General features: G+C 68.7%; 50 protein-coding genes. 31 read left to right on the forward strand and 19 right to left on the reverse strand.

The genetic code is table 11. The features are described 5' to 3' along the window. Positions 1-155: 155 nt before the first annotated feature. The gene (pyrH, locus tag Q1A87_RS12010) at positions 156-959 is read right to left on the reverse strand and encodes a UMP kinase (RefSeq protein ID WP_299651626.1); all 804 of its coding nucleotides are present in this window, start codon (positions 957-959) and stop codon (positions 156-158) included. Between the two features lie 104 nt (positions 960-1063). Here pyrH and miaA point away from each other — a divergent pair, with 104 nt between their 5' ends. Together miaA and Q1A87_RS12020 are read left to right on the forward strand one after the other, a co-directional pair. Further along, positions 1064-1948, forward strand: a complete 885-nt coding sequence (gene miaA, locus Q1A87_RS12015) for a tRNA (adenosine(37)-N6)-dimethylallyltransferase MiaA (protein WP_299651628.1) — start codon at positions 1064-1066, stop codon at positions 1946-1948. Between the two features lie 63 nt (positions 1949-2011). Then, positions 2012-2887, forward strand: a complete 876-nt coding sequence (locus tag Q1A87_RS12020) for a DUF1206 domain-containing protein (protein ID WP_299651630.1) — start codon at positions 2012-2014, stop codon at positions 2885-2887. Here Q1A87_RS12020 and Q1A87_RS12025 read toward each other — a convergent pair. Beyond that, the gene (locus tag Q1A87_RS12025) at positions 2823-3959 is read right to left on the reverse strand and encodes a DUF2235 domain-containing protein (protein WP_299651632.1); all 1137 of its coding nucleotides are present in this window, start codon (positions 3957-3959) and stop codon (positions 2823-2825) included. The two genes, Q1A87_RS12020 and Q1A87_RS12025, sit on opposite strands and share 65 nt — an antisense overlap. Then, the gene (locus Q1A87_RS12030; protein ID WP_299651634.1) at positions 3946-6252 is read right to left on the reverse strand and encodes a xanthine dehydrogenase family protein molybdopterin-binding subunit; all 2307 of its coding nucleotides are present in this window, start codon (positions 6250-6252) and stop codon (positions 3946-3948) included. Before Q1A87_RS12030 ends, Q1A87_RS12025 begins: the two co-directional genes overlap by 14 nt. Positions 6253-6777: 525 nt before the next feature. Here Q1A87_RS12030 and Q1A87_RS12035 point away from each other — a divergent pair. Together Q1A87_RS12035 and Q1A87_RS12040 are read left to right on the forward strand one after the other, a co-directional pair. Continuing rightward, positions 6778-9939 (forward strand): valine--tRNA ligase, encoded by a 3162-nt coding sequence (locus Q1A87_RS12035; RefSeq protein ID WP_299651636.1) that lies wholly within the window; start codon positions 6778-6780, stop codon positions 9937-9939. A 115-nt stretch (positions 9940-10054) separates the two neighbouring features. Continuing rightward, entirely contained in the window at positions 10055-11002 is a 948-nt protein-coding gene (locus tag Q1A87_RS12040) for a hypothetical protein (RefSeq protein ID WP_299651824.1), read from the forward strand. A 97-nt stretch (positions 11003-11099) separates the two neighbouring features. Here Q1A87_RS12040 and Q1A87_RS24185 read toward each other — a convergent pair whose 3' ends face one another. Beyond that, the gene (locus Q1A87_RS24185; protein ID WP_363322991.1) at positions 11100-11825 is read right to left on the reverse strand and encodes a metalloregulator ArsR/SmtB family transcription factor; all 726 of its coding nucleotides are present in this window, start codon (positions 11823-11825) and stop codon (positions 11100-11102) included. A 171-nt stretch (positions 11826-11996) separates the two neighbouring features. Here Q1A87_RS24185 and Q1A87_RS12050 point away from each other — a divergent pair, with 171 nt between their 5' ends. From Q1A87_RS12050 to Q1A87_RS12075, 6 genes are all read left to right on the forward strand, one after another. Continuing rightward, positions 11997-12632, forward strand: coding sequence for an ATP-dependent Clp protease proteolytic subunit (locus Q1A87_RS12050; RefSeq protein ID WP_299651638.1), 636 nt, complete (start codon positions 11997-11999; stop codon positions 12630-12632). Between the two features lie 204 nt (positions 12633-12836). After that, on the forward strand, positions 12837-14102 hold the full coding sequence (gene clpX / locus Q1A87_RS12055) for an ATP-dependent Clp protease ATP-binding subunit ClpX (protein ID WP_299651640.1): 1266 nt from the start codon (positions 12837-12839) through the stop codon (positions 14100-14102). Between the two features lie 423 nt (positions 14103-14525). After that, the gene (locus Q1A87_RS12060) at positions 14526-15686 is read left to right on the forward strand and encodes a D-alanyl-D-alanine carboxypeptidase family protein (RefSeq protein ID WP_299651642.1); all 1161 of its coding nucleotides are present in this window, start codon (positions 14526-14528) and stop codon (positions 15684-15686) included. Positions 15687-15787: 101 nt separating this feature from the next. Beyond that, positions 15788-16384 (forward strand): dTMP kinase, encoded by a 597-nt coding sequence (gene tmk / locus Q1A87_RS12065; RefSeq protein ID WP_299651644.1) that lies wholly within the window; start codon positions 15788-15790, stop codon positions 16382-16384. After that, complete coding sequence (locus Q1A87_RS12070; RefSeq protein WP_299651646.1) at positions 16381-17439, forward strand: DNA polymerase III subunit delta'; 1059 nt, start codon at positions 16381-16383, stop codon at positions 17437-17439. Before tmk ends, Q1A87_RS12070 begins: the two co-directional genes overlap by 4 nt. Positions 17440-17480: 41 nt before the next feature. Further along, a complete protein-coding gene (locus tag Q1A87_RS12075) occupies positions 17481-18263 on the forward strand; it encodes a TatD family hydrolase (RefSeq protein WP_299651648.1) in 783 nt (260 codons plus the stop codon). Between the two features lie 7 nt (positions 18264-18270). Here Q1A87_RS12075 and Q1A87_RS12080 read toward each other — a convergent pair whose 3' ends face one another. From Q1A87_RS12080 to Q1A87_RS12090, 3 genes are all read right to left on the reverse strand, one after another. Continuing rightward, positions 18271-18717 carry an SRPBCC family protein gene (locus tag Q1A87_RS12080; protein ID WP_299651650.1) on the reverse strand — a complete coding sequence of 149 codons (447 nt, stop codon included), beginning with the start codon at positions 18715-18717 and terminating at the stop codon, positions 18271-18273. Positions 18718-18728: 11 nt separating this feature from the next. After that, complete coding sequence (locus tag Q1A87_RS12085; protein ID WP_299651652.1) at positions 18729-19556, reverse strand: cyclase family protein; 828 nt, start codon at positions 19554-19556, stop codon at positions 18729-18731. Positions 19557-19635: 79 nt separating this feature from the next. After that, positions 19636-19917, reverse strand: coding sequence for an antifreeze protein (locus Q1A87_RS12090; protein ID WP_299651654.1), 282 nt, complete (start codon positions 19915-19917; stop codon positions 19636-19638). Between the two features lie 138 nt (positions 19918-20055). Here Q1A87_RS12090 and pyrC point away from each other — a divergent pair, with 138 nt between their 5' ends. The 8 genes from pyrC (at position 20056) to Q1A87_RS12130 (ending at position 28320) form a co-directional block, all read left to right on the forward strand. Then, on the forward strand, positions 20056-21084 hold the full coding sequence (gene pyrC / locus Q1A87_RS12095) for a dihydroorotase (RefSeq protein WP_299651656.1): 1029 nt from the start codon (positions 20056-20058) through the stop codon (positions 21082-21084). Between the two features lie 82 nt (positions 21085-21166). After that, positions 21167-21844: an orotate phosphoribosyltransferase gene (locus tag Q1A87_RS12100; RefSeq protein ID WP_299651658.1), complete on the forward strand. Its 678-nt coding sequence runs from the start codon at positions 21167-21169 to the stop codon at positions 21842-21844. A gap of 138 nt (positions 21845-21982) precedes the next feature. Continuing rightward, positions 21983-23464: a replicative DNA helicase gene (locus Q1A87_RS12105; protein WP_299651660.1), complete on the forward strand. Its 1482-nt coding sequence runs from the start codon at positions 21983-21985 to the stop codon at positions 23462-23464. Between the two features lie 45 nt (positions 23465-23509). Beyond that, positions 23510-24565, forward strand: a complete 1056-nt coding sequence (alr, locus tag Q1A87_RS12110) for an alanine racemase (protein ID WP_299651826.1) — start codon at positions 23510-23512, stop codon at positions 24563-24565. Between the two features lie 140 nt (positions 24566-24705). After that, a complete protein-coding gene (locus tag Q1A87_RS12115; RefSeq protein ID WP_299651662.1) occupies positions 24706-25494 on the forward strand; it encodes a DNA repair protein in 789 nt (262 codons plus the stop codon). A gap of 163 nt (positions 25495-25657) precedes the next feature. Then, entirely contained in the window at positions 25658-26212 is a 555-nt protein-coding gene (locus tag Q1A87_RS12120; RefSeq protein ID WP_299651664.1) for a VPLPA-CTERM sorting domain-containing protein, read from the forward strand. Between the two features lie 117 nt (positions 26213-26329). Next, positions 26330-27697: a DNA repair protein RadA gene (gene radA, locus Q1A87_RS12125; RefSeq protein ID WP_299651666.1), complete on the forward strand. Its 1368-nt coding sequence runs from the start codon at positions 26330-26332 to the stop codon at positions 27695-27697. 32 nt (positions 27698-27729) lie between these two features. After that, positions 27730-28320, forward strand: a complete 591-nt coding sequence (locus Q1A87_RS12130) for a CvpA family protein (RefSeq protein WP_299651668.1) — start codon at positions 27730-27732, stop codon at positions 28318-28320. A 201-nt stretch (positions 28321-28521) separates the two neighbouring features. On the opposite strand, the gene Q1A87_RS12135 is transcribed toward Q1A87_RS12130, so the two are convergent. Further along, positions 28522-29163 (reverse strand): VPLPA-CTERM sorting domain-containing protein, encoded by a 642-nt coding sequence (locus Q1A87_RS12135; protein ID WP_299651670.1) that lies wholly within the window; start codon positions 29161-29163, stop codon positions 28522-28524. A 214-nt stretch (positions 29164-29377) separates the two neighbouring features. On the opposite strand from Q1A87_RS12135, the gene purF reads away from it, so the two are divergent. Further along, positions 29378-30862, forward strand: coding sequence for an amidophosphoribosyltransferase (gene purF, locus Q1A87_RS12140; RefSeq protein ID WP_299651672.1), 1485 nt, complete (start codon positions 29378-29380; stop codon positions 30860-30862). A 240-nt stretch (positions 30863-31102) separates the two neighbouring features. Here purF and Q1A87_RS12145 read toward each other — a convergent pair whose 3' ends face one another. Then, on the reverse strand, positions 31103-31687 hold the full coding sequence (locus tag Q1A87_RS12145) for a biotin transporter BioY (protein WP_299651674.1): 585 nt from the start codon (positions 31685-31687) through the stop codon (positions 31103-31105). 113 nt (positions 31688-31800) lie between these two features. On the opposite strand from Q1A87_RS12145, the gene Q1A87_RS12150 reads away from it, so the two are divergent. Beyond that, positions 31801-32475: an SDR family oxidoreductase gene (locus Q1A87_RS12150; protein ID WP_299651676.1), complete on the forward strand. Its 675-nt coding sequence runs from the start codon at positions 31801-31803 to the stop codon at positions 32473-32475. A gap of 303 nt (positions 32476-32778) precedes the next feature. Here the strand turns inward: Q1A87_RS12150 and Q1A87_RS12155 are convergent, their stop codons facing one another. Together Q1A87_RS12155 and Q1A87_RS12160 are read right to left on the reverse strand one after the other, a co-directional pair. After that, complete coding sequence (locus Q1A87_RS12155) at positions 32779-33168, reverse strand: cell division protein ZapA (RefSeq protein ID WP_299651678.1); 390 nt, start codon at positions 33166-33168, stop codon at positions 32779-32781. Then, positions 33161-33544 (reverse strand): hypothetical protein, encoded by a 384-nt coding sequence (locus Q1A87_RS12160; protein ID WP_299651680.1) that lies wholly within the window; start codon positions 33542-33544, stop codon positions 33161-33163. The genes Q1A87_RS12155 and Q1A87_RS12160 overlap by 8 nt, the downstream gene beginning before the upstream one ends. A 178-nt stretch (positions 33545-33722) precedes the next feature. Here Q1A87_RS12160 and tkt point away from each other — a divergent pair, with 178 nt between their 5' ends. Next, a complete protein-coding gene (gene tkt, locus Q1A87_RS12165; RefSeq protein WP_299651682.1) occupies positions 33723-35786 on the forward strand; it encodes a transketolase in 2064 nt (687 codons plus the stop codon). A 73-nt stretch (positions 35787-35859) separates the two neighbouring features. On the opposite strand, the gene Q1A87_RS12170 is transcribed toward tkt, so the two are convergent. From Q1A87_RS12170 to Q1A87_RS12180, 3 genes are all read right to left on the reverse strand, one after another. Further along, positions 35860-36732 (reverse strand): alpha/beta hydrolase, encoded by an 873-nt coding sequence (locus tag Q1A87_RS12170; protein ID WP_299651684.1) that lies wholly within the window; start codon positions 36730-36732, stop codon positions 35860-35862. A gap of 103 nt (positions 36733-36835) precedes the next feature. Continuing rightward, positions 36836-37513, reverse strand: a complete 678-nt coding sequence (locus Q1A87_RS12175) for an NYN domain-containing protein (protein ID WP_299651686.1) — start codon at positions 37511-37513, stop codon at positions 36836-36838. A gap of 52 nt (positions 37514-37565) precedes the next feature. Beyond that, positions 37566-38525, reverse strand: coding sequence for a DUF808 domain-containing protein (locus Q1A87_RS12180; RefSeq protein WP_299651688.1), 960 nt, complete (start codon positions 38523-38525; stop codon positions 37566-37568). A 283-nt stretch (positions 38526-38808) separates the two neighbouring features. On the opposite strand from Q1A87_RS12180, the gene Q1A87_RS12185 reads away from it, so the two are divergent. The 10 genes from Q1A87_RS12185 to Q1A87_RS12230 all read left to right on the forward strand — a co-directional run bounded on the left by Q1A87_RS12185 (position 38809) and on the right by Q1A87_RS12230 (position 49261). Beyond that, positions 38809-39372 carry a dienelactone hydrolase family protein gene (locus Q1A87_RS12185; RefSeq protein ID WP_299651690.1) on the forward strand — a complete coding sequence of 188 codons (564 nt, stop codon included), beginning with the start codon at positions 38809-38811 and terminating at the stop codon, positions 39370-39372. A gap of 50 nt (positions 39373-39422) precedes the next feature. Further along, entirely contained in the window at positions 39423-39566 is a 144-nt protein-coding gene (locus Q1A87_RS12190) for a hypothetical protein (protein WP_299651692.1), read from the forward strand. 160 nt (positions 39567-39726) lie between these two features. After that, positions 39727-40737: a type I glyceraldehyde-3-phosphate dehydrogenase gene (gap, locus tag Q1A87_RS12195; RefSeq protein WP_299651694.1), complete on the forward strand. Its 1011-nt coding sequence runs from the start codon at positions 39727-39729 to the stop codon at positions 40735-40737. A gap of 206 nt (positions 40738-40943) precedes the next feature. Continuing rightward, positions 40944-42122, forward strand: a complete 1179-nt coding sequence (locus tag Q1A87_RS12200) for a phosphoglycerate kinase (protein ID WP_299651696.1) — start codon at positions 40944-40946, stop codon at positions 42120-42122. A gap of 85 nt (positions 42123-42207) precedes the next feature. Next, positions 42208-43743 (forward strand): hypothetical protein, encoded by a 1536-nt coding sequence (locus Q1A87_RS12205; RefSeq protein ID WP_299651698.1) that lies wholly within the window; start codon positions 42208-42210, stop codon positions 43741-43743. A 70-nt stretch (positions 43744-43813) separates the two neighbouring features. Next, a complete protein-coding gene (locus Q1A87_RS12210) occupies positions 43814-44707 on the forward strand; it encodes a fructose bisphosphate aldolase (RefSeq protein ID WP_299651700.1) in 894 nt (297 codons plus the stop codon). A gap of 103 nt (positions 44708-44810) precedes the next feature. Further along, the gene (locus tag Q1A87_RS12215; RefSeq protein ID WP_299651702.1) at positions 44811-45110 is read left to right on the forward strand and encodes a septum formation initiator family protein; all 300 of its coding nucleotides are present in this window, start codon (positions 44811-44813) and stop codon (positions 45108-45110) included. 276 nt (positions 45111-45386) lie between these two features. Further along, on the forward strand, positions 45387-46406 hold the full coding sequence (gene pdhA, locus Q1A87_RS12220) for a pyruvate dehydrogenase (acetyl-transferring) E1 component subunit alpha (protein WP_299651704.1): 1020 nt from the start codon (positions 45387-45389) through the stop codon (positions 46404-46406). Then, on the forward strand, positions 46407-47843 hold the full coding sequence (locus Q1A87_RS12225) for a pyruvate dehydrogenase complex E1 component subunit beta (protein ID WP_299651706.1): 1437 nt from the start codon (positions 46407-46409) through the stop codon (positions 47841-47843). 11 nt (positions 47844-47854) lie between these two features. Next, positions 47855-49261 carry a pyruvate dehydrogenase complex dihydrolipoamide acetyltransferase gene (locus Q1A87_RS12230; RefSeq protein WP_299651708.1) on the forward strand — a complete coding sequence of 469 codons (1407 nt, stop codon included), beginning with the start codon at positions 47855-47857 and terminating at the stop codon, positions 49259-49261. Between the two features lie 8 nt (positions 49262-49269). Here the strand turns inward: Q1A87_RS12230 and cysE are convergent, their stop codons facing one another. The 5 genes from cysE to Q1A87_RS12255 all read right to left on the reverse strand — a co-directional run bounded on the left by cysE (position 49270) and on the right by Q1A87_RS12255 (position 55942). Continuing rightward, positions 49270-50097 (reverse strand): serine O-acetyltransferase, encoded by an 828-nt coding sequence (cysE, locus tag Q1A87_RS12235; RefSeq protein WP_299651710.1) that lies wholly within the window; start codon positions 50095-50097, stop codon positions 49270-49272. 63 nt (positions 50098-50160) lie between these two features. Then, positions 50161-54000, reverse strand: a complete 3840-nt coding sequence (locus Q1A87_RS12240; RefSeq protein WP_299651712.1) for a glycoside hydrolase/phage tail family protein — start codon at positions 53998-54000, stop codon at positions 50161-50163. A 12-nt stretch (positions 54001-54012) separates the two neighbouring features. Beyond that, positions 54013-54471 carry an NlpC/P60 family protein gene (locus tag Q1A87_RS12245; RefSeq protein WP_299651714.1) on the reverse strand — a complete coding sequence of 153 codons (459 nt, stop codon included), beginning with the start codon at positions 54469-54471 and terminating at the stop codon, positions 54013-54015. Between the two features lie 2 nt (positions 54472-54473). Continuing rightward, positions 54474-55316, reverse strand: a complete 843-nt coding sequence (locus Q1A87_RS12250; protein WP_299651716.1) for a DUF2163 domain-containing protein — start codon at positions 55314-55316, stop codon at positions 54474-54476. Further along, positions 55313-55942, reverse strand: a complete 630-nt coding sequence (locus Q1A87_RS12255; protein WP_299651718.1) for a DUF2460 domain-containing protein — start codon at positions 55940-55942, stop codon at positions 55313-55315. Before Q1A87_RS12255 ends, Q1A87_RS12250 begins: the two co-directional genes overlap by 4 nt. Positions 55943-55944: the final 2 nt, after the last annotated feature.

Here is a 55944-nt window from a genome sequence, read left to right on the forward strand (position 1 = left end):
GCGGGCCGGGGCCGAACTCGCGTTCGACCCGTTCGGCGCTGAGGGCCGTCCACCGGACGCCCCTCCGGGCGCGCCTCCCTGCGGGCCGGGGCCGAACTCGCGTTCGACCCGTTCGGCGCTGAGGGCCGTCCACCGGACGCCCCTCCGGGCGCGCCTCACCCCTCGACGCGGGTGTAGGTTCCCTCGCCGGCGAGGATCGATCTGAACCCGCCCGGGGCGTCCAGCGAGAAGACGATGATCGGCAGACCGTTCTCCCGCGCCAGCGCGATGGCCGACGCGTCCATCACCCGCAGGTGCTTGGTCAGCACCTCGTCGTAGCTGACCTTGGCATAGCGTTTCGCGTCCGGATGCTTCTCCGGATCGCAATCGTAGACACCGTCGACCTTGGTTCCCTTGAAGATCGCCTGGCAGGACATCTCCGACGCGCGCAGCGTCGCCGCGGTGTCGGTCGTGAAATACGGGTTCCCGGTCCCGGCCGCGAAGATCACCACGCGCCCCTTTTCGAGATGGCGCACCGCGCGGCGGCGGATATAGGGCTCGCAGACCTGATCCATCGGAATGGCCGAGATCACGCGGGTATGCAGCCCCAGCGTCTCGAGCGCGCCCTGCATGGCGAGCGCGTTCATCACCGTGGCGAGCATGCCCATGTAATCCGCCGTCGTCCGCTCCATCCCCTGCGCGGAGCCCTGCAGCCCGCGGAAGATGTTGCCGCCGCCGATCACCATCGCGATCTCGACGCCCATCTCCCGCACCGACTTCACCTCGCGGGCGATGCGCTCGACGGTCGGGGGATGCAGGCCGTATCCCTGCGGCCCCATCAGCGCCTCGCCGGAGATCTTCAGCAGCACGCGGTCGTGGACCGGACGAAGCGGCGGGTGATCGGCGATCGTCGCGGTCGCCTCGTGCCGCAGGTCGTCGGCGATCGTCGCGGGGGCCTCGTCCGTCGGTCGGTCCGGCATCGCTTGTCCCCTCGGCTTGTTGCGGGCGGAGATATGCCGGATTACGCCTCGCGGGGCAACCGGGCCCAGCCCGTCCCCACTTCGATGGAAGATCGCCGCGCAAGATGCTGGAACTGCTCGCATCCATTCCCGTCGACCGCCCCGTCCTCATCGCCGGACCGACCGCGTCGGGCAAGTCCGCGCTGGCGCTTGCCGTCGCGCGGGCGGGCGGCGGGCGGATCGTCAATGCCGACGCGCTGCAGGTCTTCGCCGACTGGCGCGTCCTCACGGCCCGGCCGGCGCCGGAGGAGGAGGCGAAGGCGCCGCACGCGCTCTACGGCCACGTCCCCTGGGGCCGCGCCTATTCGGTCGGCGACTGGCTCCGCGACGTGGCCCCGCTCCTGTCCGGCGGCCCCCGCCCCATCGTCGTCGGCGGGACCGGGCTCTACTTCCGCGCGCTCACCGAAGGGCTAGCCGAGATCCCGCCGACGCCCCCGGACATCCGCGCCGAGGCGGAGGCCCGGCTGGCGGCGATCGGGCTCGACGCGATGGGCCGCGAACTCGCGCCGGACGTGCGCGCCGATCTCGATCTCGCGAACCCGATGCGCGTGCTGCGCGCCTGGGAGGTGGCCCGCGCCACCGGCCGGTCGATCCGCGACTGGCAGGCCGACACGCCGCCGCCGCTCCTGCCGCGCGCGGCGGCGACGTCCCTCGTGATCGACGCGCCGAAGGACTGGCTCACGCCCCGGATCGAGCGCCGCTTCGACGCGATGCTGGCCGGCGGCGCGCTCGCGGAGGCGCGGGCGGTGCTGCCGCGATGGGACCCGGCGCTGAACGCAGCACGGGCGATCGGCGCCGCGGAGCTGGTGGCCCATCTGCGCGGCGAGATCGACCTCACGACCGCCCGCGACCGCGCCATCGTCGCCACCCGGCGCTACGCCAAGCGGCAGCGGACATGGTTCCGCGCCCGGATGCGGGACTGGCGCCGGATCGACGCCACGGCGCTCTGACGGACCCGCAGCGGCCTCCGCGACGTTGATCCCGGCACCGCAACCCAAGACCGGAGTCCACCCATGGCAGATCTCAGCTGGACGAAACCCGTCATGCGCGCCGGCTATGCCGGGCGCGGCCTGACCTATCTCGCCGTCGCCGGCCTGTCGCTCTGGGCGATCTGGCGCGGGGGCGAGGCGCAGGGCACCTCCACGGCGATGGAGACGCTCTCCGACAGCGGCTGGGGCATCGCCATCCTGTGGCTCATCGCGATCGGCCTCTTCGCCTACACGCTCTGGCGCGGCATCGACGCGCTCGAGGATCTGGAGGATTACGGCGACGACGCGAAGGGCTACGTCGCGCGAACCGGCATGATCGTCACCGGCCTCGCCCACGGCGCGCTGGCCGGCGTGGCGATCTCCCTCGCGCTCGGCGGCGGTGGCGGCGGCGGCTCCGGCGGCGGGGCCGAGGGCGGCTCGGAGGGCGGCTCGGGCGGGGGCGGCGGCATCGCCGGCATCGTCTCCCAGGTCCTCGAACTGCCGGGCGGGCGGTGGATCGTGATGCTGGCCGGTCTCGCGACGATCGGAGCCGGGCTCTACTACATCAAGAAGGGCTGGAAGGCCGAGTACCGCGAGGAGCTTCGCGCCAACCATTTCACGCAGAACTACGACTGGGCCCTGCGCGCCGGGGTGATCGCCCAAGGCGTGGTCATCACCATCATCGGCGGCTTCTTCGTCGTCGCCGGCTGGCGCCATTCCAGCTCGGAGGCGGGCGGTATCGACAAGGCGTTCGAATGGCTCTCCTCGCAACCCTTCGGCCAGACGCTGGTGACGCTTCTCTGCCTCGGCCTGCTGGGCTTCGCGTTCTTCTGCTTCGTGAACGCGGCCTATCGGATCATTCCGAAGGTTGCGGGCGATTCGATCGAGTCGCTGGGCGCGAAGCTGAAGTCGATGGCCTGACGACCGGCGCCGCCCCCGGATCGGGCGTCCAGACCGGCAGGCCGCCCGCATTCGGGTGGCCCTTCGCCGAGGGGTGGACCGTCTCGCTCGCGTCCCGCCCCGTCATCCGCCGCGCGCGCGACAGGAAGACCCAGCCGAAGCCCCGCCAGTTGCCCACGGACGGCGCGTCGGGATCGGCCGGGAACCGGTCGCGCCAATCCGCCGGCAGGTCGAGCCCCGTGGCCGCCATCCGCCCGAGCATCCAGCGCAGCGAGACGTTCGCCAGCGGCCGCGACCCCGCCCGTCCGCCCAGATGCCCGCCCACATCGCCGTGCGTGCCGCGGAACCAGACCTGCTCGACGCTCGCCGTCCGGTCCCCGTGCGTCCGCCAGCGCTCCAGCGCGTAGGCGTTGCGCGTCTCGTCCAGCGCCATCGCGTGGAAGCCGCGTTCCACCGCGCGGCCCAGCCGGTGCGACCGGAAGGCATGGACCTCCGGGAACAGCCGCCAGAGCACCGGCCAGCGGATGCCGACCGCCTGCACGGTGTCGAACGCGCCGACCGCCGCGATCCCGGCCCGCGCGTGGCAGTACCGCGCCGCGAAGCTGCGCGCCGCGGGCGTCGTCGGGTCCTCGCGGTAATGGTCGTAGGCCTCCTCCACCCGCGTGTCGGAGGAATGCTCGGCCCGCAGCAGGCCCACGCGGTCGATCATCCCCGCCAGCGCCCGCACCGCGTAGGCGCCCCGCGAATAGCCCAGCAGGTAGACCCGGTCGCCCGGCTCGTAGCGGCGGGCGAGGAAGGTGTAGGCGCGCCGGATCTGCAGGTTAATGCCGACCCCCGCCATCACCTCGGCCACGTGCCGCCAGCCGCGCCACTCGATCCCCGGCTCGTAATAGACCGAATGGCCCGTCTCCCGCTCCAGCAGCCGGTAGATCAGGCCGATCGAGGTCTCGAAGCCCGGCTCGAGCGAGGACAGCGTCCCGTCGAGCAGCACGACATGCGTCCGCGCCGCCGGCGGGTCCTGCGTCCGCGTGCCGTCGCCCCGCCGCCACAGGCCGCGGAGCCAGCGTCCGAGGGCCGAGCTACTCGGCGGCAATGGCCTCGACGTCCCGCAGCATCGCCCAGACGCGGGCCGGCGTGAACGGCATGTCGGCGCGGCGGACGCCCACGCCCCACAGCGCGTCCAGCGCGGCGTTGCCGACGGCGGCCATCGCGCCCACCGTCCCCGCCTCGCCGCAGCCCTTCATGCCCAGCACGTTCGCCGTCGAGGGGACGGGCTCGGAATGGAAGTCGATCATCGGCACGGCGACGGCGCGCGGCATTCCGTAATCCATGAAGCTCGCCGTCAGGAGCTGTCCGTCCGCGTCGTAGACGACGTGCTCGGTCACCGCCTGCCCGATCCCCTGCGCGACGCCGCCATGGACCTGCCCCTCGGCCAGCATCGGGTTCATCAGGTTTCCGAAATCGTCGGCCACGGTGTAGCGCACCACGTCGAGCTGCCCCGTCTCCCGGTCGATCTCCACCTCGCAGAGATGGCAGCCGTTCGGGTAGGACCGCCCGGGCAGCTCGGTCGTCTCCCGCGTGCGCAGAAGCTCCGCCTCGCCCGCCGCCCGCGCCGCGGCCGCGGCCTCCATCATGTCCATCACCCGGTTCGAGCCCGGCGCGCGGAACACGCCCTCCTCGAAGGCCACCTCCTCGACCTCCAGCAGCCCGGCGACGAACGGCGTGAAGCGCTCGATCACCTTCTCCGCCGTGCCGCGGTTCGCCGTGCCCTGCGTCGTCACCGAGCGGGAGCCGCCGGTGCCGCCGCCCTTGGCGATCCGGTCGCTGTCGCCCTGCACCACGTCGATCAGCGCGGGGTCGATGCCCAGATCGTTGGCGAGGAACTGCTTGTAGACCGTCTCGTGCCCCTGCCCGTTCGACTGCGTGCCGACATAGAGGTTCACCCGGCCGTCCCCGGTGAACTCGATCTCCGCCGTCTCCGACGGATCGCCCAGGATCGACTCGATGTAGTAGCACAGCCCCAGCCCGCGCAGCCGGCCCCGCGCCTCGCTCTCCGCCCGCCGCGCGGCGAAGCCCGCCACGTCGCCCTCGCGCTCCGCGCGGCGCAGCACGCGGGCGAAGTCGCCCACGTCGTAGGTCTCGCCCGTGGCGGAGACGTAGGGAAACTGCTCGGGCGTGATGAAGCAGGTCCGGCGCAGCTCGAACGGATCGACGCCCAGCTCCCGCGCGGCCGTGTCCATCGCCCGCTCCAGCACGTAGATCGCCTCCGGTCGCCCCGCGCCGCGATAGGCGTCGACCTGCGTGGTGTTGGTGAAGACGCCCGTCGAGGTCATGAAGCAGGCCTGCACGTCGTAGGTGCCCGGCATCACCTTGGAGAACAACTCCGACTGGATGTTCTGCGCGTAGCCCGAATTGTACGCGCCCAGATTGGCGACGTTGTCCATCCGGTAGGCCACCAGCCGGTTGCCCGCGTCGAAGCCCAGCTTCGCCGTGCAGACCAGGTCCCGCCCCGCATTGTCCGACAGCATCGCTTCCGAGCGGTCCGACATCCACCGCACCGGCCGGCCCAGCGCCCGCGCCGCGTGGCCCACCAGCACCGTCTCGGGATACATCATCCCCTTCATCCCGAACCCGCCGCCGACATCCGTCGTCGTCACCCGCACCGCGTCCGCCGCCATCCCGAGACAGGCGGCAAGCCGCGCCTTCGGCCCCCACACCCCCTGCGAGTTGACGCAGACATGCAGCCGCTCGCCCTCCATCTCCGCCCAGGCGCCCCGCGGCTCGAGCGAGGCGCAGATGATGCGGTTGTCGTCCACCGTGACCTCGACCACCCGCGCGGCCCCCGCCAGCGCCGCCTCGCAGGCGTCCTCGTCCCCCTTGGCGTAGGTATAGGCCACGTTGTCGGGCGCCTCGTCGTGGATCGTCTCGCCGCCGGGGCCGACGTCGACCTTGGCGGGGCGGTCCGCGAACTCGACCTCGATCGCCTCGGCCGCGTCGCGCGCCTGATCGAGCGTGTCGGCGATCACCATCGCCACCGCCTCGCCCACGAACCGCACGCGCCCCTTCGCCAGCAGCGGCCGCCGCGGGTCCGCGCCCGTCGAGCCGTCGCGGTTCTCCACCGGGGTCGTCGGCAGGTTGTTCTCCACCCCCGCCGCCTCGATCGTCTCCGCCGTCAGCACGGCGTGGACGCCCGGCATCCCCTCGGCCCCGGACATGTCGAGCGACGCGATCTCCGCATGCGCCACCGGCGAGCGCAGCACGTAGGCGCGCAACGCCCCCGCGGGCACGTTGTCGTCCACGTATTGCCCCCGCCCGGTCAGCAGCCGCGGGTCCTCCGCACGACGGGCGGATTCGTTCAGGCCGAACTTCACGGGCATCTGGTTCATCGAGGCTCTCCGGGGGGCGTCTGGTTCGCGGCGGACCTTACGCCCCTTCGCGTGGGTGTCCAGAGACGCCCCCGGCCCTGCGTCCATCGGTCGGGGCGGGCCACCTGGCCGCTATCGGAACACGCACCACGCTCCATCGGGATGCCCCGCATCCCGGCACGCGCCCGCCTTCCGGCGCTCCGCGCGCTCGTCACCGACATCGCTCCACCGGAGCGATGCCCGGGCGTTCCTCGCCCCCCACGGCGGGTGCGTCCGCAGCCCCCTCGGCCGGGCGCGTGCCTCGCGCTGGGGGCGACAAGGGCCGTGGAGCGATGGCTGCGAGCGGGACGTCCGGCCGGTCCCCCGGCCCGATCCTCGCGGATCGGGCGTTCGGCGGTTCGGGCGCGCCACCGGCGCCCCCGATCCGGCCCGGGGGGGCCGGACCCCGCCTCACCCCCCGATCCGGCTGCGCCGGACCTCGCCTCACCCTTTCCCTCTCCCCGCGCCCGCGCTACTCCCCCACCCCAAGCACGGGAGACCGACACGATGAGCATGGACAAGACCTTCGACGCCGCCACGGCCGAGGCCCGGATCAGCCGCGACTGGATCGACGGCGGCCATTTCCGCGCCGGCGCCAACGCGAAGCCCGGCGCCCCCGCCTTCTCCGTCCTCATCCCGCCCCCCAACGTGACCGGCGCGCTCCACATGGGCCACGCCTTCAACAACACGCTGCAGGACATCCTCACCCGCTGGCACCGGATGCGCGGCCACGACACCCTCTGGCAGCCCGGGACCGACCACGCGGGGATCGCCACGCAGATGGTCACCGAACGCGCCCTCGCCGCCGCCGGCGAACCCTCGCGGCAGGAGCTGGGCCGCGCGCGGTTCCTCGAACGCGTCTGGCAGCAGAAGTCGAACTCCCGCGGCAACATCATCGGCCAGCTGCAGCGCCTCGGCGCCTCCTGCGACTGGGAGCGGGAGGCCTTCACGATGGGCGGCGCCCCCGGCGACCCCGAGCCCTCCACCCAGGACTTCCACGACGCCGTCATCCGCGTCTTCGTCGACCTCTACGAACGCGGGCTGATCTATCGCGGCAAGCGGCTGGTGAACTGGGACCCGCATTTCGAGACCGCGATCTCCGACCTCGAGGTGGAATCGGTCGAGACGCCCGGCCACATGTGGCACTTCCGCTATCCGCTCGCCGACGGCGCGACCTACGAATACGCCGAGCGCGACGAGGACGGGAACGTCCTCTTCACCGAGACGCGGGACTACATCTCCATCGCCACCACCCGGCCCGAGACGATGCTGGGCGACGGCGCCGTCGCGGTCCATCCCTCGGATGAACGTTACGCCGCAATCGTCGGACAACTCTGCGAAATCCCCGTCGGCCCGAAGGAACATCGCCGCCTGATCTCGATCATCGCCGACGAATACCCGGACCCCGCCTTCGGCTCCGGCGCGGTCAAGATCACCGGCGCGCACGACTTCAACGACTACGCCGTGGCCAAGCGCGCGAACATCCCGCTCTACCGCCTGATGGACACGAAGGCGCGGATGCGCGACGACGGCGTCCCCTACGCGGAGGCCGCCGAACTGGCGCGGCATCTGCGCGAGGGCGCGGAGATGTCGGAGGCGGAGGTCGACGCGATCAACCTCGTCCCCGACCACCTGCGCGGGCTCGACCGGCTGGAGGCGCGCCGGCGCGTCGTCGAGGAGATCACCGTCGAGGGCCTCGCCGTCATGGTCCCCGAGAGCGATCCCCGCCTCGGCCGGAAATCCGCCGCCTCCGCCGCCCCCGCCGGCGGTCAGGACGGCGCGCCGGGCGACAGTTTCGAGGAGGGCGCCACCGCCCCCGAGCTCGCCCTCGTCCCGCTGGTCGAACCGAAGGCGATCATGCAGCCCCACGGCGACCGCTCCAAGACCGTGATCGAGCCGATGCTGACCGATCAATGGTTCGTCGACACCGCGAAGATCGTCGGGCCGGCCATCGACGCCGTCCGCGACGGCACGGTCCGCATCCTGCCCAAGGGCGACGAGAAGGTCTATTTCAACTGGCTCGAGAACATCGAGCCGTGGTGCATCTCCCGCCAGCTCTGGTGGGGGCATCAGGTGCCGGTCTGGTACACGATCGACCCGCGGGGCAGCTCCGACTGGCTCCCCGTCTGCGCGACCACCGAGGCGGAGGCGCGGGACCGGATCGCCACGATGCACGGGCCGGACGCCGAGGTTCGCTTCGTCGAAGGCGAAGAGGAAGCGCTCGCGATCCTCCAAGACGACCTCGAAGGCCTCGGCACGCGGACCGAGGGCCGCATCCGTCAGGCGCAGGGGCCGCAGGCGATCCCCGCCTTCCGCGACCCCGACGTCCTCGACACCTGGTTCTCCTCCGGCCTCTGGCCGCTCGGCACGCTGGGCTGGCCCGAGGCCACGCCCGAGCTCGACCGCTACTACCCGACCTCCGTCCTCGTCACCGGCTTCGACATCCTGTTCTTCTGGGTCGCCCGGATGATGATGATGCAGCTCGCCGTCACCGACGAGACGAAGCCCGTCGCCGAACGCGTCCCCTTCCGCGACGTCTATGTCCACGCCCTCGTCCGCGACGAGAAGGGCAAGAAGATGTCCAAGAGCTTGGGCAACGTGCTCGACCCGCTCGACCTGATCGACGAATACGGCGCCGACGCGGTGCGCTTCACGCTGGCCTCGATGGCCGCGATGGGCCGCGACCTCAGGCTCTCGACCCAGCGCATCGCCGGCTACCGGAACTTCGGCACCAAGCTCTGGAACGCCGTCCGCTTCGCCGAGATGAACGAGGTCGACTTCGCCCGGACCACAACTGTGCCACAGATGTCCCACAGCCATAACACGGGCGTAACACGGGGCTCCGCGGTCAATCGGTGGATCGTCGGCGAGACGGCGCGGGCCCGCGAGGAGGTCGATGCCGCCCTCGACGCCTACCGCTTCGACGACGCCGCCGGCGCCCTCTACCGCTTCGTCTGGAACGTCGTCTGCGACTGGTACGTGGAGTTCTCGAAGCCCGTGCTGCAAGGCGAAGACGTTGACGCCAAAGCGGAAACCCAGGCGACGATGGGCTGGGTCCTGAACCAGTGCATGACGCTCCTGCACCCGTTCATGCCCTTCGTCACCGAGGAACTCTGGCGCGTCACCGGCCACGAGGGGATGCTCGTCCACGGCGACTGGCCCGAGAACGTCACCTCGGACCTCGTTGATCCGGAAGCGGAATCCGAAATCCGCTGGGTCATCGCCTTCGTCGAGGCCATCCGCTCCGCCCGCGCCCAGATGAACGTCCCCGCCGGCGCGCAGGTGCCCGTGATCGCCGTCGAATGGGACGACACCGCCCGCCGCGCCTACGCGGCCAACGCCCCGATGATCGCCGCGCTGGCCCGGATCGAAAGCCTCACCGAAGGCGATGCCCCGAAAGGCGCCATCGCCGTCGCCGCGAAAGGCGGCCGCTTCGCCCTGCCGCTCGAAGGCGTGATCGACGTCGCCGCCGAACGCGCCCGGCTGGAGAAGTCGCGCGGCAAGCTTGACAAGGAAATCAAGGGGATGGAAGGTCGCGTGAACAACCCGAACTTCGCCGCCTCCGCCCCGCCCGAGGTGGTGGAGGAAACGCGCGCCAATCTCGCCGCCCGGCAGGAAGATCGCGGCGCGGTGCAGGCCGCGCTCGATGCGCTGGCGGAACTGGGGTAAGGGTCCGTCAACCTTTATGGAAGGTTACGCCGGTTGACGAAGAATTAATCCAGCCGATGGACGTATTCCGCCCGTGAGCTGGAACATCCTCATCATAGGCCAGGCCGGGCGGCTCATGCACGAGGCCGTGCTCTTCGCCGCGACGCTTCGGCACAACGCGCCCCGGTGGTCCGGCCGTCTGATCGTGGCCGAGCCGCAGCCCGGCCCCCTCTGGCCCGCCGATCCGCGCATTCCCGAGGGACCGCAGCGCGACCTCCTCCGTCATCTCGGCGCGGAGATCGTGCCGTTCGAGAGCCGGCATTTCGGCCACGCCTACCCGCAGGGCAACAAGATCGAGGGGCTGGCCGCGCTACCCGAAGGCCCGTTCGTCTTCTTCGACACGGACACCGCGATCACCGGCGAACTCGCGGATCTCGACATCGACTTCACGCGCCCGGCGGCCAGCATGAAGCGCGAGAACACCTGGCCCGATCCGCAGCTCTATGGACCGGATTACAATGGGATATGGGGCGCGCTTCACGCGCGGCGCGGCGGCCGGCTGGCGGATACGCTCGACACGCGCTGGCCCGACAACCACTGGCGCCGCTACCTGTACTTCAACGCGGGCTGGTTCTTAGGGGCCGATCCGGCCGCCTTCCATCGCGCTTTCGAGGCGGCCGCGCTGATGATCCGGGACGACCCGCCCGACGCGTTGGCCAGCCAGCTCCTCGACCCGTGGCTCGACCAGGCCGCCCTTCCGCTCGCGATCCACGAGCGCGGCGGTGGACGGCCCGGCGGTCGCGGCGGCATCGCCGAGGGCGTCTTCGACGGCAGCCACTCCGTCCACTGGCGCGCCATGCCGCTTCTCTACGCCACCGCGCCCGACCACGCGATCGAAGCCGTCGAGGCAGCGTCGCGGCCGAACCGGATCAAGAAGGTCCTGAAGGACCACGAGCCGTTCCGGCGCTTCCTCTATCAGGGCAAGGGCGCGCGGGCGCGGGCGCTGTTCGACCGGGCGGACCTTCCGCGGAAGGAGCAGGCGATCCGCAACCGGCTGCGCCGCGAAGGGCTGTGGATGCGGTGACGTCGCCGTTCCGTCTTCGCGCGGGATGCGGTGACGGTGGCACGCGCTTTGGCCGGGGTGACCCGCCGTGCCGCCGGGCGGGGCGGTCTCGGTTACCTCAGAAGTTCGACAGGCTCGACGCGGCCGCGGCGGCGAAGCGCTCGACGACGAGGTCCCACATCGCGCGCGCGTCTTCGGTGTCGGCCGCATCGACGATCTCGAGCTGGCTGCCGCCCTGCGCCTCGGTGAACGCGACCGTCACGCGCGACGCCTCCGCCCGGCCGAGCGTCCAGTCGAGCGCGAGCCGCTGCTCGTCCTGCTCGACGATGGTGGCCCAGCTCGCCGCCGTGCCGTCGTAGAGCACCTCGCGCAGGGCGCCGCCTGCGTCTCTCTCCATCACCACGGCCTGCGGCAGCGCCCCGTCCTGCGCCGAGAGCGAGACCCGCGCGACCGGCCACCAGCGCGCGATGTCCTCGCAGAAGAGATGCCGCGCCTCGCCCGGCGTGAGTCGCGTGCTCAGGGTCCGGCGCAGTCCCGGCCCGGGCGCCGCCGCGATCCGCGTCTCCGAAAGCCGCCCGAGCCACTCCACGAGAGGACCGGCGCCGCCGGCACGAAGCGCGTAGAGATTGCGCGTGCCCGCCGCCTCGACGGAAACGAGGCCGGCGCCGAGCAGGACCTTGAGATGCTGCGACACGGCCGGCCGGGACACCGGCAGCGTCTCGGCGATCCGCCCGACCGGGAGGGCGCCGTCGCGCAGCCGGTCGAGCACCGCGCGACGCGTCGGATCGGCCAGGGCCGTGAGGATTGCGTGATGGTCCACATCGGAGGACTGAGCGCGGAACATGGGGATATCAAGGCGACCGGCGGCTCGGTACGGACGCCTGCATGCCGCACCGTACGCCGCGTTCACCATCACCGCCGCGCCACCTTGAAGGCCCCGCCCGCGCCGCTTAGGTGTCGCGTCGACGTTCGCCGCGACAGGCGCGGTCCGGGCGTGGCAGGCAAGGAAAACCCGATGCGAGATCCAGTCGAACACTTTCAGAACAATCTGGTCCCGATGGTGGTCGAGCAGACCAGCCGGGGCGAGCGTGCCTACGACATCTTCAGCCGCCTGCTGAAGGAGCGGATCGTCTTCGTGAACGGCCCCGTCCATGACGGGATGAGCCAGCTCGTCGTCGCGCAGCTCCTCCATCTCGAGGCGGAGAACCCGACCAAGGAAATCTCGATGTATATCAACTCGCCGGGCGGCAGCGTCGTCTCGGGGATGTCGATCTACGACACGATGCAGTATATCCGCCCCGCGGTTTCCACGCTGGTCTGCGGGCTCGCCGCGTCGATGGGCTCGGTGATCGCGGTCGGCGGCGAAAAGGGCCTGCGCTTCTCGCTTCCGAACTCGTCGTTCCTCGTGCACCAGCCCTCGGGCGGCTTCCAGGGCACGGCGGAGGACATCCTGATCTCCGCCCGCTCGATCGAGGCCACGCGGGAGCGGATGTACAAGCTCTACATGCAGCACACGGGTCAGGACTACGACACCGTGCGCCAAGCGCTCGACCGCGACAAGTGGATGACGCCGCAGGAAGCCAAGGACTGGGGTCACCTCGACCAGATCGTCGAGAACCGCAACGACGCCAAGTCCGAGGACAAGTCCTGATCCGGGCGCCCGGGTTCACTGCCCCTGCGCAGTCCCCTTGAGGACGGCGCGGGTGCGACAGCGGGTGTTGCGCCGGTGCCGATTTTGGCATTGTGACCCCAGAACGATCCGCCTAGGCTTCTGGGCAAATCGGTAATCAGCGGCGGGGCGGACGGCCTCGCGGTCGACGGGTCCGGGCGCGCGGACCGGACCAAGGAGGCGAAGATGGCCAATAATTCCAATTCCGGTGACAGCAAGAACACGCTGTATTGCAGCTTCTGCGGGAAGTCCCAGCACGAGGTCCGCAAGCTGATCGCCGGTCCGACGGTGTTCATCTGCGACGAATGCGTCGAGCTCTGCATGGACATCATCCGCGAGGAGACCAAGGCGCAGGGGCTCAAGTCGAGCGACGGCACGCCCACGCCGCGCGAGATCTGCAACGTGCTCGACGATTACGTCATCGGGCAGGAGCACGCCAAGCGCGTCCTCTCGGTCGCCGTGCATAACCACTACAAGCGGCTCGACCATGCCGGGAAGTCCGACATCGAGCTTGCCAAGTCGAACATCCTGCTGATCGGCCCCACCGGCTGCGGCAAGACGCTGCTGGCGCAGACGCTGGCGCGGATCATCGATGTGCCCTTCACCATGGCCGACGCGACCACGCTGACCGAGGCGGGCTATGTGGGCGAGGATGTCGAGAACATCATCCTCAAGCTTCTGCAGGCCAGCGAGTACAATGTCGAGCGGGCGCAGCGCGGCATCGTCTATATCGACGAGGTCGACAAGATCACCCGCAAGTCCGACAACCCCTCGATCACCCGCGACGTGAGCGGAGAGGGCGTGCAGCAGGCGCTGCTGAAGATCATGGAGGGCACGGTCGCCTCCGTGCCGCCGCAGGGCGGGCGCAAGCATCCGCAGCAGGAATTCCTGCAGGTCGACACCACCAACATCCTGTTCGTCTGCGGCGGTGCCTTCGCCGGGCTCGACAAGATCATCTCGCAGCGCGGCAAGGGCTCCTCGATGGGCTTCGGCGCCGAGGTGAAGGCGCCCGAGGAGAAGACGGTGGGCGAGGCCTTCAAGGAGCTGGAACCCGAGGATCTGCTGAAGTTCGGCCTGATCCCCGAATTCGTCGGCCGCCTGCCCGTCATCGCCACGCTCGAGGATCTCGACGAGGGGGCGCTGGTCACCATCCTGACGCAGCCGAAGAACGCGCTCGTCAAGCAGTACCAGCGGCTGTTCGAGCTCGAGGACGTGCAGCTCACCTTCACGGAGGACGCGCTGACCGGCATCGCCAAGCGCGCCATCGAGCGCAAGACGGGCGCGCGCGGCCTGCGCTCGATCATGGAGGACATCCTGCTCGACACGATGTTCGACCTGCCCGGTCTCGACACGGTGGACGAAGTCGTCGTCAACGAGGAAGCGGTGCGCCGCGAGGTGAAGCCCCTGCTGATCCATTCCGACGAGAAGACGAAGGACACGGCGAGCGCCTGAGATCCGCGCCACTCCCGCCGGCTTTCCGCGAGCCGGCGGGGACCGGTCCGTCCGGATCGCGTCATGATCCGGATGCGCCTCCCCGGCCCGCGCCCCCGTCATGTGTAACCGGTGGTCCGTTGCCGCGCATGTCGTCGGGCCGTGCGCGGGTGGATTTCAAGACCAAGCGCGTGCCCTGTTGGACCGTGCCGGACGAAAGGTACGCCGACACCGGGATGGAAATCGTGGCGCTGCGCCGGGGCAATCGTACCGTTTCTACCGCACCGTCCCAGTGGAAGTATCGCCGCGGGCCCCATGAAGCGCCCGGCTGAACCCCGTGATCCGGAACGCCGCACAGGATCGTGCATTTGCGCACCTTTGCTCCCGGCCGCCCTCTTGCCTATACCCGATCCGACCCGAGACCGAATCCGGAGGCTTCCGCCCATGATCCGTCCGCTGATCGCCGCCCTGCTCCTCGCCGCACCGGCCCTGGCGCAGGAATTCCAGACCCAGGCCGGCTCCGCCATCGTGGTCGATCACAATACCGGTCAGGTGCTCCTGTCGAAGAACGCCGACGTGCCACTCCCCCCGGCCTCGATGTCTAAGCTGATGACGCTCAACATGGTGTTCGAGGCGCTGGAGGACGGCCGGCTCACGCTCGAGACGGAACTGCCGGTGAGCGAGCACGCGGCGAGCTACGGCGGCTCCACGATGTTCCTCGACCCGCGCGACCGGGTGAGCGTGGAGGACCTGATCCGCGGCGTGGTCGTGCTCTCGGGCAACGACGCCACCGCCGTGCTGGCCGAGGCGATCTCGCCCGACGGGACCGAGGCCGGCTTCTCGCAGATGATGTCGGAACGTGCGCGCGAGCTCGGGATGCGGAACTCGATGTTCCGCAACTCGAACGGCTGGCCGGCCCCGGGCCACGTCATGTCGATGGCCGACCTCGCGATTCTGGCCGAACGGCTCATCACCGAGTTCCCAGAATACTACACCTATTTCGCCGAGACCGAGTTCGCCTTCGACGGCCGCTCGCCCGCGAACCGGTTCAACCGCAACCCGCTCCTGACCCTCGGGATCGGAGCCGACGGGCTCAAGACCGGCCATACGCAGGAGGCGGGCTACGGCCTCGTCGGCTCCGCCGTGCAGGGCGACCGCCGCGTGACCTTCGTGCTGTCGGGCATGGCGAGCGAATCCGCGCGCGCCGAGGAGAGCGAGCGGCTCGCGAACTGGGCGTTCCGGCAATTCGCGGAGGAGCGGGTGCTGCAGGACGGCGAAGGCCCGGTGATGGAGGCCGAAGTCTTCATGGGCGAGCGCGACACGGTGCCGCTCGTCCCCGAGGGCGAGGTGACGCTGCTCCTGCCGGTCACGGGACGGCAGACGGTGACGGGCGAGATCGCCTATGACGGCCCGGTGGAGGCGCCGGTCGCGGCAGGCACGCGGCTGGCTACGCTGACGCTGAGCCACCCGGGGATCGCGCCGCTCGAGGTGCCGCTGGTGGCGGGCGCCGACGTGCCGCGCGCGGGGCCGCTGCGGCGCGTGCAGATCGCCGGCACGCGCGTGGCGGGCGAGCTGCTGGGCTCGGCGCTGGAACGCTTCGAATAGGGGGCGTCCCGCCCGGCGGCCGAACGGGCCTCCGGCGGGGATACTTGGGAAGCAAAGACGGGGCGTTTGCCTCCGACCTTTCGGGTGCTAGGGCTGCGCCCATGTTCATCTCCCTCGAAGGCATCGACGGCTCCGGCAAGTCCACGCAGGCGCGGCGCCTGGCCGAGACGCTGCGCGCGCGGGGCCGCGAGGTCGTCCTGACCCGGGAGCCGGGCGGCAGCATCGGGGCGGAGGCGATCCGGCGACTGCTCGTCGAGGGGGACACCGATCGCTGGTCGCCGGAGACCGAGCTTCTCCTGTTCAACGCGGCGCGGCGGGATCATCTGGAGCGCACGATCCGGCCCGCGCTCGACCGCGGCGCGGTGGTCGTCTCCGACCGCTTCGCCGATTCCACGCGGGTCTACCAGGGCGCGACGCGGGGCGATCTGCGCGACCTCGTGGACCGGCTGCACGCGCTGGTCATCGGGCGGGAGCCGGACCGGACCTTCGTGATCGACATGGACCCGCGTGCGGCGCTCGACCGGGGCCTCGCGCGCGGCTCGGGCGAGGACCGGTTCGAGGGGTTCGGGCTGGCGTTCCAGACGACGCTGCGTGCCGGGTTCCTTGCGCTTGCGGCGGATTTCCCGGATCGCATCCGGGTGATCGACGGCGCGGCGGAGCCCGACACGGTGGCCGCGCGCATCGAGGCGGCGCTGTGAGCGACATCCCCGAGCCCGACCGCCTTCTCGATGCGCCGCATCCACGGGAGACGCCGCGCCTCTACGGGCAGGCAGCGGCGGAGGCGGCCTTCCTCGACGCCTGGAACACCGGGCGGCTGCACCACGGCTGGCTCCTGACCGGGCCGCGGGGCGTGGGCAAGGCGACGCTGGCCTGGCGCATTGCGCGGTTCCTGCTCAGCGATCTTCCGGCGCGGGCCGAAACCCTCGATCCGCCGCCGGGCCACCCCGCCCTCTCCCGCATCCGCGCGCTGTCGGAGCCCGGGCTCATGCTGCTCCGCCGGCCCTGGGACGAGAAGGCGAAGCGGCTTCGCGCCGAGATCACGGTGGAGGAGGCGCGCCGGCTGGGCGGGTTCTTCGCGCTGTCGGCGCAGGGGCGGCGAGTGGTGATCGTCGATGCGGCGGACGATCTGAACCGCAACGCCGCCAACGCGATCCTGAAGGTGCTGGAGGAGCCGCCCGCGGGCGCGACGCTCCTCCTCGTCGCGCACCAGCCGGCACGGCTCCTGCCGACGATCCGTTCGCGCTGCCGGGTGCTGCGTCTGGGGCCGCTCGAGCCCGACGATCTGGAAGCGGCGGTGGTGCAGGCGGGCGCGCCGGCCGCCGCGGCCTCGGCGCTGGCCGAAGGTTCGGTCGGGGCGGCGCTGGCGCTCGCCGAGGGGGGTGCGGCGATCTACGAGGGGCTGCTCGACCTCTTCGCGGGCGGCGCGATGGACCGGCGCCAGGCGCGCGCGATGGCCGATGCCTGTGCCGGGCGGGCCGGCGGTGAGACGCTCGACGCGACGCTGGCGGCGATCGACCGGCTGCTGCACCGCGCGGCACGGGCCGGGCTGCTGGGTCCGCCGGCGGACGCGCCCGAGGCGGAGGCGCGCGTGCTTCGCCGTCTCGCGCCCCACGACGCGGCTGCGCGCGGTTGGGCACAGGTCTCGCAGGACGTGTCGGACCGCGCCGCCCATGCCCGGGCGGTGAACGTCGATGCCGCGGCGATCGTGTGGGACGCGCTGGCCCGGATCGAGGCGCAGGCGCGGCGCGCCTGACCGGCTTGCGCGCCCGGGCCCCGCCCGCTACCCCGCGCGGCATGGAGCCCCGCATCACCGACAGCCACTGCCATCTCGACTTTCCGCAATTCGCGGAGGAACTGCCCGCGATCCGCGCCCGCGCCGCCGAGGCCGGGGTGCACCGGATGGTCACGATCTGCACCAAGCTGCGCAATGCCCCCGCCGTCCGCGCCCTGTCGGAGACGCTCGACGGCGTGTTCTGGGCCGCAGGCACCCATCCGATGAGCGCCGCCGAGGAGCCGATGGCGACGGTCGAGGAGCTTTGCGCGCTGGCCGAGCACCCTCGCATGGTCGGGATCGGGGAGACCGGGCTCGACTACCATTACACCGCCGATACGAAGGCCGTGCAGCAGGAGAGCCTGCGCATCCATATCGAGGCGGCGCGCCGGACCGGCCTGCCCCTGATCATCCACGCCCGCGACGCCGACGACGACATGACGCGCATCCTGACCGAGGCGCATCGCGCCGGACCCTATTCCTGCGTCATGCACTGCTTCAGCTCCGGGCCGGCGCTGGCGGAGACCGCGCTCGATCTGGGGTTCTACCTGTCGATGTCGGGCATCGCGGCCTTTCCGCGGAGCGGCGACCTGCGCGACATCTTCGCCGCCGCGCCGCTCGACCGCATCCTGGTGGAGACCGACGCCCCCTATCTCGCGCCGCCGCCGCACCGCGGGAAGCGGAACGAGCCGGCCTTCGTCGCGCATACGGCGCGGAAGGGGGCGGACGTGTTCGGGATGGATTACGCCGATTTCGCCGCCGCGACCGAGGCGAATTTCGAGCGGCTCTTCGCGAAGGCCGTCTGAACGGGGGTCATGCCGGCACGCGCTCTTCCTGCAAAAGCTGCGTGCGGCCGCGATGCCGGTGTCGGTAGAGGATTTGCGCCCATTGCACCACCAGCGGGGTCTTCCAGCCGGCCTCGATCTCGACGCTCTCCTCGATCCGGCTGCCGCGCCCGTCGGGTAGAACGTGCAGGTCGTGGACCCAGTCGCGCACGCCGGCGCCGAACTCGCGGCTGCGGAAGCGGCGGGCGACCGGGTCGCAGGCGACGACCTCCATGCGGTAGGCCTCGGGCGGCAGCAGGCCGAAGAGACGCACGCGGACCTCGATCACCTGCCCCGCGCTGACCTGTCCAACGGGCAGGCCCTCGAACCGGACAAGCGGCGCGCAGACCTGCGCCAGCGCATCGTAATCGGTCGCGATCTCCCAGACCGCGTCGGGATGCGCGGCGTAGCGATGGGTGAAGGCGACGTGCGCCACCGCCCCGCCCGTCAGACCATCGCGAAGATGCGCGCCGGGCCGCCGGTGCCGCGGCGGTGCTTCGGCGCTCCGACCATCAGGGTCGCGCCGGCGGCGGGCACGGCGTCGAGCCCGGCCAGGCACTCGATCCCGTAGCGCCCGGCGGGAAGCCAGGCGTAATGCGTCGCGAAGTCCTGCGACGGCCCGTGGTCGAGCGACAGCGTATCCACCGCGATCGCGCCGGCGAGGCTCTGCAGCAGCATGTCCGTCGCCTCGGGGTGAAATCCGGGGAAATGCATGACCCCGTCCGCATCGGCGTTGCGGAAGCCGTCGCCGTCGACCTTCTCCGCCCAGCCCGACAGCATCGCCACGCAGGCGCGGTCGGGAAACTCGCCGTTGGCCGCGATCCAGGCCTGAAGGTCGTCCGGCGTCACCTGCGCATCCGCATCCGCCGCCGCCTTCTCGCGGATGTCGATCACGCAAAGCGGACAGACAAGGCTCGCGACCGGCAGTTCGTCCACCGACTGGCCATCCTCGGAGAAGTGCAGCGGCGCGTCGATATGGGTGCCGGTATGTTCGTCGATCGTCAGGTCGTAGAGGTTGTAGCCGTCGGCGGCGAAGTCGTACTTCTTCGTCATCGCGAAGCCCGGCACGCCGGGAAAGGTCGGGAAATCCTCCGACAGGGTGTGGGTCATGTCATGGACGGCGATCTCGGCCTGCGCGCGGGCCGGGGTGGTCATCGTCCCGGTGGCGAGGCCCGCCGCCCCCGCGGCGAGCGCGCCGCGCATCAGGTCCCGACGGCTCGGCCCTCGCTCGAGCATCCGCTCCCGGACCCTGTTCATCACGCAGATGTCGCACATGGCGTGCCCCTTTCAGCCAGACAAGACAGGCTGGTCGCGGGCCGGGCGCCCTGTCAAGCCGCGGCTTGCGCGTGCACCGTCAGCGGCGCGAAAGGCGGCGCGAATTTGCCCGCGTCGCCCGTCCGATGGGCGTGAGCGCCATCCCGTAGGCCTGCGCCGGCGTCTTGCCCGCCATCAGCGCGCCGACGGCTGCGAGGCCCGATTGCGCGAAGGCGGTCTGCTTTTCGGTGACCATGCGGGTGTTCTCGTCCGGCGCGGCGCTCATCACCCCCGCCATGCCGAGCATCCGCAGCCCGATCACGGTCTGGGCTTCCATCATCATCTGCGCCGTCCGCATCTGCAGCCGCAACAATTCCATCATCGTATCGCTCCGTTCTCAAAGGCGTGAGTGGAGACCTTCGCGCCGGCGGCGGCAAGGGGGAAACGACGCGCCGCTGCGTCGCGATCATCCCCGGCCGCCTCTGGTCATCCGCGCCCCGGCCGGGTTACCCCTGCCGGTATGGAACGCCTCACGATCCGCCGCCCCGACGACTGGCACCTGCACCTGCGCGACGGCGAGATGCTGCGGCTGGTCGCGCCCGAGAGCCGGGATTTCGGCCGCGCCGTCATCATGCCCAACCTCGTGCCCCCCGTCGTGACCGGCGACGACGCGGGCGCCTACCGCGACCGGGTGATCGCCGCGGGGTTCGCGCGCCCGCTGATGACGCTCTACCTGACCGAGGGGACCGATCCGACCGACGTCGTGCGTGCCCATGCCGGGGGCGTGATCCACGCGGTCAAGCTCTACCCGGCCGGGGCCACGACGAACTCCGCCTCGGGCGTGCGCGACATCGAAACGGTGCGCCCCGTCCTCGCCGCGATGGAGGAGGCGGGCGTGCCGCTCTGCCTGCACGGCGAGGTGACGGAGCCCGAGGTCGACATCTTCGACCGGGAGGCCGCGTTCCTCGACCGCGTGCTGACGCCGCTCCGGGACGCGCATCCCGAACTGAAGTTGACGCTCGAACACGTGACGACGAAGGACGCGGTGGACTGGGTGCGCGAGCATCCGGGCGTCGGCGCGACGATCACCGCGCAGCATCTGACCTCGAACCGCAACGACATGCTCGCCGGCGGGATGCGGCCGCATTTCTACTGCCTGCCGATCCTCAAGCGGCGCGCGCATCAGGAGGCGCTCCGACAGGCCGCCACTTCCGGGCCGGGGCCGTTCTTCCTCGGCACCGATTCCGCCCCGCATCCGCTCCAAGCCAAGGAGGCCACCTGCTGCGCCGCCGGCTGCTTCACCGCGCCCCACGCCCTGCCGCTCTACGCGCAGGTCTTCGAGGAGGAAGGCGCGCTCGACCGGCTGGAGGCCTTCGCCGCGCTCAACGGCCCCGCGCATTACGGACTCGCGCCGAACGAGGATACGGTGACGCTCGTGAAGGGCGACGCTGGGGCACGACCCGAGTCGATCGAGGGGCACGGCCAGCGCGTGACGCTCTTCGACCCGGGCCAACCCCTGCACTGGCGTGTCGAGCCGCGCGAGGGTTGACGGATCGTTGACCGGGTGAACAGGACGTAAACCACCTTAAGATAACGTTATTTCCCCGCGGGGAAACCGAGGAGGCCGCCGCATGATCCCCACCAGCCATCCCCCTGCCGGGGAGATCGCCCGCCTCGCCGCCCGCGCTCTCCTCGAGGTGCAAGCCGTGCATTTCAACGCGCGCGAGCCGTTCACGCTGGCCTCCGGCTTGCCCTCCCCGACCTATATCGATTGCCGCAAGCTGATCTCCTATCCCCGGCTTCGCGCGACGCTGATGGATTTCCTCGTCGTCACCGTGATGCGCGAGGCGGGGTTCGAGGCCTTCGACAACGTGGCCGGCGGCGAGACGGCCGGCATTCCCTTCGCCGCCTTCGTGGCCGAGCGGCTGGCCCTGCCGATGAGCTACGTCCGCAAGAAGCCCAAGGGCTACGGCCGCAACGCGCGGATCGAGGGGCTGATGACCGAGGGGCAGCGCGTGCTGCTGGTGGAGGACATGACCACCGACGGCGGCTCCAAGCTCTCCTTTGTCGACGCGATCCGCGAGACCGGCGCGACCTGCGCGCATACCGCGGTGATCTTCAGCTACGGCATTTTCCCCGAGATTGCGCGGACCCTCGGCGACCACGGTGTCGCGCTGCATTCGCTGTGCACCTGGTGGGACGTGCTGGCCGAGGCGAAGGCGCAGGGTCATTTCGACGCGGAGACGCTCGCGGGTGTGGAGGCCTTCCTGCACGATCCCCGCGGCTGGCAGGACGCCCGGAAAGGCTGAAACCCGCCCGCGCGATTCCAAGGCGTTGCGGCACGATCCGGGCGCGCCATGAGATTTCCACAGGCCGCCCCCGTTGTTTGGCCGCGACCCGCGGCGTATGACCCGGAGGCAGGCAGAAAAACGGGCAGCGGGGCAGAGATGAACACGTTCATTCGCATGGATCAGGCCGGTGCGACCGGCGAGGCCGCGCCGCAGCTTCCGCACAACATCGAGGCCGAGCAGCAGCTTCTGGGCGCGCTCCTGTCGGACAACGACCTCTACGATCGTGCGGCCTCCGTGGTGCGCCGGGAGCATTTCTTCGACCCCGTCCATGCCCGCATCTTCGAGATCTGCGCGGCCCAGATCCAGAAGCGCGCGCTGGCCTCGCCGGTGACGCTCAAGACCTTCCTCGAGCACGACGAGGGGCTGAAGGCGCTCGGCGGCCCGTCCTACCTCGTCACGCTCGCCGCCTCCGCCGTCGCCGCCTACGCGGTGAAGGACTACGCGCAGATGATCTACGACCTCGCCATCCGGCGGGAGCTGATGGCGCTCGGCCACGACATTGCCGCGCAGGCCAGCGACGTGAACGTGGATCTGGAGCCGGCGGACCAGATCGTCGACGCGGAGGCGAAGCTCTACAAGCTGGCCGAGCAGGGCAAGACGGATTCGGGGTTCCAGTCCTTCCTGTCCGCGATCCGGCAGGCCGTCGACGTGGCCAACGCCGCCTACCAGCGCGACGGCGGGCTGGCCGGGGTGTCGACCGGGCTCGTCGATCTCGACCGCAAGCTCGGGGGGCTGCACCGCTCGGACCTGCTGATCCTCGCCGGGCGCCCGTCGATGGGGAAGACCTCGCTCGCCACCAACATCGCCTTCAACGTCGCCAAGGCGTTCCGCGAGGGCAAGACCTACGACGGCCGCGACGGCGCGGCCGAGGGCGGCGTGGTGGGTTTCTACTCTCTGGAGATGTCCGCCGAGCAGCTGGCCGCCCGCGTCCTTTCGGAGGCAGCCGAGGTTCCGAGCGAGCAGATCCGCAAGGGCGACATGACCGAGGCCGAGTTCCGCCGCTTCGTCGAGGCCGCGAAGGCGCTGGAGAAATGCCCGCTCTACATCGACGACACGCCGGCCCTGCCCATCGCGCAGCTCGCCGCCCGGGCCCGGCGGCAGAAGCGCGTCCACGGGCTCGACCTCCTGATCATCGACTATCTGCAGCTCGTCCGCGCGCCGGGCAACGGCGACAGCCGGGTGAACGAGGTCTCCGCGATCACCCAGGGCCTGAAGGCCATCGCCAAGGAGCTCGACATCCCCGTGATCGCGCTGTCGCAGCTCTCCCGCCAGGTGGAGAGCCGGGAGGACAAACGGCCGCAACTCTCGGACCTGCGCGAATCCGGCTCGATCGAGCAGGACGCGGACGTGGTGATGTTCGTCTACCGCGAGGAATACTACAAGGAACGCGAGAAGCCGGGCGACCATCAGCTCGACAAGATGGCCGAGTGGCAGGCCGCGATGGAGGCGGTGCACGGCAAGGCCGAACTCATCATCGGCAAGCAGCGCCACGGGCCCATCGGCACGGTCGAACTGGCCTTCGAGGGCCGCTTCACCCGCTTCTCCGACCTCGCCCGGCCCTGGCAGGAGCGGGGCTGACGGTGCTTGACGGCTGGCGCGTCTGACCGCATCACCGCCTCCGTCATGGCCACCGGAACGCTCCATATCGACCTCGAGGCGATCGCCGCCAACTGGCGCGCGCTCGACGCGCTGTCGGCGGCGACCTGCGAGACCGGGGCCTGCGTCAAGGCGGACGGCTACGGGCTGGGGCTCACGCCAGTGGCGCAGCGACTCCACGATGCCGGCTGCCGCGCCTATTTCGTCGCGAGCGCGGCCGAGGGGCTGGAGCTGCGCCGCGCGCTCGGGCCGGAGCCGCGCATCCACGTCTTCTACGGCCACATGGCGGGCGATACGGCCGCGATCCAGCGGGCCGACCTCGTGCCGATGCTCACCTCCATCGAGCAGCTCACGCGGCATTTCGAAGCCCTGCCCCGGCAGCCCTTCGGGATACAGCTCGACACCGGGATGAACCGGCTCGGGCTTAAGATGGCGGAATGGGCCGCGGTGGCCGAGATCGCGCTCGCCGCCGATCCGGTCCTCGTGATGTCGCATCTCTCGGATGCCGAGGATCCGGATTGCCCGCGCAACGCGGCGCAGCTCGCGCGCTTCCACGAGATGACCGACGGGATCGACGTGCCGCGCAGCCTCGCCGCGACCGGCGGCACGCTGCTCGGGCCGGACTACCATTTCGACATGACGCGGCCGGGGATCGGCCTCTACGGCGGGCGGCCTCACGTGCGGGGCGAGCCGGTCGTGGCGCTTACGCTACCGGTGATCGCCTGCTTCGACATCGCGGCCGGCGAGGGCGTGGGCTACAATGCAAGCTGGACGGCGCCCGCGCCGACGCGGATCGCCACGGTCGCCGGGGGCTACGCAGACGGGCTGCTCCGCGCGCTTCAGCCGGGGATGGAGGTGATGGCCGGTCCCGTCCCCTGCCCCGTCGTCGGGCGGGTCTCGATGGATGCGCTAACCGTCGATATCGGTCATCTCGACGCCGACCCGGAGCACGTGACCGTGCTCGACGCGCATCACGGCGTGGACGCGCTCGCCGACGGGGCCGGCACGATCGGCTACGAGATGCTGACCGCGCTCGGGGCGCGCTATCTGCGGAAATATCGCGGCCTGCGTCCGATCGGTTAGCGGTTTTTCAATGGATGTGGTAGTTTACTCCCAGCAGATCGCGGTTTGCCCGGAGCAGGACCCATGTTTGCCCACCAATTTCTAGACGCACCGTGCCAGCCGCGACCGACTCGCCCTTCCACCCGAAAGGCCGTCCGCGCATGACCCCGCCTCGTTCCCTCGACCTCGCGACGAGCCTGCTGCAGCAGGTCGCGACGTTTCTGCTGATCTTCACCGCGATCGCGCTCACCGCGCTGACCGCCGGCGCCTCCGCCGGCCTGTTGTCCTGGCCCGAACTCGCGTTTTCGGTCGGCGGCACGCCGATGCCGCAGGCCGGCATGATGGCGCAGATCGCGCTCACCGGCTTCGTCCTCGTCCTCGTCGGCTATCTGCCCACGAGCGCCCGCGTCCGGCGGCTCGAGCTGACGAACCGCGACTTCCGGATGTCGATGGACGACGTGACCCGCGCCTACGCGCATGTGCACGCTGCCGACCGCGAAGGGGTCTTCGGCCTCAGCCGGGAATTCGACGCGATGCGCGACCGCATCGAATGGATGCGGGCCCATCCCGATCTGGTCGAACTCGAGCCCGACGTGCTGCAGGTCGCCGCGCAGATGTCGGTGGAGAGCCACGACCTCGCGCAGGTCTACGCCCGCGACAAGGTCGCGCGCGCCCGCGACTTCCTGCGCCAGCGCCAGCAGGAGATCGAGGAGTATCGCCAGCGGATCGCCATGGCGCAGGCCAACGTCGCCGAGATCAAGCGCTGGACCCATGCCGTCGATGTCGAGGAGGCGCTGGTCGAGCAGCAGCTCGACCGGCTGCGCAGGGATCTGGCCGAAATCGCCGACACGCTCGGCCTGCGGGAGACGGATCGCAAGCGGAAGGTCGTCGGCATGCCCCGCAACCGCCGCGACCCCGGCCGGGACCCGATGGCGACGCCGGCAGAGTGAACCGCCTGCGGTTCGCGTCCGGCAAAGGGGCCTCGCGGGCCCCGCTCAAGACATAGGCGGCGGCAATCGCATCCCCGGTCCGCTGTGGCGCCGCGCAACGGGGTCCACCCTGCCGCCGCCTCGATCGCAGACACGCTCTCGTGCCAGTCCCGGAGACGGTTTGATGAAGACCCTCATTGCCGCCGTCGCATTCGTCGCGGGCTTCGCCGGAGCGGCCAGCGCAGCGCCGATCTTTGCGCTCGACGCCATGATCGTCGCCGACGGCCCGCGCGGGACCGCCGACAACCGCGCCGAGATCGCCAACGCGCTCGGCGACGACGCCACGACCTTCTTCGAACTCGGCCGCGGCGCGATCGTGGACTTCACCTTCGGCCAGCTCTTCACCGGCGAGCTGGTCGTGAAGGAAAGGACCTTCGGCGACGTGACCGCCTATCCGGAATCGGCGATGATCCTCGGCGGCCGCGACGGCGCGTTCGAGGTTCTGACAACGGTCACCAACCGGGACGCGCAGGGGGCGGGCTTCGCTTTCCTCTTCGAAGGCGTCTACGACACGCTGCGCCTCGTCGACACGACGACGTTCGCGCGGTCACGGGGCTTCGACGTCGCCAGCATCCGAGTCGAGTCGGTCCCGGCCCCCGTTCCCCTACCGGCCTCCGCCCTGCTGCTCGCGGCCGGTCTGGCCGCCCTCGGCGTCGCGCGTCGTCGCCGGCCGGCCTGAGCGGCGCCCCACCGATCCGCCGAAAGGACGGGCCTCGCCACTGCGGGGCCCGTTTCGTTTTGCGTTGCCCGGTCACGAGGGCTTGCCCCCCGGGGCAAACGTGACCAAATCGGGAACATGGCCAAACCCGTCACCCAGTTCGTCTGTTCCGAATGCGGCGCCGTTCACAAGAAGTGGACCGGGCGCTGCGAGTCCTGCGGCGCTTGGAACACCATACAGGAGGAGGTCCCCCTCGCCTCCGGCCCGTCGAAACGCGCGCTCGGCGGGGCGAAGGGCCGGCGCATGGCGCTGACCGACCTCGCCAGCGAGGAGGCGCCGCCGCCGCGCACGCTGTCGGGCATGGCCGAGCTCGACCGGGTGCTGGGCGGCGGGCTCGTTCCCGCATCGGCGACGCTGGTCGGCGGCGATCCGGGGATCGGCAAGTCCACCCTGCTCCTGCAGGCCGCGGCGGCCTTCGCCGGGGCCGGGCACAAGGTCGTCTACGTCTCGGGCGAGGAGGCGACGGCGCAGGTGCGGATGCGGGCGCAGCGTCTGGGGCTCGGCGGCGCGACGGTCCGGCTCGCGGCGGAGACGAACCTGCGCGACGTGATCACCACGCTCGAGGCGGAGGCGCCCGACCTCGTGATCATCGATTCGATCCAGACGATGTGGGTCGACACGGTGGAGAGCGCGCCCGGCTCGGTGGCGCAGGTCCGCGCCAGCGCGCACGAGCTCACCACCTTCGCCAAGCGGCGCGGCACCTCCGTGATCCTCGTCGGTCACGTCACCAAGGAGGGGCAGATCGCCGGGCCGCGCGTGGTCGAGCACATGGTCGACACCGTGCTCTACTTCGAGGGCGAGCGCGGGCACCAGTTCCGCATCCTGCGCGCCGTCAAGAACCGCTTCGGGCCGGCCGACGAGATCGGGGTGTTCGAGATGACGGGCGGCGGGCTGGCCGAGGTGGCGAACCCGTCGGCCATGTTCCTCGGCGATCGGGAGCGCCCGGCGCCGGGCTCGGTCGTCTTCGCCGGGATCGAGGGGACGCGGCCCCTCCTCGTGGAGATCCAGGCCCTCGTCGCGCCCTCGGGGCTCGCGCAGCCGCGCCGCGCCGTGGTCGGCTGGGACGGGGGGCGGCTGTCGATGATCCTCGCCGTGCTCGAGGCGCGGACCGGGATCGGCTTCGCCGGGCTCGACGTCTACCTCAACGTGGCCGGCGGGATACGGATCAGCGAGCCCGCGGCCGATCTCGCCGTGGCCTGCGCGCTGCTGTCGGCGCGGGAGGAGGCCGGGGTGCCGCCCGACACGGTGATCTTCGGCGAGCTGTCGCTGTCGGGGGCGTTGCGCCCCGTGGCGCAGGCCGAAAACCGGTTGAAAGAAGCCGCCAAACTTGGTTTTACCGCCGCGATGGCCCCGAAGGGTTGCAAGACCGGCGATGCGGGCGGCATGAAGCTGCGCCTGCTGCCCGATCTGCAGGCGCTGGTGGGCGAGGTCTTCGGCGCGGGCTGACGCGGCACGAGGCATCCCGGACGAGGACATACATGGACGGTTTCACCATCGTGGACGGCGTGGTCGCGGCCGTGATCGTGATCTCCGCGATCCTGGCCTATTCGCGCGGGCTGATCCGCGAACTCATGGCCATCCTGGGCTGGGTCGCCGCGGCGATCCTGGCCTTCACCTTCGCCGGCGCGGCGGAACCGCTGGTCAAGGAAATCCCCTATCTCGGCGACATCCTGGGCGAGAGCTGCGAATTGGCCGTGCTCGCCGCCTTCGCGGTCGTCTTCGCGCTGGCCCTCGTCGTCGTCAGCTTCTTCACGCCGCTCCTGTCGGGTGCCGTGCAGGGCTCCGTTCTCGGCCCCGTCGACCGGGGGCTCGGATTCCTCTTCGGCGTGCTGCGCGGGCTCGTCCTCGTGGCGGTGGCGTTCGTGGTCTACGACCGCGTCACCGTCGGACAGGGCATGCCGGTCGTCGAGGCCAGCCGGTCGGCCAACGTCTTCGAGCGCGGCAAGGCCCGGATCGAGGCGCAGATCCCCGACGACGCGCCGGGCTGGATCCTGACGCGCTACGAGGCGCTGGTGGGCGATTGCGGCGCACCGGCCGCCCCGGCGGAAGCGGTGCTTCCGACGGAGTGACACGGCCCGCAGCGGCGCCCGATCCTGTCGAAGCGATCGCGGTCCCGAAGCTGCCGACAGGATCGACCCGCAACGGAGCGCCGTGTCGGCTTCCCCCGCCAAGAGTTCGCATGGCGGCCCGACGGTGACGTCATGACCCCTTCGAACGACGCATCGAGGAGGCCCGGCATCATGCAGGCCTCCTCGACTTCATCGCGGCGATCAGATCGCGGCGCGCTTCCGGCGGCGCAGGGCGGCAAGGGCGCCCAGCCCGGCCATCAGGCCGAAGCCGGCGGCCGGCAGCGGAACGGGCGACGGAACGGACGCGTCTGGGTTCAGACCGTACTTGATGCTGTTGCCGTTGCTCGTCTCCTGCGCGCGGACGGCGAAGTTCGAGAAATCCGCCAGCGCGACGCCGCCGATGTCGAAGACGATACCGGCCACGTTCTTCTTGCCGCCGCCCTGTTCGCCGATCCGCAGGATATAGTCGAACGCGGTGTCGCCGGTCCCGCCGCCGCCGTTGAAGTTGCAACCGTTGCCGCAGGTGGATTGCGATCCGGTATTGTCGCCGAAGAGCACGAGCGCCGGCACGTCCGGCCGGTTGTGCGAGGATGTGAAGCTCACGAGGTCGATCTTGCTTTTAAGGATCTTCGTCCCGGCAAAATCGAAGCCCAGCCCGAGGAAGTCGGCGAAGCCGGTCACCGCGGAGAGCGTGAAGCGAACCGCCCCGTCCACCGCGCCGTCATCGAGCAGGAGCTGGACCTTGGGGTCCGTCTCGGCGGTGGTGTAGGACACGGTTGCGGCGGAGGCGGTGCCGATCATCATGAACGAGCCCAGAACGAGCCCGGTAATCTTGCGGAACATAACGAAATCTCTGAATAAAATGTGGCTCCGGAACCCTCCGGTAAAGCCCGTTGTAAACGAAATGCTAACCGCCACTAGCGCCTTTGACGGAAACGGATTGTACGCTCACGAAAGGTTAACCGCCTCCTCACCTTTCGTGACAGCCGGGTGACATTGCCGCAGCGCGGCACTATGTCTGCGCCGAACGCCCCCGGATAGACAGGACGTCGGATCCATGACCGCCTGGCGCAGCACTCCCTTCGACCCGCTCGACGACGACGACAAGCTCCGCGAGGAATGCGGCGTCTTCGGCGTCACCGGCGTCTCCTCCGCCGCGAACTTCACCGCGCTCGGCCTGCACGCGCTGCAGCATCGCGGGCAGGAGGCGGGCGGCATCGTCGTCCACGACCCCGAGCACGGCTTCAACTCGGTCCGCCGCTTCGGCTACGTGCGCGACAACTTCACCACGCAGGACGTGATGGACACCCTGCCCGGCCCGATCGGCATCGGGCACGTGCGCTACTCCACCTCCGGCTCCAAGGGCGCCACGGCCATCCGCGACGTGCAGCCCTTCTTCGGCGAGTTCGCGATGGGCGGCGCGGCGATCGCGCATAACGGCAACATCACAAACGCCGACGCGCTGCGCCGCGAGCTGATCGACCACGGGTCGATCTTCCAGTCCTCGTCGGATTCGGAATGCATCATCCACCTGATGGCGCGCAGCCTGCAGAAGAGCATCCCGGAGCGGATGAAGGACGCGCTGCGGCGGGTGGAGGGCGCGTTCTCCATCGTCGCGATGACCCGCCACAAGCTGATCGGCGTGCGCGACCCGCTCGGCGTCCGCCCGCTGGTGCTGGGCCAGATCGACGCGGCGGAGGGCGGCGGCTGGGTGCTGGCCTCGGAGACCTGCGCGCTCGACATCATCGGCGCGGAGTTCCTGCGCGAGGTGGAGCCGGGCGAGATGGTGGTGATCGAGGACGACAAGCTGACCTCGCACCGCCCGTTCGAGCCCAAGCGCCCCCGCGCCTGCATCTTCGAGCACGTCTATTTCAGCCGACCCGATTCGATCCTTGGCGGCCAGTCGATCTATTCGACCCGCGAGGCGATCGGGCGCGAGCTCGCCAAGGAAGCGCCGGTCGACGCCGACCTCGTCTGCCCGGTGCCGGATTCGGGCACCCCGGCGGCGATCGGCTACTCCCTCGCCTCGGGCATTCCCTACGCGATGGGGATCATCCGCAACCAGTACATGGGCCGGACCTTCATCGAGCCGACGGAATCGATCCGCAACATGGGCGTGCGGCTGAAGCTCAACGTCAACCGCGCGCTGGTCCGCGGCAAGCGGATCATCCTCGTCGACGACAGCGTGGTGCGCGGAACCACAAGCCGGAAGATCAAGGAGATGATCCTCGATGCCGGCGCGGCGGAGGTGCATTTCCGCATCGCGTCCCCGCCCACGGCCTGGCCCTGCTTCTACGGGGTGGACACGCCGCAGCGCGAGAAGCTCCTCGCCGCGACGATGACGGAGGAGGAGATGCGCAGCCATCTGGGCGTCGACTCGCTGCGCTTCATCACGCTCGATGGCCTCTACCGCGCCGTGGGCGAAGCGAAGGGACGCGACCCGGACGCGCCGCAATATTGCGACGCCTGCTTCTCGGGCGAGTACCCGGTGGAGCCGGCGGATCAGATGGAGAAGGGCTTCCAGCTGAAGGCGGCGGAGTAGGCGCGTCAGCGGGGAAGCGCTGATTCTCGAAACGTTTCGTATATCGCTGACGGCAGCTTCCGGCCGCGGGTGGGGGCGAAGGCCCGCCGCCGTGAAGGAAGCAAGCCTTCGGCGTAGCGGGGGCAGTCCGGGGCGGCCTTAAGTGTCACCGGGTAAAAGGCCGATGCAAAAGCCTGCCCGCCCCTGTCCGGACGAGCCTACGGGGGCGATGCCGATGCCGGCCCCGCCCCCGCGTGTCGGTCAGCGGCGCGCGAACCGGTTCGCGATGCCCCGATAGAGCAGCGCCGCCAGCACCGCCTTCACCGCGTCCGACAGCAGGAACGGCAACGCGAAGGCCGAGACGATCGCCGGCATCGAGAGCCCGGCCCAGCCCGCTTCGATCCCCGTCGCGGCGGCCAGCCCGGCAGGCCAGGCGAGGCCCGGCAGGTAGATCATCGCCGAAAGCGCCAGCGTGACCAGCGAAAGCTTCACCGGTCCGGTGATCCCCCGCTCGACCGCGCGGCCGGCGAGCCAGGCCATCGCGACGAAGCCCGCGAGGAAGCCGGCGGTCGGGCCGACGAAGGCCGCGGCGTTGTTGAAGCCCGCGAGCACCGGCAGGCCCATCAGCGCCTCGCCGTACCACGCGAGCACCGTCAGCGCGCCGAGTCGCGACCCGAAGGCGAGCCCGATCGAGAGCACCGCGAGCGTCTGCAGCGTCATCGGGACCGGGTAGAAGGGTACCGTCACCTGCGCGGCGAGCGCCAGAACGCCCGTCCCGGCGAGGACCATCGCGGCCTTCCGGGCCGGCGTCAGGTGGCCTGCGGCCATCGTCATCGTGGGGGCCATGTCGTCTCCTTGGGAAAGTCGGAACCACCTCTTCATCCGTCGCCGTCCGGGGGCTGTCAATGTCGGGGCGGCCAATCTTGAACCCGGGGCGCGGCCGTGCCAACGGGGCGGCCATGACCGACACCCCCTCCCCCGCGCCGAAGCTGGCGCTCGTCACCGGCGCGTCCCGCGGGCTCGGCGCGGCCATGGCCGAACGGCTCGGCGCGGCGGGCTGGCACGTCGTCGCCGTCGCACGCACCCAAGGCGGGCTGGAAGAACTCGACGACCGCATCCAGGCGGCGGGCGGCCAGACGACGCTGGCGCCGATGGACGTGACCGATGCCGGCGCGATGCAGCATCTGTGCCGCGGCATCCACGACCGCTGGGGCGCGCTTCCGCTCTGGGTCCACACCGCGATCCACGCCCCGCCGCTCGCGCCCGCGCCGATGGCAGACGAAAAGGACTTCGCCAAGTCCGTGGCGACGAACGTCACCGCGTTCCAGCGGCTCGTGACCTACGTGGCCCCGCTCCTGCGCGCGGCGGGCGGCGGCGACGCGGTCTTCTTCGACGACGACCGCCCGGCGAAGTTCGCGGGCGCCTATCTTGCGACGAAAGCTGCTCAACGGGCACTGGTGGAGGCCTGGCGCGCGGAGGCGACCACCCCCGACGCCCCGCGCATCCACCTCCTCACGCCACGGCCGATGCCGACGGCGGTGCGGGCGCGCTTCCATCCCGGCGAGGATCGCGCGGCGCTGACGTCCTGCGCATCGGAGGCGGACCGGCTTCTAGCCGAGGCGCGCCTGCTCTGACGCGGCCACCGGCAAGGGTCTGAGCGGATCGGCGGCACCGAAGCGGATGCCTGTCGGCACGCGGCTCACCCCTCGCCGGCTCGCTGTTCCACTTGCTTGGACCGAGCGTCGACCGGCGTTCGATCCCCAATCCGAACGGCACCGGTTGCGATCGTTCCGCCGCCGGCGGCCGGGATCTGCCCCTCCGCATCGGCGCCCGAGATTGCGCCTCGCCAGGCGCCCGCAAGCAAGGCACGACCGATCCGAGCCCGCGAAGAAGTTCGACCCGCCGGACTTCCACGACAGGCGCAGGCGCCGGCAGCGTCAGCCCTTCAGCTGCGCCCCGTATTCGCGGGCTTTCGCGGCCAGTTCCTCGGCCCGGCTGGCAAGGCCGTCGACGCGGGTGATGGCCGCGCGCGGGATCGCCTCGCGGACCTCCGGGGGCCGGGCCTTCATGCTGGCGATCACCCGATCCTGCTCGGCCAGCCGGCGGTCCATGACCTTGAGCTCCTCCTCGGCGGAGATCGCCTTGTCGGCGAGCATCAGCCCCGCCATCAGCAGCATCCGCTCCTGCGTGAGCCGCGTCCCGGAGGCGACCAGCACCTTGGCCTCGCGGTCGAGCAGTTCGGCGGCGGCCCCGAGATACGTCTCCTCGCCCTCTTGGCAGGCGACGGTGAAATGGCGGCCGCCGATCTCGATGGTCATGTCAGGCATTCTCGGTCTCCAGCATCGGCTCCAGCTCCGCGAGGAGCGCCTTCATCTCGGCGAGGTCCTGCGCGCGCATGGCCTTCAACTCCTCGAGCTGGCCGCGCAAGCGCTCGATCTCGGTCGTGTCGCCGAATTCGCGGATCTTCGCCTCGGCCGCCTCCAGCGCGGCGTCCCGGTCCGCGCCCTCGCTCTCCAGCGCGGCGATGCGGTCCTGCGCCTCGGTCAGCTCGCCGCGCGCCGTGTCGAGCGCCGCCGCGTTGCCTGCCGCCTCCGCCGCCACCGCCTGCATCGCCTCGAGCGCGCCGCCCGCCGCACCGAGCGCGTCCTCGAGCCGCGTCAGGCGCGTCTCCAGCTCCGCCGGGTCCGAACCCTGTTCCGCCATGTCCCGCTCCCTCTTGATGGGTCTTGTCGTGGCCCCGTGTTTCGCGTGTCGGGCGACGCATGTCAAAGCCGGAACACCGCGCCGGCGGCGGGTACGCCCGGTCCCCGCGATCCGGTGCGACATCTTGCACGTGCGCCCCAGCCTGCTAGGTCAGGACCCCAGCCACGGAGGGACCGAGATGGACGACCAGACGATTGATCACGCTACCGATCCGGCGGCCGGCGCCGTCGACATCGACGCGCTCCGCCACGCCCATCCCGGACATTGGCGCCGCGCCTGCGCGATCCGCGCATTGACGCTCGACGCGGTGGCCGCGGCCAAGTCGGGCCATACCGGCATGCCGCTCGGCATGGCCGACGTCGCGACCGTGCTCTTCGAGAAGCACATGACCTACGACGCCGCCCGGCCCGACTGGCCCGACCGCGACCGTTTCGTGCTTTCCACCGGGCACGGCTCGATGCTGCTCTACGCGTTCCTCTATCTCACCGGCTACCCGGAGATGACGATCGAGCAGATCCGCAACTTCCGACAGCTCGGCTCGATCACGGCCGGCCATCCCGAATACGGCCACGCGCCGGGGATCGAGGTGACGACCGGCCCGCTGGGCCAGGGCCTCGCCAACTCGGTCGGCATGGCCATCGCCGAGGAGCATCAGCGCGCCCGCTTCGGCCGCAAGATCGTCGACCACTACACCTACGTGCTGGCCGGCGACGGCTGCCTGATGGAGGGGGTGAGCCACGAGGCGATCGCGCTCGCCGGCCGGCAGAAGCTCTCGAAGCTCATCGTGATGTGGGACAACAACGGCATCACCATCGACGGCGAGGTCTCGCTCGCCGACGACACCGACCAGCCGATGCGCTTCCGCGCCGCCGGCTGGGAAGTGATCGAGATCGACGGCCACGACCCCGACGCGATCGACGCCGCCCTGACGCAGGCGAAGCGGAGCGACCGGCCGACGATGATCGCCTGCCGCACGCATATCGCGCTCGGCACCAGCGCGCAGGACACCGCCAAGGGCCACGGCGCGGTCACCGACCCGAAGGTGGTCGAGGCCACCAAGCAGGCCTATGGCTGGGAAGCCGCGCCGTTCCACATCCCCGACGACCTTAAGGCCGAATGGGAGGAGATCGGGTCGAAGGGCGCCGCCGCCCGCGCCGAATGGGAGACGCGGCTGGGCGAGATGGGCGCCGGCAAGCGCGCCGATTTCGAGCGCGCGCTGAAGGGCGAGGCGCCGCGCAAGCTGTCGGCCACGATCAAGGCGCTTAAGCGGCAGATGTCGGAGAGCGCGCCGTCGATGGCCACGCGCAAGTCCTCGGAGGCGGTGCTCGAGGTGATCAACCCGATCATGCCCGAGACGATCGGCGGCTCGGCCGACCTCACCGGCTCCAACAACACGCTGACCGAGGGCCTCGGCATCTTCACGCCGGAGAACCGCAAGGGCCGCTACGTCTATTACGGCATCCGCGAGCACGGCATGGCCGCGGCGATGAACGGCATGGCGCTGCACGGGGGCGTGCGCCCCTATGGCGGGACGTTCTTCTGCTTCACCGACTACGCGCGGCCGGCGATCCGGCTCTCGGCGCTGATGGGCATTCCCGTCACCTACGTGATGACCCACGATTCCATCGGGCTGGGCGAGGACGGGCCGACGCACCAGCCGATCGAGCACCTTGCCATGTGCCGCGCGACGCCGAACCTCAACGTGATCCGCCCCTGCGACACGATCGAGACGGCGGAGGCGTGGGAACTTGCGCTGACGGCGGAGCGGACGCCCTCGATCCTGTCGCTGACGCGGCAGAACATCTCGACGCTCCGGACGGAGCACACCAACAAGAACCTCGTCGCGCAGGGCGCCTACGTGCTGGCCGAGGCGGAGGGCAAGCGCATGGTGATCCTGCTCGCCACCGGCTCCGAGGTGGAGATCGCGATGATGGCCCGCGACCAGCTTCAGGCCGACGGGATTGGCACGCGCGTCGTCTCGATGCCCTGCTGGGAGCTGTTCGAGGCGCAGGACGAGCGCTACCGCAAGCGGGTCCTGCCCGCCGGCCCCGTCCGCGTGGGCGTCGAGGCGGGCGCGCGTCTCGGCTGGGATCGCTGGCTCACCGGCGAGCGCGGCCGCCGCGAGAGGGCCGCCTTCATCGGCCTCGACCATTTCGGCGCCTCCGCCCCCTACGACTCGCTCTACGACCATTACGGCATCAATGCCGAGGGCGTGGCGAAGGCGGCGCGCGACCTGCTTTAGCGCGTTTCCCGGCCGCCACGCCCGCGGCGGGGCGGCCGTCACACGTGCGAAGGCAAGGCGGGACGATCCGCGCTCAGGCCTCCGGAACGCGCGTCAGGAAGGACCGCAATCCGTCCGCCACGGCGTCCGGCGCCTCCTCCGCCATATGGTGACCGCTCGCGATCCTGTACGTCGCGGGCGGCCCGTCGAGCCAGTCCGCCCACGGCGCCGTCGGATCGCCGTAGAGCGATTCCATGTCGTCCTTCTCCGACCAGAAGATCGCCACCGGGCATCGCAGACGGCGCCCGGCCCGGCGGTCATCACTGTCGGTCTCGTAGTCGAGCTCCAGCCCCGCCCGGTAATCGGCGAGCATGCCCCGAACGACGGACGGGTCGCGCGTCGCGGCAAGGTAATCCGCCGCGTTCTCCCGACCGAGCGCCGCCCGGTCGCAGGGATACCAAAGGTCCGGATCGGCGCGTATGGCGGCCTCGGCCTTCTCGCTCTGGGCGAAGAAGAACCAGTGCCACCAGGCTCGGGCAAAGCGCCAATCCGCCCGCTCGAGCGTCTCGTAGATCGGAATGGCGTCCATGACCGCCAGCGCCGTCACCGTGTCGGGATGATCCATCGCCAGGCGGAAGGCACGGTACGCCCCCCGATCGTGCCCGGCGACGGCGAACCGGTCGAAGCCCAGCGTAGCCATGCCGTCGCGCAGCGCACGGGCCTTGGCACGGCCCGAGGATCCCGCGAGGGTGGCGGGCTGGTAGCTTCCTCCGAACCCCGGCAGGTCGGCACAGATCACGGTGAAACGATCCGCCAGGCGGGGCGCCACCCGCCACCACGTGGTGTGCGTCCTCGGGTGGCCGTGCAGCAGGAGAAGGGGCGCCCCGCAGCCGCCGATCCGCAGGCGCAGCCGACCCGAAGGCGTGTCCACGAAGCGCAGATCGAAACCGTCGAAGAACGTATCCATGACCGGCACATTCGCACGGCACGACCGCCGGCGAAACGCACCGCGGGCCCGACGCGGAACGGGTCCGTCGATCCCGTCCTGCGCGCCGGCCCGCCGACCGTCGTTACCAGACGGTCGCGATCCCCTGCCGGCGCGCGCGGACGCGGGCGCGCGGCCCCGGCGGGTCGAGGTCGTAGAGATCGGGCCGCCCTGCGAGATGCGCCCGCCAGCTCGGCGCGCCGACATCGTGGCAGTTCAGCCCGTGCCTCGCCTGCAGGACGCGGCCGAGATCCTTCAGCCCCATGCCCAGGCCCAGCCGGTCGGCTTCGATGATGGCGGCCTGCAGGAGCGCGTCGAGCTCCGGCCCCGCGGGCCGCGGGTCGCCGAAGCTCTCGAACCGCGAGCAGACGTTGCGGAACCCCTCGGGCGCCGTCGCCTCGCCCACGCCCAGCACGAAGAGCCCCCGCTCGCGCAGCCGCAGCGCCAGGTGGCCCAGGTCGCGGTCGGCGCTGGCGATGACGAAGGCGCGCGGCCCGCCCGACAGCGCCGCCTCGATCACGTCCAGCGCGAGGAGGATGTCGGCCGCGTTCTTGCCCGGCCCGGCATCGACGAAGCGCCAGCCCGGCTGGTCCCGCCAGGCGGCGAGATTCGCGCCGTTGCCGTAGACCCGGAGCGTCTCGGGCGACCCGATCTCCTCCGCGGCACGCCGGATGAAGGCGGCGCGATGCGCGGGGACGCTGTCGCCGTCGACATAGACGCCGGGCGTGGTGACGGGAGCGAAGGGCTGGAAGGATGCGTTCATGATGCCGCCGGTTCTAGCGCGATCCCGGGGCCGATCTAAGGCGGGCAAAAGGTCAATGTGCGTTAGAGTTAACGCCACCCTTCACGAGCCCCACCACCGGGATCAGCAGCAGACCCAGCGCCAGCCCCACGATCCCGTCGAGCAGCGCCGTCACCGTCCACTCGACCGCTCCGTGCAGGGACGCCGGCACGCGGTCGGCGACCCAGACCGCGGCATGGTGGATCACCTCGTAGGGCCCGTGCCAGACGATCTCGCCCACCGCATGCACGACGATCGAGCCGCCGACCCAGATCATCGCCGCCGTGCCCACGATCGTCAGCAGCTTCAGGAAGGTCGGCATGCCCCGCACGATGCCCCGGCCGATCGCACGCACCGCCTCGGTCCGCGCGCCCTCGGCCAGCGCGAGCCCCACGTCGTCGGCCTTCACGATCACCGCGACCGCGCCGTAGACGATTACCGTGATCCCGATCCCGGCCAGGCCCAGCGCCGCCGCCTCGAACCAGACCGACTGGTCGGGGTCGAGCGCGGCGAGGATGATCGTCATGATCTCCGCCGACAGGATGAAGTCGGTCTTGATCGCCCCCTTGACCCGCTGCTCCTCCAGATGCGTCGCGTCGAGCGGCGTCGCGTCCGGATCGATCTTCGACAGCGTGTCGTGCGGGACAAGCCAGTGATACACCTTCTCCGCCCCCTCGTAGCAGAGGTAGAGCCCGCCGAGCAGGAGCAGGTACGGGATCACCCAGGGCGCGAAACGCGACAGCAGCATCGCGATCGGCAGCAGGATGACGATCTTGTTGAAGATGCTCGCCCGCGCGATCTTCCACACGATCGGCAGCTCCCGCGCGGCCTGGAAGCCGTGGACGTATTTCGGCGTCACGGCCGCATCGTCGATCACCGCGCCCGCCGCCTTGACCCCCGCCCGCGCCGCCTGGCTCGCGATGTCGTCGATCGAGGCCGAGGCCACCTTGGCGATGGCCGCCACGTCGTCGAGAAGTGCCAGTAATCCGCTCATGCCGTCTCCAGATCCGGTCGTCCGATCGCTGCGCCCGAATCCGGCGCCGTCAGGATGGCACGATCTAGCCCCGCGCGCCCCGGGTCAACGCCCGCCGCGCGGACCGGGATCGGCAGGCGGGGGTTCGAGCCCCGGCCCGGTCCGCCTCGCATCCACATCCATCGCCGGGAAACGGGCGTGCCACCAGGCGGGACGCATCCACCATGCCCGCGCGAGCGTCTTTCAACTTGGCCCGACGCGAACGTCGTTCTCAACGGCCGCGCCATGACGTAGGCTCGCCCGCATGGTCCAGATCGTCCTCTTCCACGCCATCCTCGGGCTGCGCGACGCGGAGCGCGACATCGCGGACCGGTTCCGCGACGACGGCCATTCCGTCCTGCTGCCCGACCTCTATGCCGGTCGCACGGCCGGGACCTATGCCGCGGGCTTCGCGCTCGCCGACGAGATCGGCGCGGAGACGGTCGAGGGCCGGGCCCGCGCCGCCCTCGACGACGCCGACGCGGACGCCGTGCTGGCCGGCATCTCCGCCGGTGCGTTCCGGGTCGGCACGCTCTGGTCCGACCGGCCCGTCACGCGCGGGGCCATCCTGATCGCGGGCCCCGCCGACTGGTCCGGCCTGCCGCGCCCCGACCTTCCCGTCGCGGCGCATCTCGCACGGCCCGACCCGTTCGACGACGAGACCTACCTCGAGGCCTGGGCCGGCGATCCCCGCGCCAGCGCCGCCCTCGCGATCCACCGCTACGACGGGGTCGGCCACTATTTCCTCGACCCCGCGCTGCCCGATTACCATGCCGGCGCGGCCGAGCTGTGTCTCGAACGCTGCCTCGCCTTCCTCGCATCGCTCTGACCGGGCCGCGGGTCTTGCCATCGACGGCGGCGGCCCCGAAACGTGGCGCCATGACCAACGCCACGGCCCTGTTCCTCGCGCTCGCCCTGCTCTGTGCCATCGGCGCGGACGTCGTCCTCAACGACGGCGCGGCGCTGGTCTTCCTAGCGCGGCGGATGGTGGAGTTCGTCGCCTGGCTCGCCTTCTGGCGCTAGGGCGCGGCGCGGCGCCCGGCCGTCGGGGACCTCGCGGGCGCCACCCTGGTCGCCGGCGCCCCAAGCCCCAGTTGCTATGCGCGGCGCGGCCGTGATACCGCCTCGGGCGAAACCGGGGCGGCCGCCGCTCCGCCACACGGAACCGTTTCAGGGGGAACGCATGGTCAAGGTAGCAATCAACGGCTTCGGCCGCATCGGCCGCAACGTCTTGCGCGGGATCGTCGAATCCGGCCGCAAGGATATCGAGGTCGTCGCGATCAACGATCTGGGCCCGGTGGAGACCAACGCCCACCTGCTGCGCTACGACAGTGTCCACGGCCGCTTCCCCGCCGAGGTGAAGGTGACCGAGAACGGCATCGACGTCGGCCACGGCGAGATTCGCGTCACCGCGCTGCGCGACCCGAAGGAGCTGCCCTGGCAGGATGTCGACGTGGCGCTCGAATGCACCGGCATCTTCACCACCTACGACAAGGCGAAGATCCATCTCGAGAACGGCTCGAAGAAGGTGCTCGTCTCCGCCCCCGTCTCGGCCGAGCGGCCCGACCAGATCAAGACCATCGTCTACGGCGTTAACCAGGACGTGCTGACGGCCGACGACCTCGTGGTCTCGAACGCGTCCTGCACGACGAACTGCCTCGCCCCCGTCGCCTACGTCCTGAACGAGGCCATCGGGATCGAGCGCGGCTTCATGACCACGATCCACTCCTACACCGGCGACCAGCCGACGCTCGACACGATGCACAAGGATCTCTACCGGGGCCGCGCCGCCGCCCTGTCGATGATCCCGACCTCGACCGGCGCGGCCAAGGCCGTGGGCCTCGTCCTGCCGGAACTGAACGGCAAGCTCGACGGCGTGGCGATCCGGGTGCCGACGCCCAACGTCTCGGTCGTGGACCTGACCTTCACCGCCTCCCGCGACACCTCCGTGGAGGAGATCAACGACGCGATCCGCGCGGCGGCCGACGGCAAGCTGAAGGGCGTGCTGGCCTATTGCGACGCGCCGCTGGTCTCGGTGGATTTCAACCACGACCCGCATTCCTCGACCTTCCACCTCGACCAGACCAAGGTCATGGAGAACGGCAAGATGTGCCGCATCCTGACCTGGTACGACAACGAATGGGGCTTCTCGAACCGGATGGCCGACACCGCCGTCGCGATGGGCAAGCTGTAAAGGGCGTCCGAGCGTCGGCGAGGACGCCCGGCGGCAAGGCGGCAGGTTCGCAGAACCTGTCCGCAGCCGCCCGGTCGTTATTGCATATCAAGGCGCTCCTCCTGCCGCGCCGCCCCTCCTCCGACCGTACGCTCGCCCCGAAAATTTACCAAGCATTTACAACGACTTGCGTTACCCACGGGTAACCCGACCCCCGGGAGACGATCATGGCCTTCAAGACGCTCGACGACATGGACCTCGACGGCCGCGTGGTCCTGACCCGCGTGGACGTCAACGTGCCGGTCGAGGACGGGCGCGTCACCGACACGACCCGGATCGACCGCGTCGCCCCCACGATCCGCGACCTGCGCGACGCCGGGGCGAAGGTCGTCCTGCTCGCCCATTTCGGCCGGCCCAAGGGCAAGGTCGTCCCCGAGATGTCGCTCCGCCAGATCGTCCCCGCGCTGGCGGAGGCGTTCGGCACCGAGGTCGGGTTCGCGGATGGCGGCTACGGCGACGCGGTGTCGAAGATGTCGGAGGGCGACGTGCTGCTCTTCGAGAACCTGCGCTTCAATCCGGGCGAGGAGGCGAACGACGAGGGCTTCGCCAAACGGCTCGCCTCCGTCGGCGACGTCTATTGCAACGACGCCTTCTCCGCCGCGCACCGCGCCCATGCCTCGACCGAGGCGCTGGCCCGCCTCCTGCCCGCCTGTGCCGGCCGGTCGATGCAGGCCGAGCTCGAAGCGCTCGAGGCCGCGCTCGGCTCGCCGAAGCCGCCGGTCGCGGCGCTGGTGGGCGGGGCGAAGGTCTCGACCAAGCTCGAACTGCTCTCGAACCTCGTCACCCGCGTGCAGCACCTCATCATCGGCGGCGGCATGGCCAACACCTTCCTCGCCGCGCAGGGCCTCGACGTGAAGCGGAGCCTCTGCGAGCACGACCTCGCGGACACGGCCCGCGACATCGCCGCCAAGGCCGAGGCCGAGGGCTGCACCATCCTGCTGCCCCGCGACGTGGTCGTGGCCGAGGCGTTCGAGGCGAACGCGCCGAGTCGCGTCGTGAAGGTGGAGGACGTGCCGGACGGGCACATGATCCTCGACACCGGCCCCGACTCGGTCGCGCATATCCGCACCGTCCTCGACGGCTGCGCCACGCTGGTCTGGAACGGCCCGCTCGGCGCCTTCGAGATTCCGCCCTTCGACGCGGGGACCGTGGACGCGGCCCGCTACGCGGCGGAGCTGACGCAGGCCGGCAAGCTCGTCTCGGTCGCGGGCGGGGGCGATACGGTCTCGGCGCTGAACCGCGCGGGCGTGGCCGACGACTTCACCTACATCTCCACCGCCGGGGGCGCGTTCCTCGAATGGCTGGAGGGCAAGACGCTGCCGGGGGTCGCGGCGCTCGAAGGCTGAGCGGCCGATCGCCCGTCGCGGGCGTTTGCTTTCGGGGCGGGGGGTCGTAGGGTCGGGCCGACGCCACCGACCCGGAGAGATTCCGATGCACCGCCTCCTTCTCTGCACGGCCCTCGTGGCCGGTGCCGCCCCCGCGACCGCGCAGGAGCGGAGCTGGTGGGACCTCGTCGACCCCGACAGGCTCGCCGCGCAGGTGATCCAGTACGGGCTGATCACGCTGCGAACGCAGGTGGACCTGACCTATTCCGACCTCTCGGTCGCGCTGCTCGACGGGCGCACGGTGCTGGAAGGCGTCGAGATGACGCTGCCGCCGGAGATGACCGGCACCCTGCCCTGCCCGATCTCGGTCGGACGGATCGAGATCGCGACCGACGAGCCGCTCGCCGTCGCGCGCTTCGACGGCCAGCTCTCGATCCGCGACGTCGTGGTGCCGAAGACCTGCCTGCCGCTCGCGGCGATGGCTGTCGCGGCGAGCCTGCCGGGCGGCAATTTGGTCCTGCCGGAGCTGGTGATCGACTACGCCTACGACGTGCCCTCGGCGGGGCTCGTCGCGGATGCGCGGGCGCGGATCGACGGGCTGCTCGGCGTGGAGGTCTCGGCGGATTTCGACTACCTCTGGTTCCGCGGGGCGGAGCCGGACATGGAGCCGGTCGCGCAGCTCAGCCATGCCTCGGTCGCGATCGAGAATCTCGGCGGCTGGGAGATCGCGCGGCCCTTCCTGCCGCCGCCGCTCACCGACCCTGCGCTAAGCACGGACTTCGTGGAGGGCAGCGTCGCCGACGCATTCGGCGCGACCGACCCGGAATCGCTGCCGCAAGCGGTGCAGGACCTCGCCCGGACGTTGGGCCGCGGCTGGACCGCCTTCGTCGCGGACCCGGACCGGCTGGTGATCGAGACCGGGTTCGCCCCGAGCGCGCCGCGCCTCGTCGACTGGGACGATTTCGTGCGGATCGAGTCCGACCCGCTGCCCGCCATCCTCCTGCTGGAGCCGACCGTCGGACAGAGCACCGCCGCCGAGCGCGACGTGCTGCCGGTGGAACTGGTGCGGATGGCGCGGGAGACGCCGGAGCAGTTGAGCCCCGAGGCGCGGCGGGCGGTCGGGATGGCGCTCCTCGAGGGGAAGCGCGCGCCGCGCAATCCGGCGCTGGCACGCGAGCTGCTGACGCCGCTGGCCGGGGACGGCGACGGGGAAGTCGCGCTGGCGCTGGCCCGCGCGCTGACCGACACCGATCCGCAGGCGGCCTATGCGCAGGCGCTGGCGGCCGGGCCCACGGGTGCCCCGGGGCTCGCGCGCCTGCTCGACGATCTGGAGCGCGACCTGCCCTTCGCCACGGTCCTGCGGATGCAGGAGGCGGCGCCCGAGCCCGGGCCGGACGACCTCGCCGCGCCGCTGGCGGAGCTGCGCGCGCGGGCGGAGGCGCATCTGACCGGGATCGGGGCGACCCGCTCGCTGCGCGTCGCGCTGCTCTACGCGACCGTCGCTGCGGCGTCGGGCGATCGGGGCGCGGCCGACCTGCTGGCCCGGATCGACCGGGCCGTGCCGTCCGAGGCCGCGGGCACCTGGGCGCCGGTGGCGCAGGAGGCCGCCTCGCGCGCCACGGATGCCTGGCTCGCCCGTTAGCGCAACCACGCTTGCCTGACGCGCGCGTGCCCCCTAATCCGACGCGACACGTTCATTTCCGGAGATTTCGATGCCCGACCAGACACAAGCCGCCAAGATCCGCGAAGGTCAGGGCTTCATCGCCGCGCTCGACCAGTCGGGCGGGTCCACGCCCAAGGCGCTGCGCCTCTACGGGATCGAGGAGGACCGTTATTCGGGCGAGGACGAGATGTTCGACCTGATCCACGCCATGCGGGAGCGGATCGTGAAGGCGCCGGCCTTCACCGGCGAGAAGGTGATCGGCGCGATCCTGTTCGAGCAGACGATGGACCGCAGCTTCGACGGCATGCCCGCCGCGACGTATCTGTGGGAGCAGCGCGGCGTCGTGCCGTTCCTCAAGATCGACAAGGGCCTCGCCGAGGAATCGCAGGGCGTGCAGCTAATGAAGCCGATGCCGGATCTCGATGCGACGCTCGCGCGGGCGAAGGAGAAGGGCATCTTCGGCACCAAGGAACGCTCGGTCATCAACGCCGCCGACACGGCCGGGATCGACGCAATCGTGGAGCAGCAGTTCGAGGTGGGCCGGCAGGTCCTGTCGCACGACCTCGTCCCGATCCTCGAGCCGGAGGTGACGATCTCGATCTCCGACAAGGCCGAGGCGGAGGCGCTGCTGCGCGCGGCGATCCTGTCGCGGCTGGAGGCGATGACGGGCGACGACCAGATCATGCTGAAGCTGACCCTGCCCGAGGAGGCCGGGTTCTACGGCGCGCTGATCGACCATCCGCGGGTGATGAAGGTCGTGGCGCTCTCGGGTGGCTATTCGCGCGAGGAGGCCAACGCGCGGCTGGCGCAGAACCGCGGCATGGTGGCGAGCTTCAGCCGCGCGCTGACCGAGGGCCTCGCCGACGATCAGGACGACGCGACCTTCGAGCGCAACATCGGCGCGACGATCGACTCGATCCGCGACGCCTCCGTGGCCGGCTGACAACGCCCGGGCCCCGGATCGCGCGAGGGGATTCCCGGACCGGGGCCCCCATGCCATACCCGCGGTGCGCCACGGACCGGCGCGACGCCAGCCGGAGACGAACATGGCATCCCGACGTCGAAGCCCGGGCTACGGCCTCCTGCTCCCGGTCGCGCTGCTCGGCTTCGCAGCCTATTTCGTCTTCGCGGCCGTGCAGGGGGAATACGGCGTCTTCCGGCGGGTCGAGCTCGACGCCACGCGGGAGACGCTGGAGGCGGAGCTGGCGCTGCTCGACGCGGAGGTCGACCGGATGCGCGACCGGACGCGGCGGCTCTCGGACGATTACCTCGACCTCGACCTGCTGGACGAGCGAGCCCGGATGGTGCTCGGCGTCGCACGGATCGACGAGATCGTGGTGGAGTGACGCGCGGGGCTTTCGAGCCACGAACGGACGCCCGGACCCGCGATATTGCGTCGAGGGCAGCCCCCGAGCGCGGTTGGAGGGGAGCCCCCGCCATAGGGGGCGGTCGGGTGTACAGGCTTCGATCCGGTTCCGACGACCCGCGGCATCAGCGCACGTCAAAGCGGGCCGCCCCCCATGCGTGGAACGAAAAGCCGGCTTTGGCGCTTTTACCCCGGAATCGTTTCCGTTAGCGATAGTTTAACGTTGAACGAATCCCGCGACCGGAGGACGACCGCCATGGCGCCGCGCAAGACCGCTGAGAGGGCCACGCCCAACGTCTCCAAGGACGACCTGCTGCAATATTATCGCGACATGCTCCTGATCCGAAGGTTCGAGGAGAAGGCGGGGCAGCTCTACGGGATGGGCCTGATCGGCGGCTTCTGTCACCTCTATATCGGCCAGGAAGCGGTCGTCGTCGGCCTCGAGGCGGCGGCGAAGGAGGGCGACAAGCGCGTCACCTCCTACCGCGACCACGGGCACATGCTGGCCTGCGGGATGGACCCGAAGGGCGTGATGGCGGAGCTGACGGGCCGCGAGGGAGGCTACTCCAAGGGCAAGGGCGGCTCCATGCACATGTTCTCCAAGGAGAAGCACTTCTACGGTGGGCACGGCATCGTCGCGGCGCAGGTGCCGATCGGCGCCGGGCTGGCGCTCTCGGACCTCTACCGGGGCAACGACAACGTCACCTTCACCTATTTCGGCGACGGCGCGGCCAATCAGGGGCAGGTCTACGAGACCTACAACATGGCGGAGCTCTGGGACCTGCCGGTGGTCTTCGTGATCGAGAACAACCAGTACGCGATGGGCACCTCGACCAAGCGCTCGACAAAGTCGCCCTCCTACTGGGAGCGCGGCGCGTCCTACGGGATCGAGGGCGAGGAGGTCGATGGCATGGACGTGCTCGCCGTGCGCGACGCGGGGCTCCGGGCCACGGAATACTGCCGCGCCGGCAAGGGACCCTACATCCTCGAGATGAAGACCTACCGCTACCGCGGGCATTCGATGTCGGACCCGGCGAAGTACCGGACCCGCGACGAGGTGCAGAAGATGCGCGAGGAGCGCGACGCGATCGAGATGGTGCGCCAGATGCTGCTGACCGGCGACCACGCCTCCGAGGACGACCTGAAGGCGGTCGACAAGGAGATCAAGGAAGTCATCAACGAGAGCGCCGAGTTCGCGAAGGAGAGCCCGGAACCTGCGGTCGACGAGCTCTGGACCGACATCTATTCCAAGGAAATCCCGCAGGAGACCGTGTAAATGGCGACCGAGATCCTGATGCCCGCCCTTTCCCCCACGATGGAGGAGGGCACGCTGGCGAAGTGGCTGGTGAAGGAGGGCGACACCGTGTCCTCCGGCGACATCCTGGCCGAGATCGAGACCGACAAGGCCACGATGGAGTTCGAGGCCGTCGACGAGGGCACGATCGGCAAGATCCTCGTGGCCGAGGGCACCGAGGGGGTGAAGGTCAACGTGGCGATTGCCGTCCTGCTCGAGGAGGGCGAGAGCGCCGACGACATCGACAGCGCGTCCTCCTCCGCTCCGGAGGCCCCGGCCTCGGAGGACGGGGCGGAGGCCCCTGATCCCGCGGAGATGGAACGACCGGAGTCGGACGAACCGCGCGGCAAGGGTACGGAGAAGGCCCCTGCCCGCGTCGCCGAGGAGAAACTGTCGCCGCAATCGAAGGCCGGGCCGGACTGGCCCGAGGGGACCGAGACGGTGACGACCACCGTGCGCGAGGCGCTTCGCGACGCGATGGCCGAGGAGATGCGCCGCGACGGCGACGTGTTCCTGATGGGCGAGGAGGTGGCCGAGTATCAGGGCGCCTACAAGATCAGTCAGGGCCTGCTCGACGAGTTCGGCGACAAGCGCGTGATCGACACGCCGATCACCGAGCACGGCTTCGCCGGAATCGCGGTCGGCGCGGCCTTCGGCGGGCTCAGGCCGATCGTCGAGTTCATGACCTTCAACTTCGCCATGCAGGCGATGGACCAGATCATCAACTCGGCCGCCAAGACGCTCTACATGTCGGGCGGCCAGATGGGCTGTCCGATGGTGTTCCGCGGCCCGAACGGCGCGGCGGCCCGCGTCGCGGCCCAGCACAGCCAAGATTATGCGGCATGGTATTCGTCGATCCCGGGCCTGAAGGTCGCGATGCCTTATTCGGCGTCGGACGCGAAGGGCCTTTTAAAATCGGCGATCCGCGATCCGAACCCGGTGATCTTCCTCGAGAACGAGATCCTCTACGGCAAGTCCTTCGAGGTCCCGAAGCTCGACGACTTCACCGTGCCCTTCGGCAAGGCCCGGATCTGGCGCGAGGGGAATGACGCGACGATCGTGTCCTGGGGCATCGGCATGACCTACGCGCTCGAGGCGGCCGAGAAGCTCGCGGGGGACGGGATCGAGGTGGAGGTGATCGACCTGCGCACGCTGCGCCCCGTCGACTACGACACCGTGCTGGCCTCGGTGATGAAGACGAACCGCTGCGTGCTCGTGGAGGAAGGGTTCCCGGTGGCGAGCTATTCCGACCACATGGCCTCGACAATCATGCAGCGCGCCTTCGACTACCTCGACGCGCCGGTCGTCACCTGCACCGGGAAGGACGTGCCGATGCCCTACGCCGCGAACCTCGAGAAGCTGGCGCTCGTCACCACCGAAGAGGTGATCGAGGCCGTCCACACCGTGACCTACCGCTGAGGGAGACCGAGATGGCGACCGAGATCCTGATGCCCGCACTCTCCCCCACGATGGAGGAGGGCACGCTCGCGAAATGGCTGGTGAAGGAGGGCGACACCGTCTCCTCCGGCGACCTGCTGGCCGAGATCGAGACGGACAAGGCGACGATGGAGTTCGAGGCGGTCGACGAGGGCGTCGTCGGCAAGCTCCTCGTGGCGGAGGGGACCGAGGGCGTGAAGGTCAACGCTCCGATCGCCGTCCTGCTGGAAGAGGGCGAGGACGCGTCCGCAGCCGACGACGTAACGTCCGATGGCTCCTCGCATGTCGCGCCGGCCGAGCCGAGCGGACGGACCGAGCCGCAGAAGGGATACGGACGCGAGGATGGCGGCGCGGATGACGGCACGTCCGGCGCGGCGGCCGACGCCGCGTCGCCGGATGCGCCCGAAAAGGCCGCCGCGCCCCGGCCCTCCGGGGACGGCGACCGCGTTTTCGCGACCCCCCTCGCCCGCCGCATCGCGAAGGATCGCGGGCTGGACCTGTCGGCGATCAAGGGGTCCGGTCCCCGCGGACGCATCGTGAAGGTCGACGTGGAGAACGCCGAGCCGGACGCCGCGCCGGAGACCAAGGCGCCGGACGCTGCGCCGCAGACGAAGCCCGAGGCCGAGGCGCCGAAGGCCACGGACGGCGCGAAGCCGGCGATGCCCGTCGGCATGGGCGCCGATCAAGTCCTCAAGATGTACGAGGGTCGCGCCTTCGAGGAGGTGAAGCTCGACGGAATGCGGCGCACGATCGCCGCCCGTCTCACCGAAGCGAAGCAGACGATCCCGCATTTCTACCTGCGGCGGGACATCGTGCTCGACCCGCTGCTGGCGTTCCGTTCGGACCTGAACAAGCAGCTCGAGAGCCGGGGCGTGAAGCTGTCGGTCAACGACTTCATCATCAAGGCCGGCGCGCTCGCCCTGCAGCAGGCGCCCGACGCCAACGCCGTCTGGGCGGGGGACCGAATCCTGAAGCTGACTCCCTCGGACGTCGCCGTGGCCGTGGCCGTGGAGGGCGGGTTGTTCACGCCTGTCCTGAAGGATGCGGACACGAAGTCGCTGAGCACAATCTCATCCGAGATGAAGGACCTCGCAAGTCGAGCCCGCAGCCGGAAGCTCGCACCGCACGAATACCAGGGCGGGAGCTTCGCGATTTCCAACCTCGGCATGTTCGGGATCGAGAACTTCGACGCCGTCATCAACCCGCCGCACGGTTCGATCCTTGCCGTCGGTGCGGGCGTGAAGAAGCCGATCGTCGGAGGTGACGGCGAGGTCAAGGTCGCGACCGTGATGTCGGTGACCCTGAGCGTGGATCACCGGGTGATCGACGGTGCCCTCGGCGCGAAGTTCCTCGAAGCGTTCACGGAGAACATGACGAGTCCGATCACCATGCTCGCCTGATCGCAGCGTCAGCCCTTCGCCTTGTCGGAGGGCTGCGCTTCGATGAGCTGGTTCATGGTGGCCGACGGCTGCGCGCAGCCCGCCTCGCCGACGATGCGCGCCGGCACGCCGGCCACCGTCTTCATCGGCGGCACGTCTGTCAGGACGACCGAGCCCGCGGCGATCCGGGAGCAATATCCGACGGAGATGTTGCCGAGGACCTTGGCGCCGGCCCCGATCAGGACGCCGTCGCCGATCTTCGGGTGACGATCGTCATGTTCCTTGCCGGTTCCGCCGAGCGTGACCGAATGCAGCATGGAGACGTTGTCACCCACCACGGACGTTTCCCCGATCACGATGGAATGTGCGTGGTCGATCATGATTCCCCGGCCCAAACGCGCACCGGGATGGATATCCACGCCGTAGATCTCGCTGGCCCGCATCTGGACGAAGTAGGCCAGGTCCCGTCGCCGGTTCGACCAGAGCCAGTGCCCGACCCGAAATGCAAGAAGCGCCTGAAACCCCTTGAAGAACAGGATCGGCTGGATCAATCGGTTGCAGGCGGGGTCGCGATCGAAGACGGCGATGATGTCCGCCCGCGCCGCTTCGATGATGGTCGGGTCGTCCGCGAATGCGAGTTCCGCAATTTCCCGCAGGATCTGCTCGCTCATTTCCGCCGAGGAGAGCTTCTGTGCGAACCTGTAGGCCAGAGCCTTGTCGATCGAACTGTGATGCAGAATCGAGGAATGGACGAGCCCCCCGAGAAGCGGTTCGTCGCGGATCGCATCCTTCGCCTCCTCAAGGACTCGTGACCAGACGGGATCGACTGTCCTGAGATATGTTTCCGCCATCGCCATGATGTGAACTCCGCTCTGTCGGGTCTCCCAGATAGGTCGGAAGCCGAACCGGGGCAAATGATATCATGGCAACGTCGCGGTGGCGAAGTATCCGGGGCCGATCTGGTCCGAGATCTGCGCGACTTCGAGGACCGTCGCATGGTCCCAGGCAGACACCATCTCGAAACCGAAGTGGCATACCGGTTCGTTTACCACATCTTCGTGCAAGAGACGGCCGTCCGAACCTTCGATCCTGACCAGATAACTTTCTCGAAGTTCGGCGAGCGGCGCATCGACCGAGTTCCACCCCTCTGTGCTCGTCCGGGACCGCCGGATCCATCGTGCCTCCATGCCCTTGGCGCCCATCTCGAGACGCAGGTGCACGGGCGCGTAGGGCTTGAGCCCCTCACCGGAAGCAGCGACGACCATGTGCTCGAATTCAGGACTATCTATGGAAGAGTCAGCGGGCCCATGACAATAGTGACGCGCGAGCCCGAGCGCATCGGACGGCACGTCGAGTTGGGTCAGGGACGGATCGAGAAACACGATCCTGCTCCCCTCCGGCCAGGGATTACGTATCGCATGCTCAGTCCCCCGCTGACCGCGCAGCCTGCGGGACAAAGCCCAGACACGCCTTTCGACCAGACGCGCATTCTGGAACTGGAAAATCTCCCAGCCGCCCTGCCCTCCGTCACCTATGGCGGCGGCATTGGCACCAGCGAGCAGTTTCGGCAGCGTCACGGATTCGAGTGCGTCGTCAGAAACCCGAACGAGCACCTCCGGACCGTTGTCCCATACGGCGGGACTCGCGGGACCAAGTTCGTTCAACGTCATCCCGATCACGGAAGGCGTCTCGATAATCGTATTCAGCTTGTAGTCACTGTCATCTATGGACGAAGTTACCGCGATTGGCCCGGGCCAAGGATTGGCCGTAGCGGCGATATAGGGCGCGTGGGGCCGATGGTCGTTCGACAAAAGAGGGAGATCGAGCACCTGAATTTCGGCGGGAAGCGGGATGCGCGGGCGAGAGCGTTTTCGAATGACTTCCTTGCGATTGACCGGCTCGTAGACGCTTAAGTCCGTTCGAACAGCCTCGATCTTCCGTAATAATCCATCCCGGATACGGTCCACTCGCCAAACGTCATCCATTCCCTTGAAACGGACGAGTGATCCAACGCGGACCTCGGCATTGGACGGTGGCAATGAGAACTCGATGGTCTCATTGGCATCTTGTAATTCGGCTAGAAACCTATCGACGATACCTTGGGCTTCCCCCGATGTCAGAACCAGCGGTAGCTCCGTCATCGTAAGCGGTATCGTCCCGCCGTCTGAGCAACAGGCACTCGCAACTTTCGTCTCAAAATTGCCAGCGTCATCCGTATGGCTGATGACGACTTTCTTGAAGGTTTCGGCTTGGGCCTGGCGATGCCGGGCTATTACGGGGCCATCGGTTCTGACACATCGATCGGCGTCGAGTTCGAACGTCTCCGCCTCGCTTCTGCTGAAGAAACGAAGTACCCCTGCGGTTTCCGCGACCTCGATCCCATATGCCAGAAGCAGCGGCTGAAGATCAGCTCGGGCGGATTGGTTGCTGTTGATCGAGTATCCTCGAAGGACCCCTCGAACTTCCGATACGTCGAAAGACGTTATACCGCTTGAGATACAAAGTTCCGCGATCACTGACCCGAGGGGCTGGAGGCTGGCGCGCCCCGTAAGCCAATGCCCACGCGCATGGTTCACACCGTCAGACCAGAAATCGACCATCTCCGGAAAATTGGGCCATGGTCGGGTGTCCCAAGCCCATGCGAAGCTGTGCGACAGATCAATCATGCGGTTACCCGACTGATCGATCAGAGGATTGTTGTCCAAATCCTGCCAATAGCCGATGAGCGCTTGGTGGTACGCAGCCTGCATTGCATCATCCCTGGACCCGTTCGAATAGAACGGAGTCGAACTCTCGGACGATTTTACATCGATAAACTTGTTCGGCTGGTTCGTACCTTTGTCGATCGCAGCGCAGCCATACTCGGTGAACCGAATTGGCTTCGACCGCGGCACCCATTCTGTCGGTGTTGTCGAACGCACTCCCCCTATTCTATCGAAGTGCGGATTCCCCCACCAGTTCCGAAGGTCCTTATACCTCCATATCCAGTCTTCTCCAAACTCTCCATCGGCTATCGTAACCCGATCCTGAGTGTCACGATGCTCCGGTGTAGGATAGTACCAATCGAAGCCTTCGCCGCCCGCGACATTTGCTTTAAGATAGGTCTGGTCATAAATTGATCGGAATTTAGAATCCTTATGCCCGTGATGATCACGCCAGTCCGATAACGGCTTATAATTATCTATACCTATGAAATCGATGGCATCATGCGCCCAGAGTGCATCAAGATGAAAATGCACGTTTCCCGTGTCTGAAGGATGGTATCCAAAGTACTCCGACCAGTCAGCGGCATAGCTAATTTTCGTCGCTGGCAGGATAGCCTTAACTTGGCTTGCGAGACGGCAAAGTTCCTTCACCGCCGGGAACGAGTCCAATTCACCTCGAATTTGCGTGAGGGATCGCATTTCCGAGCCGATACAAAATGCCTCCACACCTCCCGCCTCGGCGCAAAGCTTTGCGTAGTGCATGATGAAACGGTTGTACGACCACCCGTCGGGCGAGCCCCCATGGAAGAACCATCTGACCTCGTCTTCCGCACCAGATGTCCTGTCTGAGGTTCCCGGTCTGCCTGGCGCAAGTTCTGTCGTGAGGCGTCCTCGCCACGGCAAGGAAGCTTGCTCGCCGTCGCCGAATGGGTCGGGGAGCCCGTTTCCCGTCATTTGATCCATCAATATGAACGGATAGAATGTAATGTCGATATCGAGGCTCCGGAGATACCGTATCGCCTCCTTCACCGACTCGTCGCTGGGTGTACCGCCATAGATCGGCCTATCGTCTATATACGGAACTCGCTGCGCTTCTTCACGGTTGATACCGGCGACATTCCAATCTTGGGGAGCGCCATCATATCTATTTTGCTCGACACAGGGCCGTATTTCGCACCTACTGCAGCGAAGGTCATTCCCAAACCAGGTTACGACTAATGAGACCGATTTGAGGTTCGGAAACTCTTCGACAAGGTCAGTGACCGCTGTTACGAAGTCAGTTCCCCGCTGCACTGAATTTCTGTTCGCGGAGGCTTTTTCTCCTAACCTGTAATCATAGTGTACAGCCGTGGTTGCGAGCGCGTATTCGCCAGTTCCCGGGACGAGTGCCACCCCTTCGATAATATCTGCTGGAGCCTTCGCATACCCGTCTGCATTGACCGATTTTACTACCTCGAAAGATAGTTGAGGAACACGATTACCAAAGGAAGTAAGGTCAAGATCCTCTATGACGACGTAGGCGGTGCCTCGGAACGCGGGCGCTTGCCCGACTCCAAGAATTGCTTCCAGAAGTGTGTCTGGCTGCTGATCTTCTGACCCTTGATAAAGTCTGATATGAAGGCTGTCTTTCGCAATCTCCACTCCATCCGCCCAGATGCGGCCGACGCGCCGTATTTCTCCTTCACAGAGCGCCACAGCCAACGATACGCTATAGCTGTACCGAGCTTGTTCAGGTCGGGCAGGACCGCCTTTGCCGCCGCCCACCGTAGAGCGGTGTTCCTCAAAGTCCGAAGCCCAGATTACCTGCCCCCCGATACGTGTTCGCCCGAAAGTGCGTGGAACCGCAGCACCTTCGGACGCGCCCATCAAGCGTATACGGTCCAGCTTCCCGGTCTCTATCGCATCCGATCCATTACCGAGAACAGCTTCATCAAGTGCTCTTCCGACGACGGAGCCGGCCGCGCGTCCCAACGCGGCCGAACTGGCGCCGAGTACAGAACCGCCGAGACTTCCGCCCACCGCAGCGCCTGCAGCGCCCAGAACTAGAGTGGCCATAAAAGATCCTTCTCAAAGCGGGCGTTCAGGAAACGCAAACTGACCGACGAGACGCCGTCTCCATGGCTGGGACAACGCGCTTTCATGAACGGCGCGACCAGAGTATGCATGAATGAATGTGGGTCCTGGACCGCCTTCAGCAACGAGCCCCAAGTGCTTGGCGGCTGATCCCTCCCGCATACGAAACAATAGCACCCGGCCAGGAAGCACTTGGCTGATCGATTTCACGTCGCCGAGAACCTGACGAGCGGTAGTTTCAAGCAGTTCGACTGCCTGCCTTTCACCCCAATCCCTCGTGTAGTTAGGGACAGCAAGTGGTTCGCGTCCATAAAGCTCCCTCCAGACTCCTCTTATCAACCCTAAGCAGTCTGTGCCTGCGCCCTTCCGAGATGCTTGATGCACATAAGGGGTCCCTATCCATTCCCGCGCGATACTTACGACTCGATTCTCGATTGCCTTGTTAGCTACCATCGTCAGTTTGATGGGCGCTTCATGAGCCAGTCCTCCCCAGGAATTGTCGGAAAGCCTCGGTAATTCTTAGCATTATCGAATCTATTTATACACATGCTGAAACTCTTATCGCACCCTGCATAAGCCCTGATCTGATCGCCAACATCCAGATCGGCCTCCACAGGCTTCCAGAAGGACAGCGTCCGTATCCATTGCTTCCTCCGGTCGTTCTTTATCTCGCCAATAAAAGACGTTGTCTCATTATCGACTAAAGCCAGCTTTCCGGAAGAAAAGTAACCGTCCTTCTCATCTCTATCCAAGGAAACGATCACCTTGGAACGCCCTAGAATTTCCAGAATTTTTCCTGCTGCAGAGAAGTGTTCCTCTAACTTCATAGTACAACGCTGGTCTCCCAATACAGCATCACACCTTGCTTCGTATAATCTTCCCTTCACCCTATTCAAAAGCTGACTCTGTGAACGAAGCTCAGCGAAAAACTTGCCGTCTTGACTACTTATTTCACCAATATGGCCACAGAAAACGATTTCACTCTCTTGCTGATCGGCCCAGCTTAAGATGTAAACTCGCACAATTGCCTCATCCCACTTCCCTAGTCTGATATCATCCGGTCTGACGACTTCGTGACTCAGAGCCCCGATGAACTCGCTGTTGTCCACCGATAGTCCTGTGCCAGTCTCTAAAGTTCCGGCTAACAGCCCGGAGGAGGCAAGGCATTGAACGCCCTCTAGCTCGATTGCCTTGTCGTGATCCGTAAATCCATAGACCTTGCCGTCTTTTCGCGCAATAATCCAAGCCCTGCACGTAGTCGTAGCTTCGAGAAGCAGATGATCTTTGAGAGCATTCATGTCCTCAGCTCCACGACAGGAATATCTAGTATGTCCCCTGCCTGAAAACTTGCGATGGAACTTATGATCGAATCGGTGTCAAATCGCGCGGGTACGTCGAATTCGAACCCAGCTGTCAATATAGCGCCGGAAGAGGGTGCTTTCATGAATTGTACCATTCCGGTTTCTGCGTGGAGGTCGTATTCTGTATTGGGAACTTCAGTCCCGTCGACCGCCAGCACTACTGATTCCGGCACAATCTTCGTTATCGGTCTTCTGTATGTAATGCCTCCTGATGCGTAAGCTTTCGAGAAATGGAAGTTGGTCGTTTGTCCGTCGGTCTGCGCAATGACCTGGTCCGTGCAGGACACGCTTTTACTAGACCTGCAGCTTTTGTAGTCAAGCCAGTCCTTCCATCTGAACCCGTGAAGTCTTCCCCGACGCGCTTCGAAAAATGCGATGAGTTCGCCGACATCATCTAACGAGCGGAGACCCAAACCTGCGTTGTACTGGCGGCGCGAATGTTCCCATGGTGAGTTTCTATGTTCGAAACCATTGGCGAGCGCAACAATGTCTGTCTGTCTCATCGGCCCGCCAGAGGAACCATACGACAATCGAGCCGGGAATCTCACTTCGTGAAACGACATAG

Source organism: uncultured Jannaschia sp. (assembly GCF_947494055.1).
Taxonomy (GTDB): Bacteria; Pseudomonadota; Alphaproteobacteria; order Rhodobacterales; family Rhodobacteraceae; genus Jannaschia.

Bases quoted from the DNA above. Each gene is read 5' to 3' on its own strand.
- Q1A87_RS12230 (WP_299651708.1), top strand. From the start codon at position 47,855: ATGGCGACCGAGATCCTGATGCCCGCACTCTCCCCCACGATGGAGGAG.
- Q1A87_RS12120 (WP_299651664.1), top strand. From the start codon at position 25,658: ATGAAGACCCTCATTGCCGCCGTCGCATTCGTCGCGGGCTTCGCCGGA.
- Q1A87_RS12050 (WP_299651638.1), top strand. From the start codon at position 11,997: ATGCGAGATCCAGTCGAACACTTTCAGAACAATCTGGTCCCGATGGTG.
- cysE (WP_299651710.1), bottom strand. From the start codon at position 50,097: ATGGCGATGGCGGAAACATATCTCAGGACAGTCGATCCCGTCTGGTCA.
- Q1A87_RS12205 (WP_299651698.1), top strand. From the start codon at position 42,208: ATGCACCGCCTCCTTCTCTGCACGGCCCTCGTGGCCGGTGCCGCCCCC.
- pyrC (WP_299651656.1), top strand. From the start codon at position 20,056: ATGGAACGCCTCACGATCCGCCGCCCCGACGACTGGCACCTGCACCTG.
- Q1A87_RS12085 (WP_299651652.1), bottom strand. From the start codon at position 19,556: ATGTGCGACATCTGCGTGATGAACAGGGTCCGGGAGCGGATGCTCGAG.
- pyrH (WP_299651626.1), bottom strand. From the start codon at position 959: ATGCCGGACCGACCGACGGACGAGGCCCCCGCGACGATCGCCGACGAC.
- gap (WP_299651694.1), top strand. From the start codon at position 39,727: ATGGTCAAGGTAGCAATCAACGGCTTCGGCCGCATCGGCCGCAACGTC.
- Q1A87_RS12245 (WP_299651714.1), bottom strand. From the start codon at position 54,471: ATGGTAGCTAACAAGGCAATCGAGAATCGAGTCGTAAGTATCGCGCGG.
- alr (WP_299651826.1), top strand. From the start codon at position 23,510: ATGGCCACCGGAACGCTCCATATCGACCTCGAGGCGATCGCCGCCAAC.
- Q1A87_RS12105 (WP_299651660.1), top strand. From the start codon at position 21,983: ATGAACACGTTCATTCGCATGGATCAGGCCGGTGCGACCGGCGAGGCC.
- Q1A87_RS12170 (WP_299651684.1), bottom strand. From the start codon at position 36,732: ATGGATACGTTCTTCGACGGTTTCGATCTGCGCTTCGTGGACACGCCT.
- Q1A87_RS12150 (WP_299651676.1), top strand. From the start codon at position 31,801: ATGACCGACACCCCCTCCCCCGCGCCGAAGCTGGCGCTCGTCACCGGC.
- Q1A87_RS12225 (WP_299651706.1), top strand. From the start codon at position 46,407: ATGGCGACCGAGATCCTGATGCCCGCCCTTTCCCCCACGATGGAGGAG.
- Q1A87_RS12060 (WP_299651642.1), top strand. From the start codon at position 14,526: ATGATCCGTCCGCTGATCGCCGCCCTGCTCCTCGCCGCACCGGCCCTG.
- Q1A87_RS12255 (WP_299651718.1), bottom strand. From the start codon at position 55,942: ATGTCGTTTCACGAAGTGAGATTCCCGGCTCGATTGTCGTATGGTTCC.
- Q1A87_RS12185 (WP_299651690.1), top strand. From the start codon at position 38,809: ATGGTCCAGATCGTCCTCTTCCACGCCATCCTCGGGCTGCGCGACGCG.
- Q1A87_RS12040 (WP_299651824.1), top strand. From the start codon at position 10,055: ATGCACGAGGCCGTGCTCTTCGCCGCGACGCTTCGGCACAACGCGCCC.
- Q1A87_RS12075 (WP_299651648.1), top strand. From the start codon at position 17,481: ATGGAGCCCCGCATCACCGACAGCCACTGCCATCTCGACTTTCCGCAA.
- Q1A87_RS12250 (WP_299651716.1), bottom strand. From the start codon at position 55,316: ATGAATGCTCTCAAAGATCATCTGCTTCTCGAAGCTACGACTACGTGC.
- Q1A87_RS12130 (WP_299651668.1), top strand. From the start codon at position 27,730: ATGGACGGTTTCACCATCGTGGACGGCGTGGTCGCGGCCGTGATCGTG.
- Q1A87_RS12180 (WP_299651688.1), bottom strand. From the start codon at position 38,525: ATGAGCGGATTACTGGCACTTCTCGACGACGTGGCGGCCATCGCCAAG.
- Q1A87_RS12090 (WP_299651654.1), bottom strand. From the start codon at position 19,917: ATGATGGAATTGTTGCGGCTGCAGATGCGGACGGCGCAGATGATGATG.
- Q1A87_RS12240 (WP_299651712.1), bottom strand. From the start codon at position 54,000: ATGGCCACTCTAGTTCTGGGCGCTGCAGGCGCTGCGGTGGGCGGAAGT.
- Q1A87_RS12210 (WP_299651700.1), top strand. From the start codon at position 43,814: ATGCCCGACCAGACACAAGCCGCCAAGATCCGCGAAGGTCAGGGCTTC.
- Q1A87_RS12020 (WP_299651630.1), top strand. From the start codon at position 2,012: ATGGCAGATCTCAGCTGGACGAAACCCGTCATGCGCGCCGGCTATGCC.
- tkt (WP_299651682.1), top strand. From the start codon at position 33,723: ATGGACGACCAGACGATTGATCACGCTACCGATCCGGCGGCCGGCGCC.
- radA (WP_299651666.1), top strand. From the start codon at position 26,330: ATGGCCAAACCCGTCACCCAGTTCGTCTGTTCCGAATGCGGCGCCGTT.
- pdhA (WP_299651704.1), top strand. From the start codon at position 45,387: ATGGCGCCGCGCAAGACCGCTGAGAGGGCCACGCCCAACGTCTCCAAG.
- miaA (WP_299651628.1), top strand. From the start codon at position 1,064: ATGCTGGAACTGCTCGCATCCATTCCCGTCGACCGCCCCGTCCTCATC.
- Q1A87_RS12030 (WP_299651634.1), bottom strand. From the start codon at position 6,252: ATGAACCAGATGCCCGTGAAGTTCGGCCTGAACGAATCCGCCCGTCGT.
- Q1A87_RS12155 (WP_299651678.1), bottom strand. From the start codon at position 33,168: ATGCCTGACATGACCATCGAGATCGGCGGCCGCCATTTCACCGTCGCC.
- Q1A87_RS12175 (WP_299651686.1), bottom strand. From the start codon at position 37,513: ATGAACGCATCCTTCCAGCCCTTCGCTCCCGTCACCACGCCCGGCGTC.
- Q1A87_RS12215 (WP_299651702.1), top strand. From the start codon at position 44,811: ATGGCATCCCGACGTCGAAGCCCGGGCTACGGCCTCCTGCTCCCGGTC.
- Q1A87_RS12115 (WP_299651662.1), top strand. From the start codon at position 24,706: ATGACCCCGCCTCGTTCCCTCGACCTCGCGACGAGCCTGCTGCAGCAG.
- Q1A87_RS24185 (WP_363322991.1), bottom strand. From the start codon at position 11,825: ATGTTCCGCGCTCAGTCCTCCGATGTGGACCATCACGCAATCCTCACG.
- Q1A87_RS12100 (WP_299651658.1), top strand. From the start codon at position 21,167: ATGATCCCCACCAGCCATCCCCCTGCCGGGGAGATCGCCCGCCTCGCC.
- purF (WP_299651672.1), top strand. From the start codon at position 29,378: ATGACCGCCTGGCGCAGCACTCCCTTCGACCCGCTCGACGACGACGAC.
- Q1A87_RS12200 (WP_299651696.1), top strand. From the start codon at position 40,944: ATGGCCTTCAAGACGCTCGACGACATGGACCTCGACGGCCGCGTGGTC.
- Q1A87_RS12145 (WP_299651674.1), bottom strand. From the start codon at position 31,687: ATGGCCCCCACGATGACGATGGCCGCAGGCCACCTGACGCCGGCCCGG.
- clpX (WP_299651640.1), top strand. From the start codon at position 12,837: ATGGCCAATAATTCCAATTCCGGTGACAGCAAGAACACGCTGTATTGC.
- Q1A87_RS12035 (WP_299651636.1), top strand. From the start codon at position 6,778: ATGAGCATGGACAAGACCTTCGACGCCGCCACGGCCGAGGCCCGGATC.
- Q1A87_RS12135 (WP_299651670.1), bottom strand. From the start codon at position 29,163: ATGTTCCGCAAGATTACCGGGCTCGTTCTGGGCTCGTTCATGATGATC.
- tmk (WP_299651644.1), top strand. From the start codon at position 15,788: ATGTTCATCTCCCTCGAAGGCATCGACGGCTCCGGCAAGTCCACGCAG.
- Q1A87_RS12160 (WP_299651680.1), bottom strand. From the start codon at position 33,544: ATGGCGGAACAGGGTTCGGACCCGGCGGAGCTGGAGACGCGCCTGACG.
- Q1A87_RS12190 (WP_299651692.1), top strand. From the start codon at position 39,423: ATGACCAACGCCACGGCCCTGTTCCTCGCGCTCGCCCTGCTCTGTGCC.